Annotated in this window: 54 protein-coding genes (2 of these 54 only partly in view); 31 read left to right on the top strand and 23 right to left on the bottom strand. The window is 56.9% G+C overall.

The genetic code is table 11. From position 1 onward, the window contains the following. The 5 genes in view from JJO78_RS13365 to phnD are tightly spaced (at most 52 nt apart) and all read right to left on the bottom strand, a layout consistent with a single transcriptional unit that may run on beyond the window. On the bottom strand, positions 1-260 hold the beginning of the coding sequence (locus tag JJO78_RS13365) for an HAD-IIB family hydrolase (RefSeq protein WP_075196962.1). It extends 550 nt beyond the left edge of the window; the window shows 260 of its 810 coding nt (coding positions 1-260); its start codon is at positions 258-260; its stop codon lies beyond the left edge, outside the window. A gap of 17 nt (positions 261-277) precedes the next feature. After that, on the bottom strand, positions 278-1,087 hold the full coding sequence (gene phnE, locus JJO78_RS13360) for a phosphonate ABC transporter, permease protein PhnE (protein ID WP_007152720.1): 810 nt from the start codon (positions 1,085-1,087) through the stop codon (positions 278-280). Next, complete coding sequence (gene phnE, locus JJO78_RS13355; protein ID WP_007152719.1) at positions 1,081-1,899, bottom strand: phosphonate ABC transporter, permease protein PhnE; 819 nt, start codon at positions 1,897-1,899, stop codon at positions 1,081-1,083. The genes phnE (JJO78_RS13360) and phnE (JJO78_RS13355) overlap by 7 nt, the downstream gene beginning before the upstream one ends. Further along, positions 1,896-2,690, bottom strand: a complete 795-nt coding sequence (gene phnC / locus JJO78_RS13350) for a phosphonate ABC transporter ATP-binding protein (protein ID WP_040474321.1) — start codon at positions 2,688-2,690, stop codon at positions 1,896-1,898. Before phnC ends, phnE (JJO78_RS13355) begins: the two co-directional genes overlap by 4 nt. A 52-nt stretch (positions 2,691-2,742) precedes the next feature. Continuing rightward, positions 2,743-3,735 (bottom strand): phosphate/phosphite/phosphonate ABC transporter substrate-binding protein, encoded by a 993-nt coding sequence (gene phnD, locus JJO78_RS13345; RefSeq protein WP_007152717.1) that lies wholly within the window; start codon positions 3,733-3,735, stop codon positions 2,743-2,745. A 223-nt stretch (positions 3,736-3,958) separates the two neighbouring features. Between phnD and JJO78_RS13340 the strand changes: the two genes are divergently transcribed. The 7 genes from JJO78_RS13340 to JJO78_RS13310 all read left to right on the top strand — a co-directional run bounded on the left by JJO78_RS13340 (position 3,959) and on the right by JJO78_RS13310 (position 11,527). Further along, positions 3,959-5,101: an iron-containing alcohol dehydrogenase gene (locus JJO78_RS13340; protein ID WP_075196963.1), complete on the top strand. Its 1,143-nt coding sequence runs from the start codon at positions 3,959-3,961 to the stop codon at positions 5,099-5,101. A gap of 86 nt (positions 5,102-5,187) precedes the next feature. Then, a complete protein-coding gene (locus JJO78_RS13335) occupies positions 5,188-6,240 on the top strand; it encodes a helix-turn-helix domain-containing protein (protein ID WP_075196964.1) in 1,053 nt (350 codons plus the stop codon). A 223-nt stretch (positions 6,241-6,463) separates the two neighbouring features. Continuing rightward, positions 6,464-8,050 (top strand): parallel beta-helix domain-containing protein, encoded by a 1,587-nt coding sequence (locus tag JJO78_RS13330; RefSeq protein WP_007152714.1) that lies wholly within the window; start codon positions 6,464-6,466, stop codon positions 8,048-8,050. Between the two features lie 13 nt (positions 8,051-8,063). Next, complete coding sequence (locus JJO78_RS13325; RefSeq protein WP_036209259.1) at positions 8,064-9,347, top strand: SO2930 family diheme c-type cytochrome; 1,284 nt, start codon at positions 8,064-8,066, stop codon at positions 9,345-9,347. Between the two features lie 106 nt (positions 9,348-9,453). Beyond that, entirely contained in the window at positions 9,454-9,909 is a 456-nt protein-coding gene (locus tag JJO78_RS13320) for a CopD family protein (protein ID WP_036209262.1), read from the top strand. Positions 9,910-10,046: 137 nt separating this feature from the next. Further along, positions 10,047-11,000 carry an adenosine deaminase gene (locus tag JJO78_RS13315; RefSeq protein WP_075196966.1) on the top strand — a complete coding sequence of 318 codons (954 nt, stop codon included), beginning with the start codon at positions 10,047-10,049 and terminating at the stop codon, positions 10,998-11,000. 92 nt (positions 11,001-11,092) lie between these two features. Then, a complete protein-coding gene (locus JJO78_RS13310) occupies positions 11,093-11,527 on the top strand; it encodes a DUF4399 domain-containing protein (RefSeq protein WP_007152710.1) in 435 nt (144 codons plus the stop codon). Positions 11,528-11,541: 14 nt separating this feature from the next. On the opposite strand, the gene JJO78_RS13305 is transcribed toward JJO78_RS13310, so the two are convergent. Then, positions 11,542-12,033: an MOSC domain-containing protein gene (locus JJO78_RS13305; protein ID WP_036209269.1), complete on the bottom strand. Its 492-nt coding sequence runs from the start codon at positions 12,031-12,033 to the stop codon at positions 11,542-11,544. A gap of 92 nt (positions 12,034-12,125) precedes the next feature. Next, the gene (locus JJO78_RS13300; RefSeq protein ID WP_075196967.1) at positions 12,126-13,091 is read right to left on the bottom strand and encodes a DUF6635 family protein; all 966 of its coding nucleotides are present in this window, start codon (positions 13,089-13,091) and stop codon (positions 12,126-12,128) included. 186 nt (positions 13,092-13,277) lie between these two features. On the opposite strand from JJO78_RS13300, the gene JJO78_RS13295 reads away from it, so the two are divergent. Continuing rightward, a complete protein-coding gene (locus tag JJO78_RS13295; RefSeq protein WP_007152707.1) occupies positions 13,278-14,414 on the top strand; it encodes a zinc-dependent alcohol dehydrogenase family protein in 1,137 nt (378 codons plus the stop codon). Between the two features lie 15 nt (positions 14,415-14,429). Further along, positions 14,430-14,846 carry an acyl-CoA thioesterase gene (locus JJO78_RS13290; protein ID WP_075196968.1) on the top strand — a complete coding sequence of 139 codons (417 nt, stop codon included), beginning with the start codon at positions 14,430-14,432 and terminating at the stop codon, positions 14,844-14,846. Between the two features lie 27 nt (positions 14,847-14,873). Here JJO78_RS13290 and JJO78_RS13285 read toward each other — a convergent pair whose 3' ends face one another. Together JJO78_RS13285 and JJO78_RS13280 are read right to left on the bottom strand one after the other, a co-directional pair. Next, positions 14,874-15,371 carry a DUF2780 domain-containing protein gene (locus tag JJO78_RS13285; RefSeq protein ID WP_075196969.1) on the bottom strand — a complete coding sequence of 166 codons (498 nt, stop codon included), beginning with the start codon at positions 15,369-15,371 and terminating at the stop codon, positions 14,874-14,876. A 160-nt stretch (positions 15,372-15,531) separates the two neighbouring features. Beyond that, positions 15,532-16,200, bottom strand: coding sequence for a glutathione S-transferase family protein (locus JJO78_RS13280; RefSeq protein WP_075196970.1), 669 nt, complete (start codon positions 16,198-16,200; stop codon positions 15,532-15,534). Positions 16,201-16,441: 241 nt separating this feature from the next. On the opposite strand from JJO78_RS13280, the gene JJO78_RS13275 reads away from it, so the two are divergent. The 4 genes from JJO78_RS13275 (at position 16,442) to JJO78_RS13260 (ending at position 19,712) form a co-directional block, all read left to right on the top strand. Further along, a complete protein-coding gene (locus JJO78_RS13275; RefSeq protein WP_075196971.1) occupies positions 16,442-17,572 on the top strand; it encodes a M14 family zinc carboxypeptidase in 1,131 nt (376 codons plus the stop codon). A 161-nt stretch (positions 17,573-17,733) separates the two neighbouring features. Further along, entirely contained in the window at positions 17,734-18,189 is a 456-nt protein-coding gene (locus JJO78_RS13270) for a GatB/YqeY domain-containing protein (RefSeq protein ID WP_075196972.1), read from the top strand. A gap of 46 nt (positions 18,190-18,235) precedes the next feature. Then, positions 18,236-18,931, top strand: coding sequence for a hypothetical protein (locus JJO78_RS13265; RefSeq protein WP_075196973.1), 696 nt, complete (start codon positions 18,236-18,238; stop codon positions 18,929-18,931). Between the two features lie 58 nt (positions 18,932-18,989). Further along, the gene (locus JJO78_RS13260) at positions 18,990-19,712 is read left to right on the top strand and encodes a DnaJ domain-containing protein (protein WP_075196974.1); all 723 of its coding nucleotides are present in this window, start codon (positions 18,990-18,992) and stop codon (positions 19,710-19,712) included. A 23-nt stretch (positions 19,713-19,735) separates the two neighbouring features. On the opposite strand, the gene JJO78_RS13255 is transcribed toward JJO78_RS13260, so the two are convergent. Further along, entirely contained in the window at positions 19,736-20,059 is a 324-nt protein-coding gene (locus tag JJO78_RS13255) for a 2OG-Fe(II) oxygenase (protein WP_007152700.1), read from the bottom strand. Positions 20,060-20,249: 190 nt separating this feature from the next. On the opposite strand from JJO78_RS13255, the gene JJO78_RS13250 reads away from it, so the two are divergent. Both JJO78_RS13250 and JJO78_RS13245 read left to right on the top strand, forming a co-directional pair. Continuing rightward, positions 20,250-20,675: a GFA family protein gene (locus JJO78_RS13250; RefSeq protein WP_036209304.1), complete on the top strand. Its 426-nt coding sequence runs from the start codon at positions 20,250-20,252 to the stop codon at positions 20,673-20,675. Between the two features lie 143 nt (positions 20,676-20,818). Beyond that, the gene (locus JJO78_RS13245) at positions 20,819-21,163 is read left to right on the top strand and encodes a PBPRA1643 family SWIM/SEC-C metal-binding motif protein (protein WP_075196975.1); all 345 of its coding nucleotides are present in this window, start codon (positions 20,819-20,821) and stop codon (positions 21,161-21,163) included. An 11-nt stretch (positions 21,164-21,174) separates the two neighbouring features. Here the strand turns inward: JJO78_RS13245 and tenA are convergent, their stop codons facing one another. Genes tenA through JJO78_RS13215 form a run of 6 tightly spaced genes read right to left on the bottom strand, consistent with a single transcriptional unit; the run spans position 21,175 to position 30,686 of the window. Next, positions 21,175-21,843 (bottom strand): thiaminase II, encoded by a 669-nt coding sequence (gene tenA / locus JJO78_RS13240; protein WP_075196976.1) that lies wholly within the window; start codon positions 21,841-21,843, stop codon positions 21,175-21,177. Between the two features lie 15 nt (positions 21,844-21,858). After that, on the bottom strand, positions 21,859-22,839 hold the full coding sequence (locus JJO78_RS13235; RefSeq protein WP_075196977.1) for a ribonuclease Z: 981 nt from the start codon (positions 22,837-22,839) through the stop codon (positions 21,859-21,861). A gap of 2 nt (positions 22,840-22,841) precedes the next feature. Further along, positions 22,842-24,023, bottom strand: a complete 1,182-nt coding sequence (locus JJO78_RS13230) for an AAA family ATPase (protein WP_007152694.1) — start codon at positions 24,021-24,023, stop codon at positions 22,842-22,844. Positions 24,024-24,064: 41 nt separating this feature from the next. Further along, complete coding sequence (locus JJO78_RS13225) at positions 24,065-29,119, bottom strand: diguanylate cyclase (protein ID WP_075196978.1); 5,055 nt, start codon at positions 29,117-29,119, stop codon at positions 24,065-24,067. Between the two features lie 19 nt (positions 29,120-29,138). Next, on the bottom strand, positions 29,139-29,864 hold the full coding sequence (locus tag JJO78_RS13220) for a hypothetical protein (RefSeq protein WP_075196979.1): 726 nt from the start codon (positions 29,862-29,864) through the stop codon (positions 29,139-29,141). Between the two features lie 9 nt (positions 29,865-29,873). After that, positions 29,874-30,686, bottom strand: a complete 813-nt coding sequence (locus tag JJO78_RS13215; RefSeq protein WP_075196980.1) for a gamma-glutamylcyclotransferase family protein — start codon at positions 30,684-30,686, stop codon at positions 29,874-29,876. Between the two features lie 260 nt (positions 30,687-30,946). On the opposite strand from JJO78_RS13215, the gene JJO78_RS13210 reads away from it, so the two are divergent. From JJO78_RS13210 to JJO78_RS13195, 4 genes are all read left to right on the top strand, one after another. Beyond that, complete coding sequence (locus JJO78_RS13210) at positions 30,947-31,828, top strand: AEC family transporter (protein ID WP_007152690.1); 882 nt, start codon at positions 30,947-30,949, stop codon at positions 31,826-31,828. A 186-nt stretch (positions 31,829-32,014) separates the two neighbouring features. Next, entirely contained in the window at positions 32,015-32,872 is an 858-nt protein-coding gene (locus JJO78_RS13205; RefSeq protein WP_075196981.1) for an EamA family transporter, read from the top strand. Between the two features lie 129 nt (positions 32,873-33,001). Beyond that, positions 33,002-34,612, top strand: coding sequence for a BCCT family transporter (locus JJO78_RS13200; RefSeq protein ID WP_075196982.1), 1,611 nt, complete (start codon positions 33,002-33,004; stop codon positions 34,610-34,612). Positions 34,613-34,699: 87 nt separating this feature from the next. Continuing rightward, entirely contained in the window at positions 34,700-34,876 is a 177-nt protein-coding gene (locus tag JJO78_RS13195; RefSeq protein WP_178380819.1) for a hypothetical protein, read from the top strand. 118 nt (positions 34,877-34,994) lie between these two features. On the opposite strand, the gene JJO78_RS13190 is transcribed toward JJO78_RS13195, so the two are convergent. Next, positions 34,995-36,797, bottom strand: coding sequence for a flavin-containing monooxygenase (locus JJO78_RS13190; RefSeq protein WP_075196983.1), 1,803 nt, complete (start codon positions 36,795-36,797; stop codon positions 34,995-34,997). A 377-nt stretch (positions 36,798-37,174) separates the two neighbouring features. Between JJO78_RS13190 and JJO78_RS13185 the strand changes: the two genes are divergently transcribed. Next, positions 37,175-39,118, top strand: a complete 1,944-nt coding sequence (locus JJO78_RS13185; protein WP_075196984.1) for a sigma-54-dependent Fis family transcriptional regulator — start codon at positions 37,175-37,177, stop codon at positions 39,116-39,118. Between the two features lie 12 nt (positions 39,119-39,130). Here JJO78_RS13185 and JJO78_RS13180 read toward each other — a convergent pair whose 3' ends face one another. Next, the gene (locus tag JJO78_RS13180) at positions 39,131-40,423 is read right to left on the bottom strand and encodes a hypothetical protein (RefSeq protein ID WP_075196985.1); all 1,293 of its coding nucleotides are present in this window, start codon (positions 40,421-40,423) and stop codon (positions 39,131-39,133) included. A gap of 536 nt (positions 40,424-40,959) precedes the next feature. Here JJO78_RS13180 and JJO78_RS13175 point away from each other — a divergent pair. The 5 genes from JJO78_RS13175 (at position 40,960) to JJO78_RS13155 (ending at position 46,236) form a co-directional block, all read left to right on the top strand. Beyond that, a complete protein-coding gene (locus JJO78_RS13175; protein ID WP_007152684.1) occupies positions 40,960-42,042 on the top strand; it encodes a TRAP transporter substrate-binding protein in 1,083 nt (360 codons plus the stop codon). Between the two features lie 120 nt (positions 42,043-42,162). Next, entirely contained in the window at positions 42,163-42,708 is a 546-nt protein-coding gene (locus JJO78_RS13170; RefSeq protein ID WP_007152683.1) for a TRAP transporter small permease subunit, read from the top strand. After that, positions 42,705-43,997, top strand: a complete 1,293-nt coding sequence (locus JJO78_RS13165; RefSeq protein ID WP_075196986.1) for a TRAP transporter large permease — start codon at positions 42,705-42,707, stop codon at positions 43,995-43,997. Before JJO78_RS13170 ends, JJO78_RS13165 begins: the two co-directional genes overlap by 4 nt. Before the next feature lie 193 nt (positions 43,998-44,190). Next, complete coding sequence (locus JJO78_RS13160) at positions 44,191-45,540, top strand: cache domain-containing protein (RefSeq protein WP_075196987.1); 1,350 nt, start codon at positions 44,191-44,193, stop codon at positions 45,538-45,540. 54 nt (positions 45,541-45,594) lie between these two features. Further along, on the top strand, positions 45,595-46,236 hold the full coding sequence (locus JJO78_RS13155; protein ID WP_075196988.1) for a response regulator transcription factor: 642 nt from the start codon (positions 45,595-45,597) through the stop codon (positions 46,234-46,236). 1 nt (position 46,237) lies between these two features. Here JJO78_RS13155 and JJO78_RS13150 read toward each other — a convergent pair whose 3' ends face one another. Then, entirely contained in the window at positions 46,238-47,083 is an 846-nt protein-coding gene (locus tag JJO78_RS13150; protein WP_075196989.1) for a DUF72 domain-containing protein, read from the bottom strand. A gap of 144 nt (positions 47,084-47,227) precedes the next feature. Between JJO78_RS13150 and JJO78_RS13145 the strand changes: the two genes are divergently transcribed. After that, the gene (locus tag JJO78_RS13145; protein ID WP_007152678.1) at positions 47,228-47,680 is read left to right on the top strand and encodes a carboxymuconolactone decarboxylase family protein; all 453 of its coding nucleotides are present in this window, start codon (positions 47,228-47,230) and stop codon (positions 47,678-47,680) included. Positions 47,681-47,705: 25 nt separating this feature from the next. After that, a complete protein-coding gene (locus tag JJO78_RS13140; RefSeq protein ID WP_143743924.1) occupies positions 47,706-48,599 on the top strand; it encodes a sigma-70 family RNA polymerase sigma factor in 894 nt (297 codons plus the stop codon). Positions 48,600-48,603: 4 nt separating this feature from the next. Here the strand turns inward: JJO78_RS13140 and JJO78_RS13135 are convergent, their stop codons facing one another. Then, positions 48,604-49,173, bottom strand: coding sequence for an NnrU family protein (locus tag JJO78_RS13135; RefSeq protein WP_036209321.1), 570 nt, complete (start codon positions 49,171-49,173; stop codon positions 48,604-48,606). A gap of 111 nt (positions 49,174-49,284) precedes the next feature. On the opposite strand from JJO78_RS13135, the gene JJO78_RS13130 reads away from it, so the two are divergent. The 3 genes from JJO78_RS13130 (at position 49,285) to JJO78_RS13120 (ending at position 52,172) form a co-directional block, all read left to right on the top strand. Next, the gene (locus JJO78_RS13130) at positions 49,285-49,659 is read left to right on the top strand and encodes a hypothetical protein (protein ID WP_083637283.1); all 375 of its coding nucleotides are present in this window, start codon (positions 49,285-49,287) and stop codon (positions 49,657-49,659) included. 119 nt (positions 49,660-49,778) lie between these two features. Continuing rightward, positions 49,779-50,429 (top strand): dimethylsulfonioproprionate lyase family protein, encoded by a 651-nt coding sequence (locus tag JJO78_RS13125; protein WP_075196992.1) that lies wholly within the window; start codon positions 49,779-49,781, stop codon positions 50,427-50,429. A gap of 9 nt (positions 50,430-50,438) precedes the next feature. Next, positions 50,439-52,172, top strand: coding sequence for a BamA/TamA family outer membrane protein (locus tag JJO78_RS13120; protein ID WP_075196993.1), 1,734 nt, complete (start codon positions 50,439-50,441; stop codon positions 52,170-52,172). Between the two features lie 12 nt (positions 52,173-52,184). Here the strand turns inward: JJO78_RS13120 and JJO78_RS13115 are convergent, their stop codons facing one another. The 3 genes from JJO78_RS13115 to JJO78_RS13105 form a co-directional block, all read right to left on the bottom strand. Further along, positions 52,185-53,807, bottom strand: a complete 1,623-nt coding sequence (locus tag JJO78_RS13115) for a M28 family metallopeptidase (protein WP_075196994.1) — start codon at positions 53,805-53,807, stop codon at positions 52,185-52,187. 251 nt (positions 53,808-54,058) lie between these two features. Continuing rightward, complete coding sequence (locus JJO78_RS13110; protein ID WP_051947020.1) at positions 54,059-54,802, bottom strand: substrate-binding periplasmic protein; 744 nt, start codon at positions 54,800-54,802, stop codon at positions 54,059-54,061. Positions 54,803-54,937: 135 nt separating this feature from the next. After that, on the bottom strand, positions 54,938-55,861 hold the full coding sequence (locus tag JJO78_RS13105; RefSeq protein ID WP_075196995.1) for a helix-turn-helix transcriptional regulator: 924 nt from the start codon (positions 55,859-55,861) through the stop codon (positions 54,938-54,940). A gap of 121 nt (positions 55,862-55,982) precedes the next feature. Here JJO78_RS13105 and JJO78_RS13100 point away from each other — a divergent pair, with 121 nt between their 5' ends. Continuing rightward, positions 55,983-56,049, top strand: partial view of a DMT family transporter gene (locus JJO78_RS13100; RefSeq protein WP_036209353.1) — the 5' portion only. It continues 797 nt past the right edge of the window; the window shows 67 of its 864 coding nt (coding positions 1-67); it begins with the start codon at positions 55,983-55,985; the stop codon falls past the right edge of the window.

Genomic DNA, 56,049 nt, shown 5'->3' with positions numbered 1-56,049 from the left:
CAGCGGACCGTCTGGGGGGCGGTCCGCTCGGCGTAGAGGGCGCCGCCTTCACCAATTACGGCAGTGACCGGCCACGTTCTGATGATCTGGTCGCACCAGCCGGCGCAACCCCCGGTCACCGGAATCACGCGAATACCAGCCGCTGCCAGCCGACAAAGGGCCAGATAGGTTTCTGGCAGCAATTGACCATCGGTGGTCAGGGTATCGTCCACGTCGGTGAACAATACGTCCGCTTGGCCAAAGTTAAAGCTGTTTGTCATGGACTGGGTTTTCCGCGTCAGATAACTTTCTTGCGCAAGGCGCTGGTTAGTGCTTCGCCCAGAATCACCAACACCACAATAGCGAGCAGAATCGTGGCCACCGTCTGCCAGGCAAACAGGTCGATAGACCCTTGCAGCAGCACTCCGATGCCACCGGCGCCCACCAAACCAAGCACGGTGGATTCACGGATGTTGATATCCCAGCGCAGGATGATGATGGCAAAAAAGGCTGGCATTACCTGCGGCACGATCGCGTACAGCACTACTTTCATTTTGCTGGCGCCGGTTGCCTGCATAGCTTCGACGGGGCGGCGATCGATCTCCTCGATAGCCTCGCCCATCAGTTTACCAATGAAACCGATTGACCGGAACATAACCGCCAGAATGCCCGCAAGTACCCCAGGGCCGAAAATGGCGACGAACAGCAGGGCCCAGATGATGGTGTTTACTGAGCGGCTGGACACAAGAATAAACCGACCGAGCCACAGGGTGGCCTTGTTCGGCGTGGTGTTCTGCGCCGCGATATAGGACACCGGCAGGGCAATGAATATCGTGAGCATGGTAGACAGGGTGGCAATGTGTACGGTTTCCAGCATGGCCGCGAAGATGGCATTCCAGGTGCTGAACTCCGGTGGCCACATGCGTGCGCCCAGGTTTTGGATCTGGTTGGGGGCGTCCCACACCCAGGGCCAGAAAATGTCGATGTCACGCACCGCCCAGACAATCGCAATCAGGGTTACCAGGTAGATCCCATAGCGGGTCCACTGTTCTTTCCGGTCGTAGCGGGACCAAACACGGTCAGTCAGTTTCGCAGCGTGATCTACCATACTTTCTTCCTCACCCATCCGCTTATGCCTTCGCTGACCAGAATGATGCCAATAATCATCAGCAGAATGGCAAAGGCGAAGTCGTAATCGTAACGTCCGAACGCATTCATCAGTGTGCCGCCAATACCGCCTGCTCCGACAATGCCAACCACCGCGGAAGCGCGCAGGTTGCTGTCGAGCTGGTACATGGATAGCCCAATCTGGCGTGGCATGATCTGCGGAAACACGCCGTAGATCAGCATCTTCAGATATCCTGCGCCGACGGAGCGCATGGCTTCCACCTGGCCCCAGTCGATTTCTTCGATTTCTTCGGCCAACAGTTTGGCCACGAACCCGATGGAATAGAGTGTCAGGGTCAGGATGCCTGCCATGGGGCCAAACCCGACGGCCGCCACAAACAGGATGGCCACGATGACCGGGTGGAAGCTGCGGGAGATAATGATGATGGCGCGCCCCAGCAGATAGACTGGCTTCGGAGCCACGTTTTTGGCAGCCATCACCGCAATAGGTATCGACAGAAACACCCCAAGCAGGGTTGCCAGGAATGCAATCTGGAAGCTTTCCTTGAAGCCGGTCCACAAGAGTCCGGCACGCTCAAAGCTGGGAGGAAAGGCTCCACCGAATATTTTGGCGGCTCGGGGCAGGCCCTCGGAAATTCGCGCCCAATCAAAGGGTAGCGTGGAGAAAGCCCAGTAGAGATAAGTCAGGGTAACGGCGATCAAGCCATAGCGGAGCCAGGGGTTGGCTATGAACGGGGGCTTCTTCCAGACCCTGCCCGACGTCATGTCGGTTGCAGTTCTGCTGGTGGTCATACGGTCGCCTCCTGGGTTTGGGCGCCGGCCTCAGCCGCATCCTCGTCCGGGGACTCAATGCCGCCGTAAATGGCATCCAGCGCATCCTGGTTGAAGTCCTTGGGCGAACCGTCAAAAATCATCTGACCGTGCCGCATACCCACAATGCGATCCGTGTACATTCGCGCCTGAGTGACGTTGTGGATGTTGATCAGCACCGGCAGCGACATTTCGCTGGCCAGGGTTTGGAGCAGGCTCATGATCTGCTGAGAGGTTTTGGGGTCCAGCGACGCGGTTGGCTCATCCGCCAGCAGAATCTCCGGCTCCTGCATCAGTGCCCGCACTACGGCTACCCGTTGCCGTTCACCCCCGGACAACTGGTCGGCTCGATTATTGGCGTAGTGGGCGATACCCACGCGCTCCATCAGGTGGAAGGCGCGATCGATATCCGATTGAGGGAAGCGGCGGGTCAGGGCCTGGAACAGTGACACATAGCCCAAGCGTCCGGACAGCACGTTTTCCATGACCGTCAAGCGATCAATCAGGTTAAACCCCTGAAAAACCATGCCGATACGCCGGCGGGAATGTCGCAATTCGCTGCCGCGAAGATTGACCAGTTGGTGGCCATTCAACTTGATCGAACCCGATGTGGGCTCAACCAGCCGGTTGATGCAGCGCAGCAGTGTGCTTTTCCCCGCGCCCGAAGCGCCGACGATGGAAACGACGCTGCTGCCGTCAACCTCAAGATCCAGGCCTTTTAGCACCGGCTCATTGTGCCCGTATCGCTTTACCAGGTTGGTAATTTCTAACATGAATTCACTCCGGCCAGAGCTTCCGGCCATTGGCCGGAAGCGCCTGTTGCTCTTATTTCAGATTGTCGGGCGTGTACTGAACGCCGTTGGACGCCTGGATGGTGCGAATTACGCGCCAGTTGTCCTTGTAGTTGATGGGGATGAAGGTCTCGACGCCCTCAAACTCTTCGCCCAGCTCGGTGCCGGAAAACTTGAAGCTGTAAAAGGCTTCACGAATTTTCTCGACCAGCTCGGGATGCAGGTTGTGGGCGTGGTTATAGGAGGTTGTCGGGAACCGGTCGGACTCCCACACCAGACGCACATCTTCCTCGTCATAAAGCCCACGCGCGGCCATACGCTCAACCACTTCCGAGGCCACAGGGGCCGCGTCGTAATCCTTGGCCACTACGCCGAGCATGGACTGGTCATGGCTGCCGGAGAAGGTGATTTCATAGTCGTCACCTGGTACCACGCCCATTTCCGGGAACAGGGCACGGGGGGCCTGGTTACCGGAGTTCGAGGTAGGGGAGGTGTGTGCGACGCGCTTACCTTTCAGGTCGGTTATTTCATGGATGTCGGAATCGACGTGGGTGTAGACCTGAAGCGAGTAGCCGAACTGCCCGGAGTCTGAGCCCATCAAGGCGAAGGGCACCGCACCGGCGAGATTAACCGCGAAAGGCGTTGGGCCGGTAGAAAAGCCCGCCACATGCAAACGGCCGCTGCGCATGGCTTCCACTTGCGCGGCGTTGGATTGCACGGCGAAGAAGCGAACATCCTTGCCTGTCACTTCAGACAGATGATCGATGAAGGGCTGCCAGATGTCGGAATAGATGGCGGGGTCTTCAACCGGCGTGTAGGCAAAGATCAGAGTGTCGGGATTCACCCACTCTGATTTGTCCGCTGGCAGGTCAGCAACCATATCGCCGTTTTCGTCGCAGTACTTGGCGTCTAGCGAGCCTCGTTCGCAATCCGCAAATGCCTGACCGCTGAAGCCGACCAGCAAGGCGGATGCCGCCAGAGTCACCGACGGGAGAATACCGGGAAACACTTTCTTAGACAGGTTCATTCTTTTTCTCCATGTGGAGCGGTCCATGCCTGAGGTTTCTCTGCCTCGCATTGAACATCCGGGAAGGACCAGCTCACTCAGCTTGTTATTATCAGATGTTCAATTGAACATTCAGCATAACAGTAAATGAGCATTAGACAAGGTGAGAGGCATCGGAACACTTGGATCGACACCGTAATTAGTGTTCAATTGAACATCATCCATATCGAGGACGATCTTCTCTATGCCCGACACTTTTAGCCTGGTAACTCCGACCGACATTGTCTTCGGGAGAGGACAGATAGCCCAACTGAGCGACCGGGTGACAAGGTTGGGCAAGCGAGTACTGATCGTTCATGGTCGCCATCCTGATCGACTTGCCAGGGTATTCGAGTCACTGAATGCCGTTGATATTGTCCAAACGATGTCTGTGCATAAGGAACCAGATTTACAGACACTGAATGCTGCCATTCGGCAAGGCAAAGCATTGGGTGTCGATCTGGTCATCGGCATTGGTGGTGGTTCTGTCATGGATTCAGCGAAGGTACTGGCTGCGATGCTGTCCAGCCAGACCGAGTTGATGAGCCACCTGGAGGTGGTCGGAGAGGGGCTGCCGTTATCCACCCAGCGCCTGCCCTTGATCCTGATTCCAACCACCTCGGGAACGGGGGCAGAGGCGACCCGAAACGCGGTCATTGATATTCCGGAAGCTCAGCGCAAGGTGAGTCTGCGGGATAACCAGTTGCTCCCTGACCTTGCCCTGATAGATCCTGCGCTGACCGACCATTGTCCCCGGGGTGTTACCTTGCACTCAGGGCTGGATGCCATTACCCAGGTCATCGAGCCGTATCTCTCGTCACGCTCCAATCTGTTCACCGACATGTTGTGCAAAGAGGCGATCCCAAAAGGCCTGGCCGCGTTAAAACAACTGATGGATGGTGAGTCTGAAGAGGCGCGTGACGCCATGGCTCAAGTGAGTCTGTTTGGTGGGCTTGCACTTGCAAACTCGGGACTGGGTGTCGTTCATGGCATTGCCGGTCCGTTGGGAGGATTATCTGGTGCGCCCCATGGTGCCCTCTGTGGTGCCTTGTTGCCGGCAGGTATAGCCGCCAACCGCGATAGCGTGTTTGAGGCGGAGCATAAGGCTCGTATTGATCGGGTAGTTGGCTGGATTGCAGACATATTTGAGGCGCCCGCGGATCAGGCGCTACCACGTTTTCGTGAATGGATCTGTCAAAGTGGCTTGCCCGGGCTGGCATCCATTGGAGTGACGGAAGAGCACATTATTGCCGCCTCACAGTCGGCTGCAAGCTCTTCTTCCATGAAGGCCAACCCCGTTGTGTTGCCAAGGTCAACCATTGAAAACATCATGCGCGAGTCGTTTTGAAAAGTGAGTTGCTATCAAAACGTTCAACACTTCGGCTAACATCCGTTATCAAGCGTTAAGATAACAACAAGAAGGTAAAAACAGTGATGTTGCTAACCGGCTTCGGGCTTGGCTGCCTGTTGCCCCTGTTTGTGATTACGTTGCGAGACTTCCGGCATTTGCTGGTTGGCCAGTTGTTCCTGCTGGTGATTGTTGGGTCTGTGGCGTTCCTGGTTGATCCTTTGATTCCAACCGAATGGCGCTGGATCACTTCCGACCTGCAAACCGCGTTGCCCGCCTTGTTCTGGCTACTGTGTCAGCTGATTTTTGCGCCGCGCCCGCGTTTGAAGTCAGTGTGGGGCGCGATGGCGCTATACAGCTTTCTGGCGCCAGCGTTGGCGCGGCCCTTCGTAGAGCCCGGTGACGCGTGGACTCCGGCGGTGTTCTTCGGATGGCGGCTGGGCCAGTTCTTCGAGTACGTGGTGCTGCTGCATGGCCTCAGTTTTGTGATTCGGTACTGGCGAAACGATCTGGTGGAAGCCCGCAGGAAGGCCCGTCTGGCCTTTTTGTTGATTGTCGGCAGCGCCGTAGGCGTGGCGACGGTCAGCCTGAACTTCGGGCTTTATCATGAGTACATCCGCGGGATCATCACGGGGCTGGCGGCTTTCGCAACCCTGATCTGCCTGGTTACGGCGCGGGAGGGAATCATGGATCTGGTGGGCAGCGATCGGCCTGCCGGTTCGCCACAGCCGCAGCCCAGACCAACTCCAGAGACAGAGCCCCAGGAGGCTAACGAGGCACACTTTGCACAACAGGAGCAGGACGCCTCAGTGCTTTGCCGAACCATGGATGCCGGCTTCTATCGAACAGAGAAGCTGACTCTCAAAAAGCTGTCGGAAGCCACTGAGATTCCTGAATACCGTTTGCGCAAGGTGATTAACCAGGCTTTGGGTTATCGAAACTTCAATGACTACATCAACCAGCTCCGGGTAGCCGACGCCGCTGAACGTTTGCGGAACGAACCGGGCACACCCGTGCTGAACATCTCTCTGGACGTTGGCTACCGTACCCTGAGCTCATTCAACCGGGCGTTTCGGGATATCCAGAACGCCACCCCAACAGAGTACCGTCAGCAGTGCCTCGGGGCTGACATCAGCTGATCAAAACCTGCAATTTCCGGAATTGCAGGTTTTGCACAGTGCCCTTCTTTTCTCCTCTCAAACCCCTGGTGCGCGGGCCGTTGCAGAATTTGCACAGGGCGTGAGGCTTTCTGCACATCGGTTGTTCTCGCCAACGTGTCGCATCCTGCTTAGTGTCGTTCGGGACACCGCGTTCTTTTTGGGAACGCCTGAATAACAACAACACGATCAAGCAGAGGTTACGATGCGCCAGGCCAGAACGTTCAAGAAACTATTGTTGGTGACTGCCATTTCAAGTGGGTTCCTACTCGCCGGTTGTGATGGGGACGATGGAGAAGACGGCAAGGCCGGAGCCGATGGACAGTCCGCCGATGTCGTTGCCCAACTTGCAATGACCACGTCTGGTTTTTCCATTCCTGAAGACGCCATCCTTGTAGCGCCGGATGCTGCAGACGGTGACGACATTACCGAGGCACTGTCCGTGGCGTTGTTCGATTTGCCGGAGGATGCCCTGGTGGTTCTGCCAAAAGGGCGGTTTGTGGTGACCGAGAGCATTGTCATCAACAGTGCCAGTGGGCTGACCCTCACCGGCTACGGCATCAACGAAACTGCGCTGGATTTCAGCACGTCCAATGGCGACGACGCGTTCCGCTTCCAGGGCGGGAACGGTATTACGGTGCGGGACTTCGGTGTGTACGAGGCGCCGAAGAACGGCATCAAGGCCACCAACGTCAACGGCATCCATATGACTTATACCGCCACGGTCTGGGAAGGCGAGTTGGAGTCGGCCAACGGCGCCTACGGGCTGTACCCGCTGAAAAGCCAGAACGTGCTGCTGGAGAACAACTACGCCTTCGGGTCGGCGGATGCGGGCATCTACGTGGGGCAGTCCGAAAACATTGTGGTTCGGAACAATACCGCCAAACAGAACGTGGCCGGCATTGAGATTGAAAACTCCACCATGGCGGATGTGTACAACAACATCGCGCTCGCAAACTCTGGCGGCATCCTGGTGTTCGACTTGCCAGGGCTGGATAAGGCCTACGGCGGCAATGTTCGTGTTTTTAACAACCAGGCCTACAACAACAACGCCGATAACGTAGGCGCTGGCGTGGTTGGCACGGTGCCACCGGGAACCGGCGTCCTGGTGCTGGCCACCAGTGACGTGGAAATGTACAACAACCAGATAACGGACAATGACACCACGGCGGTCGCGATCACCAGCTATCTGCTGGTTGATGATGACCTTGCCAGTTACCCGGCCAACTACGGCGCCACCATGGGCAATGGTTGGAGCCCGACACTGAAGAACGTCTACCTGCATAACAACACCATTGCCCGGAACGGCGATAACCCGCGAGGTGCGCTACTTCAGCCGGTTATTGATGGTTACTCCTCGAACATGAACAGCAAGGGGGCGCCGCAAACCTTTCCTGCGATTCTGTATGACGGAATCGGTGAACTGCTGTCGAATGCCGGAGAGTTGGCTGGCTTCAATGCCCTGGTTGGCGCCGAGGCGCAGGCCGATGGGGTGAACTACGACCCTTACGGCGCAGGCGACCAGATTTGTGCCAACAGCAACATCAATGGCAACCCGGCGCCAGACTATGACGAAGTGAATACCGGACTGGTCTATCCGGATGATCCTGCCGACGTAACCATGGTTGATGGCGATGGCAATCCTCTGCCCCACCTGTTAATCGATCAAATGGTCAACAACACCTACTTGAACTGCGTCCAGCCGCGACTGGCGCCAGCGGTGGTGAACTTCCGCAACAACATCTACGGCTGCACCGGGGATGATCTGGCCGAAGCGGCCTGCGCGCTGTAAGGGAGAGTCTCCAATGAAACACAGTAATAGAACGATTGCGGCGGGTGTGGTGACGTCTTTTCTTCTGGCTGCGTGTGGCGGCGGAGGAGGTGGTGATTCGTCGGACGATAGTGGCTCCAACCCGACTGGCAGCGCACTGAATGCCGGTGCTGGTGCGCCGACAGGAGCAGAGGGCAGCTGCAGTGCAACCACGAATGGGGTGAACTGGGACGCCTTGATGACGGAGGTGTGCCCGAAGCTCTCCGACTACAATCTGTTTACCGATGCCAGTGATCCAACGGCCGGGCCGACCCGGGGCGGGGTGCCTTATGATCTCTCCACGGCGTTGTTCTCCGATTACACCAGTAAGTACCGTTTTGTGTTTGTGCCGGAAGGCAAGACCGTGGGTTACAACCCATCAGAGGCGCTGGATTTTCCGGTTGGGACGGTCATTACCAAGACTTTCGCCCTACCGGAAAATACCGCCATGCCTGACGGTGCGGAGCTGGTGATCGAAACCCGCCTGTTGATCCACCGGGTCGATGGCTGGATGGCATTGCCTTATTACTGGTCGTCAGAGTCCGAGGCGACACTCGCCATTGCGGGGAAACGCCTGACCGACCTGACCACCATCAACAACCAGGGACAGACGCTCACCTTTGATTATGCGGTGCCCAAAGCTGCGGACTGCAACTCCTGCCACTCCATTGTGCCAGACCTGGCGGGGCCGGATGACCAGCGTGAGCAGATTTTTCTGCCCATTGGCCCCAAGGCCCGTTATCTGAACAAGGATTTCAGCTACCCGGACGGCACGGTCTACAACCAGCTTCAATACTGGTCGGAAGGCGAACTGCTCACTGGGTTACCGGCGGATTTCAACAGTGTGGAACAGGCACCGGTGTTCAATGACGAAACCCACATCCCGTCACTGAGCGACGCAGAACTGAACGACAAGGCCAGGGCCTACCTGGACATCAACTGCGCCCATTGCCACCGGGCAGACCTCACCCTGCCGGCCGACTATGCCGGCCCCGCAGGCAGTAGCGGCGTGCAGTTGGAGTACAACCGCGTCTACGCTGACTCGCCGGGCAAATTCGGAGTCTGCAAGGACCCGGTGGCCGGCGGCAAAGAGGGTTATCCGTACGACGTGATTCCAGGCAACGCGGATGAGTCCTACCTGCTGTTCCGCATCGAAACGACAGACAGCCGGCACAAGATGCCCGAGCTGGGCCGTAGCACAACGCATCAGGAGGGTGCTCAACTGATTCGCAGTTGGATTGACCAATTGCCCAGTGCCAGTTGCTCGCCGATGCCGTAATAGCGTCCCACCCTGGCGGGTTTAGCCGGGAATCCGGTCAAGAGAGTTGGTTTTGTGGCGGGTGAGGCTTATGCTCGTCACACATTTCTTATCCGGGAGTCGCTTTATGGGTCTGGCTATCGCATTGCATGTTCTCTCTGCCGTGATTTGGGTTGGCGGTATGTTTTTCGCCTATATGGCCATGCGGCCAGCAGTGGTGGAGGTCATTGATGCATCGCAGCGCGGTGCTCTTTGGTGTCATACGCTGTCCCGGTTTTTCCGCTGGGTATGGGTGGCGATCATACTGTTGCTGGTGACCGGTTACTGGATGGTCTTCAGCGTATTCGGTGGCATGGCGGGAGCCGGCTGGCATGTCCATGTGATGCAGGGGCTGGGGATTGTGATGATGCTGCTCTATTGTCACGTCTATTTTGCCCCCTTCCGGCGGTTGAAGCAGGCCGTTGCCAATCAGGACCCACAGGAAGGCGGGCGCCAGGTGGGACAGATCCGCAAGCTGGTGGGCACCAACCTGATTCTTGGGCTGATTGTCGTGGTGATTGGTGCTGGCGGGCGCTATCTGTAGGCCTATCTGGTAGCGGATAACGCCTTGTGCTGTTGCCCTGTCGTCTTTTTTCTTTGCGGACTGCACGGGGATTTGCAAGAACTCATGGCTTTCCGGGATGATTTGTTGATACACGATAAATCATCCTGGAGAGTGTGATGAACGAAGCCTGGCTGAAAGCCCTACCCAAAGCGGAGTTACACCTACACCTGGAAGGGGCGCTTGAGCCTGAACTGATGTTTGCACTGGCTCGGCGCAACGGCATTGAATTGCCGTGGAGCGACGTTGACGTGCTGCGACAGGCCTATTCCTTCAATAACCTGCAGGAATTCCTGGATCTTTATTACCAGGGTGCCAATGTGCTGCGCACGGAGCAGGATTTCTACGATCTCACCTGGGCGTATCTGCAGAAGTGTCAGGCGCAGGGCGTTGTCCACGTTGAACCTTTCTACGATCCGCAAACCCATACCGAGCGCGGGATTCCCTTTGAAGTGGCCATCAACGGCATCAGCGGTGCCATGCGCGATGGGCGCGAGCAGTTGGGCATTACCGGTGGGCTGATTCTCAGTTTCCTGCGGCACCTGTCTGAAGATGACGCCTTCCGGACACTTGAACAGGCGATGCCATTTCGTGATCAGTTTTTTGCGGTGGGGCTGGACAGTGCCGAACAGGGCCATCCACCCAGCAAGTTTGAGCGGGTGTTCGCCAAAGCGAGGGCTGAGGGCTTCCTGGCGGTTGCCCATGCCGGCGAAGAGGGGCCGCCTGAGTACATCTGGCAGGCCCTGGATCTGCTCAAGGTAAACCGTATTGACCATGGGGTCCGTGCCGCGGAAGACCCGAAGTTGTTGGACCGACTGGCGGATGAGCAGATCCCGTTAACGGTTTGCCCGTTGTCGAACATCAAGCTGCGTGTGTTTCAGGACATGACCCACCACAACATTCTGGACCTGTTGGAGCAGGGTTTGAAGGTTACCGTGAACTCGGACGACCCGTCCTATTTCGACGGTTATGTGCTGGAAAACTTCGTGGCTCTGCGTGATGGCCTGGGGATGACAGAAGAGCAGGCCCGCCGGCTGGCGCAGAACAGTATGGACGCTCGGCTAGCTCCGTAGATGCAGCTTGTACAAGGCAGTATCGATATTCGGCAAGATGCGAGAATCTGTCCTACCATTGAACAGTCAATCCCGCGTTCAAGGAATGAGTCATGAGCATGATCAGCAGCACACAACGTTTATTGCTTGGTTCGGTTCTTGCCTTCTCGATGGTTGCCGGGGTCCATGGAGCGACACCCGCCCCTGAAGGCGCGTCGGTGTATTTTATTACACCAACTGATGGCCAGACCGTGAGTTCTCCAGTCACCGTGAGATTCGGTCTGGATGGGCTGGGTGTGGCGCCAGCGGGCGTGGAACGTAAGGGCACCGGCCACCATCACCTGCTTGTGGATGTAGACGATATGCCGGCGATGGACCAACCGGTTCCGTCCGATGATCGTCATATTCATTTTGGTGGCGGACAAACCCAGACGTCCCTGGAGCTGTCACCGGGCGAACACACCTTGCAGTTACTGGTGGGGGACCACCTGCACGTACCTCATCAGCCGCCTGTGATGTCCGAGAAGATCACCATCACGGTGGAGTAGTAACCATAAATGGCTCAGAGGCAGGCCAGAACGCTGTCGCCAATTGCCACCTCGCCCCCTTCAATCACTCGCGTCGTTATACCGCCATGCCCACGCATGGCGTTATAACCGCCCGGCCCAAGGGCGGTCTCCATCTTGCTGCAGGGGTGACACAGGCCGGTGTATTCCAGCACCACACCCCCGATTCGGAACGTTTTGCCTTTCAGGGCCAGGAGGTTCAGGCCAGAGACCACAATGTTGCGCCGGAAAATGTCTGGGTCAAGAGCATCCCGCCCGAGGCAGGAGGCAATGGCATGCAGGTGCTCTTTCTGGATCAGGGTGACCTGCCGCTTGCTGGTCTCGCGGCCCTCGAATCGATCGCCTTCCAGGCCTTTGCCCGGCGTGATCATCACGTTATCGAGTATTGTCATGGGCTCATCACGGGCAGGGCGGATGCCAATCCATTCAACCCGGCCGCTCTGAGGAAGGGTGTCGAATAAGGTTTGAAGCGGGGTTGGTTGCGCCATGGGTGCCTCATGTGAGTTCTGGTCAGTTTGGCCCTGCCGGTACTGATTGTAGTTCAGGAACAGTCAGTCCTCCCTGCCTGGGAGGCTCTTGCCTAAATCAACCCGGCTCGGATCATGTCGAACGTGTCCAGAATGCGGGCCACATACTGGTCTTTCGGCCGAAAGCTGCTTTGGGTGCTGAGCGATACGTCCCGCTCCAGGTGATCCAGCAGCTTGTGCAGGCGACGACGATGAAGGCCGAGTGCCGCCTGCACGGGGTCGGAAATAACGCCAGACAGCGCTGCGAACGCTGCCAGGGCGGCCATGACCGCGAGCATGACGCCGGCGGTCGTTGCCAGCGACGGCTCCGGTGGAAAGACGCTGTAATACCACGTGCCAATGGTTTCGCCGAGGATAAAGTCCCGTGCGGCCAGGGTCTTTGCAAGCATGGACGCCAGCACCACTCCGAGCCCTATGCCCCCAGGTGTAAACTTCTGGAATGCAAACGCGCCCAGCACGGTGCATGAAATGCTGTTGGTGATATCGGCAGAGGCCGTCCGCGTTACGCGGTACTGACGAAGAGCGTCGGCAATCACGGGCTCTATCAGTTTGATAAAGTGCTGGTGGTCGACTGGCTCAGAGCTGTGGCGCTCGTAAACCTCCTCCAGCGCTTCCACCAGATAGTCTTCCAGCAGGTGGCCCGTTGGTTGGCCATTGTTCAGCAGGTTGGCCTGAATAAGGCTCGAGATGTGCTGTTGTACGCGAGTGGTAAAACCAGCAGGCACACGATCAGCCATTCCGTGCAGCCATCTCAGACCGGCTCGTTTGCGCGTTGGAATTTTTACCAGGCAGGCAAGGGCGTAAACCGGCGCCCAAAGCAGATTGATCGGCGCCCGCAACATGTCCCAGCCCAGTGCCATCCGGTTGGTTGCCACAGCGCCGGGATAGTGGAAATGTCGGTCGATAAACGCCGGCACCCGCGCCCGGCAGTCGGCGAAATACCGTTCAATGCCCGAGCCTATGGCCAGCTCTATCTCTGCTTCGGAGATGGTCTGCTCGGGTGGTATGGCAATGGGCATAAGTGACAGGTGCAGTTACCGGTAAGTGGGACGGAGTCGTTTACAGGCGCTCACTTTATCAGGAATCGTTACGGTTTCCTGTTAACGCCCTGATCATCCGGTAGAGAAACCCCAGAACTTCCCTAAATCAGAGAAACTTAGTACCTTGCGGACATTCCGAACAAAAACACCAACAGGATCATCGTTATGAAAATCCGTGCCGCTGTATTGGAAACGATAGGTGCGCCACAGCCTTTCGACGAAAACCGACCGCTGACGATTGAAGAGCTGGAACTGGATCCACCGGGCGATCATGAGGTGTTGGTTCAGATACGGGCAGCGGGTTTGTGCCATTCAGACCTGTCTGTGATTGACGGCAACCGGCCAAGGCCCGTGCCTATGGCCCTGGGCCATGAGGCGGCAGGCGTGGTCAAAGCCGTTGGGGCAGGGGTGACAGATCTCAGCCCGGGTGATCACGTGGTCACTGTCTTTGTTCCCAGCTGCGGGCACTGCAGCCCCTGTGCCGAAGGTCGCCCCGCCCTGTGCGAACCGGCGGCCGTCGCGAACAATGCCGGTACGCTGGTTGGTGGCGAACACCGGCTGCATCGGGCGGATGGTACGCCGGTGAATCACCACCTGGGCGTCTCGGCGTTCGCCGATCACGCAGTGGTGTCCCGACATTCACTGGTACGGATTGATCCTGATCTGCCGTTTCATCATGCCGCCCTCTTTGGCTGTGCCGTGCTGACGGGCGTGGGCGCCGCTATCAACTCGGCCGATATCAAAGCCGGTCAGACGGTCGCCGTTATCGGGCTTGGCGGCGTGGGCCTGAACAGTGTGTTGGGTGCGCTGGTAGCCGGGGCAGGACAGGTCATTGCCATTGATCTGGATGAAGACAAGCTTGCGATGGCCAAGAGCCTGGGCGCCAGCGCTGGCATCAACGCGGCGGACGAAGATTGCGTGAGCCAGGTGAAAGCCTTGACCAACGGAGGCGTTGATTGTGCGATCGAAATGGCGGGTTCTGAAAAGGCGCTGGAGTTGGCTTATCAACTGACTCGTCGTGGCGGTACAACCGTAACAGGTGGGTTGGCACACCCTGACAGGAAGGTGTCGATTCAACAGGTGAGCCTGGTGGCAGAGGAACGAACCCTCAAGGGTAGCTATGTGGGAAGCTGTGTGCCGGTGCGAGATGTGGCCCGCTACGTCAGCCTGTTTCGCCAGGGACGGTTGCCGGTCGACAAGCTACTGAGCGACACCCTGACCCTTGATGAGATCAACGAAGGCTTTGAGCGATTGGCAAACGGCAAGGCCATTCGCCAGGTCATTCTTTTTGACGACCACTGACGCCAGGCTGCCTCCATGGAACGATCTGACTTCCCCGTGTTTTACCCCATCATCACCCGATGGATGGATAACGACATCTACGGTCACGTCAACAACGTGACCTACTATTCCTACTTCGATTCGGTCATCAACCGCTATCTCATTGAAGAGGGCGGTCTTGATATACACAACGCACCGGTAGTGGGTTTTATGGTGAGTTCCAGCTGCCAGTTCAAGAAGCCGGTTGCCTACCCTGATGCCCTTGAAGCCGGCGTTCGGGTTGCCAGAATTGGCACCCGTTCTGTGACCTACGAAGTGGGGATTTTCATGGAGAACGAAGCCCAGGCAGCCGCACATGGCGAGCTTGTCCATGTGTTCGTTGATCGAGCTACCCAGTCATCCACATCGATTCCTCCAGGGATTCGGGAAGCCCTGGAGCGAATTACGGTGTAAAGGCCGTTCTCGGGAAGGGCGACTGATTCAGGCGTCAGGCGTCCAGAGGCCCTGCAGTTGCCCCAGCAACGAAGAGCCAACCCCCTGGTTCCCCAGGAAGCTCATGATAACCGGGACAAACTGCTGGATCATTCCGCTGTCCATACCCAGAGCTGTAAAGGCCGACCGCACGCCGTCCATCGACGATATATTGGAGAGCAGGCTTTCGCTCAGGCTGCTACCACCGCCCAACAGGCTGGACAGGCCCGAGGCTTTGCTGGTGAGGGTGCTCATTGAATCCTTGCCCAGCTGGTTTTTTGCAAGCTGTAACAGGGCGCCGGTGCCACCTGTCGCCTGGGCCTGCGTGACGCCGAGCTGATTCTGGAGTTGGCCGACCAGTTGCTGGGCTTCACCGCTGACTTCTGATGCCGAAGTCATTGCTTCGGTGCCGCTGGAAAGCGCGTCGTTAAGGTCGAAGGCGTTAACGGTTGGGGCGAGTAGGTAGATGCTTGAAACCAGGAGGAATTGCTTGATGGTCGCGTTCATGGAGTGATCCTGAGGGATGTGTGGTCGAAGTCTGTCTCCTTTAGATGGTGGCGAACGGTGTTTAATAAAAGTGTGGGAAACCGAGACATATCTGCATGTCGGTTTGGTGTTGCCTTCTCGCTTCTAAAAAAGGGAGGGCAGTGAGCCCTCCTCCGTGCGTTCAGGCAAAGTCGTATTCACCGCCCTTCTCGAGCGCCTTTTGGTAAGCCGGCCTGGCGTGAGCTCTCTCAACCCACGCATTGATATGGGGCCGGTCTTTGCCAACGATACCCCGTGCTACTGAGGCTTCCAGTGGAAAGCTCATCTGAATGTCCGCCGCGCTGAGGTTGTCCCCCAGAAACCAGGTGTTTTTTGCCAGGTGAGCTTCGACGAAATCCAGGTGTGTTTTGATCATCGGGCCGATGAAGGTAGCAGTGGTTTTATCGGCAATGCCTTTGGCCACCGGCTTGATAAAAAACGGCATCGGGCTGTTTTTTACCTTCTGGAACACCAGGCGCATTACCAACGGTGGCATCAGGGAGCCTTCGGCGTAATGCAGCCAGTAGGTATAATCCAGCCACGCCTGGCCGCCGGTTTCCGGCAACATGGTGTCTTTGCCGTAGGTGTGGGCCAGATACTCGATAATAGCGCCTGACTCCGTTACCACCAGATCGCCATCGGTAATCACCGGTGATTTACCCAGCGGGTGCACTTTTTTTAGGCTGGCCGGTGCCAGCATGGTTTTAGGGTCACGCTCGTAACGCTGGATTTCGTAGGGCACTCCCAATTCTTCCAGCATCCAGAGAACGCGTTGTGAACGGGAATTGTTGAGGTGGTGAACGGTAATCATGCAGTGACTCCACTGGTGTCAAAAGAATGAGCAGGTTAGCAGTGTAGTCTGCAAATAGCTTTTTGGATCACCACGGGTTTTGCTTCGAGTCGTTTTCCAGTGAGTGTTCTTGCACAAGGCAGTTTTCCGAGCTAGATAAGGATAACAATAATATTGCGAGAGGCATCTGTAGTGGATGCATGTTGGTATCCTGATAGTTAGATAATCATTCGATGAAACATACATAGAGGAAGGATTTCTCATGAAAACATGGTTATCGATCATCGCTATTAGTAGCTTAATCTTCACGGGGTTGGCGAATGCGGCTCCCCAGAGTAAACCCAACGGCCCCTGGCTCACCGACGAACAGAATGTGTCCTTGGCTGCGTTACGAAGTTATGCCCAGCTTTGGCATACGCTCGAGCAACTGGATCGGTCGGCCAAAGGAGAGTTTGTCCTTTCGAGCGCTCCTCGCCTCAGTAATACTGGCCGGGAAATCCCCGTGGTTACCATAGGGAGCGGGCCTCAGCGCATAATGATCATTGCTCAGCAACACGGCAACGAGTATGTCGTGAGTGAGGCTATGGTTGATTTGGCCAGAGATCTATCCGACAACTCGAGGGAATCGAGAGCCGTACGGGATGCGCTCACGCTGACCATCGTACCCAGGGTCAATGTCGATGGGTTTGACGCAAGTGTTGAAGATGCTTTCGGGAATACGCCACCGTGGCGCCAGAATTACGATCCATCATGCGTATCCGGGCCTTGTCCTGCTTTTTATCAGCGCGGACGCGGTTATGACATCAACCGCTATCATTCGTTTCTTGAGGATGGTCCGGAGGTCGATCCATACGTTGGTGGCCCCAATCCTGTGCCCGAGTCGGTTGCCATGCGCTTGTTGTTTGACGAATTTCAGCCTTCGGTGGTTATCGATTTCCACCACCAGGGCTCTTACGTCGATGCCGACGGCAATTTGATCACCGGATCGACGCTATGGCCGAATGCCACATCGGCGGCTGAGGCGTTGGGTGTGGTGGACCAGTTTGAGGCTGGAGTGGAACTTGCAAAAAAAGTGGTCACGGTTATGGCCACAGAGCTCGACCAGTACGGTTATGCCAACATCACGCTCTATCCCGGTACCACAACGCCCGGAATCGCCCGTAACGCGTATGGATTGTTGGGTGCCGGATCGGTGCTGTTCGAAATGCGTGGGGGTATTGGAACCAAGGGCAACGGGTACATTACCAAGACTGCGTACAATGCTGCCAAAGCCGTTGTCGCCGCCATGGCCGACGGCACTTTGTTCGACGCGGACATTACGATCGCGGAAAGCCTTCCCCCCAGGGGACCGGGAATTGGCGCGCCTAACGAGGAGGGAGGAGAAGTAGAGTAACAAGGTAAACCCATGAATGGGTTAGCCTCATCCCCACATATAGGGGATGAGGCTCCAGCCATATGATCATAACGATTGAACCTGCCTCGCTTTTTCGTTACATCTACCCTTTCGTTCCATCTGAAATCAGTCACCTAATTTGATAGGTCAGGAGGTCGGCAATGTCGGAACCATCACTGAAGGAACAACTCAACACCGCGGTGAAAGACGCGATGCGGAACAAGGATAAGACCCGGCTTGTCACCCTGCGTATGGCGCAGGCGGCAGTCAAACAGATTGAGATTGATGAGCGCCGTGATTTGAGCGACGAGGATGTCCTCAAGGTGTTGGACAAGATGCTCAAACAGCGCCGCGACGCCGCCAGTCAGTACGATGAGGCGGGGCGCGAGGAGTTGGGTGACAAGGAAAGAGCGGAAATGGTAATCATTGAGGAATTCATGCCTGCGGCCCTGAATGAGGATGATCTGGACGGCCTGATTCGAATGACCATCAGCGCTACCGATGCACAGGGAATGCAGGATATGGGCAAAGTGATGAACGAGCTAAAGCCCCAGGTGCTTGGCCGGGTTGATATGGGCCACCTGAGCAAGAAGGTGCGGGCAGCACTGGCGGGCTGATGGTAACCCAGGTTCGTGACGCACTGGTAAACGAGAAAGGACCACTATGGCCGACAAAGAACTGCGCCCCAAATCCGATAGACAGGCCATCGACCAGTTTATCAACGAGGTTCGCACACTGCCTAAACAGGGTGGCGGGCAGGCCAGGCTGATATTCGCGCTGGATGCCACCGCCAGCCGGGAGGCAACCTGGGATGAGGCGTGCCACTTGCAGAGTGAACTGTTCATGGCGACCCGGGATTTGGGTGGTTTGGCTATCCAGCTTTGTTACTACCGCGGCTTTGGCGAGTTCAAGGCCACAGGGTTTGTGACGGAGACCGGTCAGTTGTTGAACCTGATGAACGGCGTTTCCTGCCTGGGTGGGCGCACCCAGATCAGCCGGGTGTTGGCTCATGCCGTGAAGGAAACCCGGGAAAAGGCCATAAGGGCGGTGGTGTTTATTGGCGACTGTTGCGAGGAACCGGTGGACGAACTGTGCCATACCGCGGGGGAACTGGGGATGCTGCGAACGCCGGTGTTCATGTTCCACGAGGGCGCCGACGCTCATGCCAGAGCAGTGTTCCAGCAGGTGAGCAAGTTGTCTGGTGGCGCCTATGCCCCCTTCGATCGCAACAGTCCGCAGGTTCTCAAGGATCTTATGGCTGCGGTGGCGGTCTATGCTTCCGGGGGAGCCAAGGCCCTGCAGGATTTTTCCAGCCGCAGCTCTCCAGAGGTCAAGCGCTTGACCCAGCAGATCAAGTAGCGCTTGTTTCAATCCACGTTCAAGCCATCGATGGACCGATGAGTTCCGGGGTATCTGAGTGCCACTAACGCTTCTGGTCATAGCACTGTCGGTTGTTGCGTGGGTCTGGCTGCGCAACCAGCCGGCCAGCCAACGTAAGCCGGCGATGATAAAGCTGGCCTTGATGGCCGCTATCGGGATAGTGGTTCTGATGGCCGTTACCGGCCGCTTGCACGCCTTATTCGCGTTGTTGGCGTTTCTCTATCCACTGCTACGCCGGGTGCTGCCATCATTGTTGACGGGGCGCATGGCGGGGGCCGGAACGGGAGATGCAAACGCAAGTTCGGGCAACCAATCCCATGTCTCCGGCGACATTCTGGAAATGAGCCTGGATCATGACTCCGGCACCATGAGGGGCAAGGTCCTGAAAGGCCCCATGGCCGGGCGAGAGCTGGCGGACCTGGGCGAAAGTGAATTTCTTGAGCTGTTGCGATACTGCCGGGCGCACGACGAGGACTCCGCCCGGCTGCTGGAAAGTTATCTTGACCGCCGGTTTGGTGACTCATGGCGTGCTGACGATGAGGCCAGCGCTGGAGGTGAAGAATCCGAAGAACAAGCCAATGCTGGCGGTCCACTTACCGAGAGCGAAGCACTGGACATCTTGGGGCTGAAGCCCGGTGCAACACAGGACGAGATCATTCAGGCCCACCGCAGGATGATGCAGAAAGTACACCCGGACCGCGGTGGGAGTAACTATTTGGCCGCCCGCATCAACGAGGCCAAGGCGTGTTTGTTGGGCTGACGGCTTCTGTCGGATCTAGGCGATCATTGTGCCAGGGGAACGTTACCCGATGTGTTAAGTGCAAAGCTGAGCAACCAACGATTCCCACGTTCAATCTTCGAAACCCGGTGTTGGTAGAGATCTGGTCGAAACAGGTATACCCGGCCAAACAAGTTGAAAATGTTCTTTTCGCAGATGAACTCACCGCCGGCTTTGGGCTTTACCAGAACACAATTGAGTTTGTACAGCCGGCCTTCGGAAGTCATGTCCAGGTGCGGTCCCACCTTGTGACCTTCCGGGTAGCGGACGAGGTACAGGTTCAGGCGTTTGGAGCGGAACAAAATCCGGGTTTTGACGTTTGCGGGCATTGAATGTGCGTTCTATCTTGGGAGGGTTGAGCTGTTAGTTTGTGCGGTTTGTCGGGCAGCCGTCAACCGTCGCTCCGAATCGTAACTTTCCTGCTACCAAAGTCCTGGCAGTTTCGTGATTTCGTATCATGTACAGCAAACGGGTGGCTCTGGGAAGGTGGTGTTTAACCAACGAACGGGGGAGATCGTTATGACTCAGTACCAGGGCAGTTGTTTTTGTGGCGCTGTTAAGTTTCAGGTATCTGGCGCACCCGAAGCGATGGGATATTGTCACTGTGATTCCTGTCGTCGCTGGTCGGCCGGGCCGGTGAATGCGTTTTCTCTGTGGCCATACGACAGCTTCGAGGTGTTAGCGGGTGCCGATCACATTGGCGAATTCCATCTCACGGAACAAAGCTATCGCAAGTGGTGTAAAAAGTGCGGTGGTCATGTGTTTACCGATCATCCGGCGTTAAGTCTTATGGACGTCTATGTTGCCAACCTTCCGGACCTGGCGTTTGAGCCCGCGGTCCATGTGCATTACCAGGAATCGGTACTGCCGATTCGCGACGGGCTACCAAAGATGAAGGATGTTCCGGCCGAGATGGGCGGGTCAGGCGACACTTTGCCAGAGTGATTTGATGAGAGCGGGGCGGGTGGCGCATCGAATTTCCACTTATGCCTATATATCCAATTCAATAAGCATGCTAAAACGTCTCGCCCGGTGCTCGCTCGCTTTTTTCGGGCGCCGGGTACTCTTCCATTCATCGAGATTTCAGCATGTCAGACAAGTTCTTCTACAAAGGCCGGCAGGACGCGCGCCAGCACCACACCGCCCATGGTGGCTTCCAGACCAAGGCCAGTCAGAAGAGTGGCAGCAAGAAGTTTCCGCTAACACTGGTGGTTACCAGTGAGGCGCGCAGGCAGGAGGTCGAAGCTCAGGTGGCGGAAGCCAATCTGCATGCCAACATTACAGTGGATGCCCGCGAGGGTGCGGTTGAATCCATCACCGAACTGACCGCACTCCTGAACAAAGTGACGACTGTGACTACGGCGAAAATGCCTTCCCGCAATGATCCTTGCCATTGCGGGAGTGGTGCCAAGTTCAAGAAGTGCTGTGGTTGACCACACGTTTCTCAATCGCTCTGTTTCAGGCCCATTTCCCAGAAATCGATTTCCAGCCGGGTGGCGTCGCTGAATATCCGGGTAAGCTGCGCGAACCTGTCGGGGGATACATCCGCCAGTCGTTCATCCAGCCACTGGATTTCCGCGTGCATGGCCTGCTGGAACTCGTCGCTTTCATACATGGCGATCCAGGCGTCATACGGGTTTTTGTCTCCCCGAATGGTTTCTGCCCGGTTGTTCAGCCAATTGGCGATTTCCCCGTAGCCCACCATGCAGGGTGAGAGCGCAACATGCAGGTCGAGCAAATCGCCGCGGTTGCCCGTGTCGAGCACATAGCGTGTGTAGGCAAGGGTGGCGCGCGCTTCCGGCAGGTTGGCAAGTTCTGCTTCTGAAATGCCCCATTCCTTGCAGTAGCTGATGTGTAGGTCCAGTTCTACATCCACGATGGCCTGCAAGCCTTCCTTTGCCTGGCGGAGATCCAGCAAGGTTGGGCTTTTGTAGGCCGCCAGGGCGAAGGCGCGGGCAAACTGGATCAGGAACAGGTAATCCTGCTTGAGGTAGTGCTGAAACGCTTCGGGAGCGAGCGACGCATCGCCTAACTGCTTTACGAAACTGTGTTCAATGTAGTCGCGCCATTCTGTCCGGCAAGCCTTCCTTAGGTCTTCGAACTGATACGTCATTGTGAATATCCTTCGTCAGATTGAATGTGTTTGGGTCAGGCAACTCAGCGACAAATCCTTTTCCAGCCGATAGGTTTCAAAATCCTGCGCCAGAAACAGTTGGCCCTTGTAGTGCTGCATGGCTTCGGTCGCCAGTTGGTTGATGTGGGGCGCACCTCCCGGCCCGGACTGGTAACGTGAGCTGAAATGGGTCAGCACCAGGTTGGGCAAGTGAGCTTGTTGGGCGAATCGGGCGACCTGTTCAGCGGAGCTGTGTTGTGGCCAGGGGCCGACCCGGTCGGCCACGTCCTGGGTATAGGTGGCTTCGTGGATCAGCACGTGGGTGCCGTTGCAGGCATCGGCCAGCAGGTCTGGGGTGTCGTTGTCGCCGGCGACGATCAGGCGGCGGGCCGTGCGGGGAATGTGTGTGTAATCGTCACTTCTGAGCAGGCGGCCATCCTCCAGCGTTATATCGTTGCCTTTCTGCAATTCGCCCCAGCCGGGTCCGGGCTCGATGCCTTCCGCGCTTAATTTGTCCCGCAGTAGTTGTCGCTCCAGGCTTTGCTCGGTGAACACATAGGCGCGGCAGTCGACACGATGGGACAGTGCCACATTGGTAACCCTGACGTGCTCATCCTGCCACTGGAAATCCGATGCTTCGGAATCGATAAAGTTTAGCGAGTAGCTGAGGCTGGAGTCGCTGTTTGCGAGCACTGCGCTGATGAAGCGTTGTACCTGGATGGGGGCAATGACGTCCAGCGGTTCCGTGCGGCCAAGCATGGAGGCGCTGGTGAGCAGCCCTGGAAGGCCGAACGTGTGATCGCCGTGGATATGGGTGATGAAGATGGCGCGCAATTGCACAACCGAGTAGCGGGTGCGAAGCAACTGGTGTTGTGTGCCTTCACCGCAGTCGATCAAATACCAGGGTTTGGGGCCGGCGTGGCATAGGGCCAGCCCGCTCACATTTCGTGACCGTGTCGGGGTGCCGGCGGATGTGCCCAGGAAGGTGAACTCCATTGTTAATCCGCCCATTGCCAGGGTGGCGCATCCAACAAACCCTGCCCCAGGACGATGGTTTCGCCAAGGTCCTTGTTCAGGGCGATGGAGTTACAGTCGCCATCCTGTTCCAGAGTTGCCACCAAACGTGGTGCGTGGGAAACGACCCACACCTGGGTTTCACGTGATGCTCGATTGATCAGGCGCCCCAAGGCAGGCAGCAAATCCGGGTGCAGGCTGGTTTCCGGTTCATTAAGCACCAATAGTGACGGTGGTCTTGGCGTGAGTAGTGCGGCTACCAGCAACAGGTAGCGAAGCGTGCCGTCCGACAACTCCGCCTGGTTTAAGGGGCGCAGCAACCCCTCCTGCAAAAACTGCAGTATGAAACGGTTGCCGGAGTCTGCCTCAAAGTTGATGGTTGCCCCGGGAAAGGCATCCTCAATGGCATCGTACAACGCCGCCCGGTCGCCAATCTCGTGGATGGTCCGCAGAGCCGCGACCAGGCTATGGCCGTCGTGATCAAGCACCGGCGTTCGCGTACCGATTTGGGGCGTGCGGATGATGGACTGGGGATCGGTTCGGAACTGGTCGTAGAAGCGCCAGTTGCGGATGGTTTGCCGGACAGCATGAACCTCGGGCACAGCCACCGGATCGCTGATTTCGTTGAGGATGCTTTCGTAGGTGTTGAGGTGGGCGTTGTAGACTTCCCATTTACGACCGTTGCGCACTTTCACCACAGGCCCGACCCGGTCAATCAGGCAACTGCTGGGACGGCAGACGTCTCCCGCCCAAATGCACTCGCGCTTGATTTCCGGGTCAAACTGAAACATGGACGGGTCCTGGTAGCCCGCAAACCCCTGAGGGGCGGGCATACCCAGTGAGATGGCGTAGCCGAAGTCTTCACCCACGAAGCCGAGTCTGAGCCGGCTGTTCTGTTTTTTGGCAGAGCCCTGTACGGGATCGACACCGTCTTTCATGCCTTTGGTAAAGGTCTCCGGCCCTGCCCAGAACGTGTAATCCAGCCCGCCTTCCTGCGCGATCGACGAGATTAAGTTGCCCTTTGCGGTTTCAGCCAGTAACCGCAGAGACTTGTAAAGGTTGGACTTGCCGCAGCCGTTGGGCCCGGTTACCACATTGAGGCCGGTCAGGGGCGCGACGATACTCTTAAGGCTGCGGTAGTTGGATACGGCAAATGCGTTGATCATAATCTCAAGATCACTGAGTTTGGTAAAAAAGTCTCGTTATCTCAAGCGCTCTCAGCCGCTTGAATTCGGTTTCGGCCGCTCTCTTTGGCTTTGTAGAGTGCCGCATCGGCGGCAAAGACCAATTCTTCGAGACTGCTCTTGTCATCGGGAACGATGGTGGCGCAGCCCACGCTGACGGTGATGCAATCTCGCGCCGTTGAATGGTCGTGCCTGATGTCCAATGCTTCGATGGCAACGCGGGCATTTTCAGCGACCTGTATCGCACCATTTTCGTCAGTATTGGGGAGTATCAGAATGAACTCTTCTCCCCCGTAGCGTGCCACCATGTCGGTTGAGCGCTGCAGTTGCTCCTGCAGTGTCTCGGCTACCCGGATCAGGCATTCGTCACCCATCTGGTGGCCGTAATTGTCGTTGAAGTGCTTGAAGTGATCCACATCGAGCATAACCACAGATAGGGGCTGGGGCTGCCTTCGCAGGCGCAGCCAGGTGTCTTTGAGGTAGGCGTCACCGGAACGCCTGTTAGCGACGCCGGTCAGGCCATCGCGGTCGGCCAGGCGTTGCAGTTCTTCATTGAGTTCTTCCAGCTCTGCCGTGCGTTCAACCACTTTCTCTTCCAGGAGCCGGGAATGGTCCTGTACCTGAGTGTAGAGCCGGGCGTTTTCGATGGCGACAGCCGCCTGGGCGGAGAGCAGTTGAATCAATTCCACCCGGTCGTCGGTGAAGACGGCGTCGGTCAGGTTGTTCTCCATGTAGACCGCCGCCTCAAAACGTTCCCGCACGATGATAGGGACACACAGTACTGATCGTGGATGCAGGTGAATAGTGTAGGGGTCGTTCACAAACGGGCCGTCCGCCATGGCATCGTGCAGGACCACGGCTTCGCCCCTTTGAAACACCTGGCTGATCACGCTCATTGGCAGGGCGAGGGCCTTGCCCTGACGATCACTGAGTGTTGAGTGGGTGGGGATTTCAACCTGTGGTGACGGCTGCTCTGGCCGGATTATGGCCTCGACACTGAACGCACCACCGGCCCGGACAATCAGGCAGCCCCATTGCCCACCGGCATTTTCCAGCAGAATCGCCAGGGTTTTCTGCAACAGCTGGTCCAGCACCATCTCGCCGGAGATCTCACGGGAGGCTTTCATAACCGATGCCAGGTCGAGACTGGCCAAATGGCTTCCTGGTGGGCTGAGGTGGGCCTGAACCCACTGACGAAGCACCGGGAACTCGTCCTCCAGCTGTTCTACCTTGCGTTGTGCGCCCCAGCGGTTGTATACCCCGTGGGCACCACGGAGATAACCCTCGGCTGAGCGCCCTTTACCCAGTGCCAGCAGGTGCCGTGCGGCTCGCTCAAAGGCAGTGGCCTCATCGCGCAGGAAGCCGTTTGCCCGTGCCGTGTCGATGGCCGTGTCATAGAGCTCCAGTGCGGCGTCGTGCCTGCCATCCAGGCGGGCGAGTTCTGCGGTCATCAGAAATTGAAGGTGGCGGAAATTCGCTTCGCAATTGTCCGCCCAACGGGTCATGCGCGCCAGGTCCCGTTCAAGGCGTTCTCGTGTGGCCTGTTGGTCAGCCCTGTTCATGGTGGGGAATAGAGTCGTGAGGGTGAGGTTGGCAACAATGTAGAAACGCACGAGCTGGGGCAGGGACATCGCGGACTTGATTAGCTTGTCCTGCTTTCTGACAAAGTGCAGTGCCTGTTCGTAGTTCCCGTAGAGCAGGTTGATCTCGGCACTGTAGATCTGATGATTGGCAATGCCGGTCATGAACCGGCGCGTACTCATTGCCTCGAGACACGCCTGGTCATCAAAATCATCGGTGCTCAGACTGGCCGGTGAGTGGGTGGTGCCAAGAAAATTGCGCTGCATCTGCAGGAAGAGGGAACCGGAGTCCAGCGAATCCTGGTAGGCGCACTCGCGAACGATGTCGAGGTTTTCCTGATGCAACTGGCTAGCGGTTTCCAGATCCATGCCCGGGTCCCAGATCACGCAGTCCTGGGCACTGTAGGCCAGATAGAGCAGGTCGCCGGATTGATAGCCGGCTTCGATGCCCTTGCGGAACCAGGGCGTGAGCGTTGCCCAGTGGTTGCTCCAGTGATGAACGAACATGGCGTATACATAGATAACGCGCGCCCTCAGGCTGAGGTCATCAAGCCGTTCATTGATGGCCAGGCCAACCTTGGCGTACTGATAGCCCAGGGCGGGCTCGTCCAGCTCACCACACAAAAGCATGCCGTAGGCGGCATAGGCAAACGCCGATTCCGGGCAGTTGCCCCGATTCAAAGCCAGGTTAACCGCTTTCAGCACCAGGTAGCTGAACAGCTTGCTGCCGGAGAGAAACGCGGCAGCAAAGATTTCCATCAGCAGACGCATGGCGGTCAATGTGGCTGGGTCTTCGATGACAGGAGCATCAACCAGGTCGGTGATTTCGCGGCCAGCCAGGTTCGTCAGTACCCGTTGGCGTTCGACATCGATATCGTGCTGGCTGGGGTGTTCGGTGAAATTGACACCCAATAGTGCCAGCCCCTCAATGGCAGCGTGAATAGACGCCTCCATTCTACCCAGCGTGGCATTCTGCCGGGTACGTATGGCGAGAATGTCGGCGCGATGCAGCCGGGAGTCCGCATGGTCCAGCATCTGCTCCAACCAATGGTCGGCCTCGTCGGTACGCCCGGTGAGGTAGAGGCAAAGCTGTATCTCTGACGCCAATGTGGCCATCAGTGAGGGCATCTGTGACCAGGCGTCGTCTGGCAGCAATTCCTCGGCGACCTGCAAGTAGTCGAGTGCCTGTTGATAGGCCGAGGTTTGTCGGGCGCGACTGCCGGCACGAAGGTTGAACTCGGCCAGTTGAAGGCGTTCTGACCCGGACTGGATCAGCGCGCGCCCCTGATTGAGATGATTCACGATATCAATCAATTGGTCATCGGCGACCTGCCCGCCGCCGTGTTGTAGCATCAGGCGCCCGACCGTTAGGTGTACCCGGGGGAGCTCGTCGGTTGCAATGAGGTTGTAGGCAGCCTGCTGCACCCGGTCATGCTGAAAACGGTAGCTGGGGTTGAGCACCCGCTCTTCGTCCTGGTGTCTCGCCAGGCGATAATCACTGTGTAGCGGCAGCACGGTGTACTGTTTCAACGCCGGCAGAAGGGCCCGGGCGGTTTCAGCAACGGTATGCTCGTAGATGGTGGCGAGCGTTTGCAGGGTAAAGGTATTCCCGATGCTGGCGGCCAGTTGAAGTACGTTCTGCGTTTCGTCCGGGAGCTGTCGCAGGTTATCCAGCATGAACTCAACCACGTCATGGCTGGTTTCATCCCAACTGGCCCTGTCGAGCTGCCAGTGCCATTGGCCACTGCCCGAATCTGACCAGATTGCCCCCTGGGCATGGAACTGTCGCAGCAACTCGTTGGTAAAGAAGGGGTTGCCCTGGGCGCGGTGAAACAGCATCTCGCTCAGTGTGCGGCTCGTTTCCGGCTCGCAACGCAGGGCATCGGCCACCATTTGGTCCACTGACGATTCATCAAGCGGCCCCACAGGGATCTGATGAATTCGCCGATGGTTGTTGAGGTCATCCAGGAGCAATCTGAGCGGGTGCCCAGGGCCGACTTCATTGCTGCGATAGGCGCCAATCAACAGCAGGTGGCTCTGGTCCCTGGAGGTGACTATACGGCGTATCAGGTCGAGGGTTGGGGTGTCGCTCCACTGCAGATCGTCCAGGAACAGCACGACCGGATGGCCTTCGCCGGCAAACACTCGCAGGAATGCGGTCAGTACCAGCTGCAACCGGTTACGGCTCTCTGAGGGTGGCAGCTCGGTCACAGGGGGTTGTTCGCCGATAATCAGCGCCAGCTCCGGTACCAGGTCGATCACCAGGGCGCCGTTGGGCCCCAGCGCACCAAGCAGTTCGGTGCGCCAGCAGTCAAGCTGGTTGTCGGGCTCTAGCATGATTTGCTGCACGAGGGCACGAAAGGTGGCTGCCAGTGCTGAGTAGGCTTCGCTTTGCTGGAACTGGTCGAACTTGCTCTGGACCAGGAAGCCGCGTTCACGGATCTGGTAGCGATCAATTTCGTTGACCAGTGCCGACTTGCCAACGCCGGAGTAGCCGTGAACCAGGCAGAAACGGGATCGTCCCTCCACCGCTTGCTCGAACAGGCTCAGCAACTCCTGCAGCTCGCGCTCGCGGCCGTAAAGTGCCTGGGGAATCAGAAACTTCTGCAGATGATCCTTTTCACCCAGTGTGAAGGGCAGCAGTGGCAGATCCTGTTCTATCGACGTGGCGCAACGGGATAGGTCGTGCAGCAGGCCCAGGCTGCTTTGATAACGTTCTTCCGGGGATTTGGCCAGAAGCTTCAGCACAATGTCTGAAAGGGCCTCGGGTATGTCCTCAAACACGGTGTGAGGCGCCGGAGGCAGACGACTTATGTGGCTGTGTACCCACTCCAGGGTATTGTTGGCTGTAAACGGAGGTTGGCCGGTCAGAAGTTCAAACAGCAGCAAGCCGAGGGAATAGTAGTCCGAGCGGTAGTCGAGGCTCCGATTCATGCGCCCGGTCTGTTCCGGCGACATGTAGGCCAATGCCGCCTCGGGCTGATTGGGCAGCTGTTTGGCCTGCCGCTCCTGCCCCAGCTCCGATGCTATATTGAACCCCGACAGCACCAGTGCGCCACTTCTTGAGTCAAACAGGACGTTATGGGGTGTCAGCGACTTGTGCACGATGTCCTGTGCGTGGATGTCGCTCAGAATCTGTACCAGGGCCTGGGCTATTTTCAGCGCCTGGGGCAGGGGCAAGCGTCTGTTACGGCTCTCGGCCATTACCGAGGCAAGCGAACGCTCACAGGGATCGGTGACGAGCGCCAGGTTCCCACTACCGTGTGGCAATATGTCATGAACCCTGCGTACGCCTTTCACGCCGTCGAGCCGTGAAGCAATGCTGGCTTCGTGATTGAGCGTGGCCACCTGCCTGCGGTCGGGATATTCGGTATCAAGGGTTTCAATGCAGACGTCTGCACCGTCCGAGAGTCGCCGTGCGCGATAGGCCGCCCGGCCTGCTTTTCTCCAGAGGCAGAAGGAGATTGTGTATCCGGGCAGCTGTAATTCGCTCTGCATCAGGTGCCGCTCCTGGGGATCACGCCTGGCAATGGAACACTCGATCGAAGGTGGCGCTGAAGTCCTCTTTGGCGTTGTCCAGTAGGGGTTGGCCATGGCCACAGAGAACGTGTTTGAAGTTCAGTGTTTTGAGCCGGTTAAAATCCTCGGCAGCAGGTTCCGCCGCCTGCAGCCAGACTGGGCCAATGTTGGCGGGTGTGAAGAAGCCCATCTGCTCCATTCGCTGTCGCGAGGCGTCGCAGAAGTGCTCGTCGGGTTTCAGCCAGTTCTGCAGGGCGTCACAGGCTATCAGGATGCCGCCATCCCGCTGGAGGTGGAGTACGCCTTCAGGAAGTTTGGTAGTTTGGAACTGAAATAGCGATGCGTCACTCAGGGGCAGCGTCTGGCCGAGGACGTTTGCCTCTCTTTCAGACCCGCTTTGGTCCTCCGGTTCCAGACCTGGCATCACCCAGTACTGCGCCTGGTAACGGTCAACATAGAACGCATCGTCACGCCCATGCAGAGCGCCAAGCCGAATCACGTCGGTTACTTTTCCCAGTCGGTCCAGTTCCGCCAGGCCGTCATCATCAAGGCGGACCGTATTGATGAGGATCAGCCGTTCACCGTCACGGACGATGGTCATGTTGCGGCTGAATTGCCAATCCAGGTCCATAAGGACGGTTTCCATGGCACCACTGACAAAAAACAGATCCGGCAGGATCTCTTCGATGGCATTGTGTGCCAGGGCTGGCGGGAAAGACGGCATGAGAGCTCCTCAGTCTTTATCATAGTTATAGCGGCCGACGTAGCGATACTCTCTGGCGTATTCGTTCAGATAGGCGTTGAGGTATCGCTTCTGGGCCTTGTTGAGGCGTCCGTTCCGGATATCGTCCATGGTTTCATCAACGTTGCTGCTGTCCAGCCGTCTGAGGTGAAAAAGCGTCATGTCCCTGCCTCCAAAAAAGCCTTTGAGGAAGTGGTGCAGAGGCCTCGCCTCGGACATATCAAACACGGCCCCGTAGAGGGCCGTGTACAGCGGCTGTTTTGCCAGCAACGCCCGGTCAAATGTTGGGTAGTCTCCGGGTGGTGCCGCGAACGTTGGGTGCTCATCAAGTTGATGAATGGGCTGATTGGCCAGTGACTCCAGGTATTTGCCATCCAGTCCGGCCTGGCGGCCTCCCTCCAGAACGATGTTCAGGTAACGACGGCTTGGTCGGCAGTCGTTGTCGATAAATTGGGGCATGCCCACATAGGTGAGAGCAAAGACCTTCGGGGCCATTGCCGCGCTAGGGTTATCCGGCTCTACCTCGATCTCTATGCGGTTATAGCCATGCCCGTAAGCTTCGGCCTGATCCAACAGAGAAAGCGCCTCGTCGGGGCATTCATGGAGCACGCCGAGAACCCGGTCGTCCGGGTGGCCGGTGTTTTCGATGTTGCCAACACCACCCTCATGGCGGAAGAAGTGCTGCACGTTGAAGCGTAACCGCCATCCGCGCAGCACCGCTTTCGTAGATGCCCGAGGCTCGACACCCTTCGCTCTCAGCGAGAGCATGCTCATGTTGGAGCCAAAGCCAAAGTAGTAAAACATAGATTCAATAGGTTACAGGTTAACCTGCCCTCAGGTACTTTTCTATAACCTGCCACGGCAAAGGCGGTGGCAGATTGGCTTATCAGCAATACGGCCAGGTATCGGTTTTCGCGGAGTTACCTTTACCCCGGGATATTGGGGCTTAATGGTAGTCTATATGGCATCATTATTTATGATCTCGCGTTGAAGTTATACCCGAGTATTGAAAGTGCCAAACCCCGTTCCCTTTAGCCTGAAACCATGACCTCTCTTTATTCACTATGATTCAGCATCTCACAGAAGCCCTTGTCCCTCTGCTGTCTTTGATACTCCTCGGGGCCATTCTTGGCCGAAAAACCGATTTTTTTGACGGCAAGGCATTGGCTGGCCTGGTTACCACCGTTGGAATCCCCGCGTTGCTGCTCCACTCCGTATTGAGCATGGATATGGACATTTTCGGAATGGGTGCCCTTGTAGGCATTACCGTGGCCTGGCTGGTCGTCATGGCGATGGTCACTGCACTGTTGCTTACGCTAGCTGGCCTGCCGGTGAGGTCCTATCTTCCGGCGTTGGTGCACCCGAATACGGGCAATATGGGGATTCCGGTGTGCTTTGCGCTGTTTGGTCCGCAGTCGCTTGGGCTGGCGGTGGTGATTTCCTCGGTGATTCAGGTCAGTCATTTTACGTTGGGAATCGGCTGCCTGTCCGGGCGGTTTTCCATCAGGGCAATGCTGAAGAACGGGCCCGTCCTGGCATTGATCGCAGGTGCTTTTCTGTTGGCGACAAACATTCGCCCGCCTGGACCGGTGATGATAACGCTGGATATGCTGGGCTCGATTACCGTACCGATAATGCTAATGCAATTGGGCAGCTCTATTGCCAACCTGCGGCTGTCAGGCGCGCGGGATATGCTAAGGCCTCTCGTGTTCAGTCTGTATCGGCCATTGGGTGGTCTAGCCCTTGCGTGGGTGCTGTTGCTGATTTGGCCGTTGAGCGCCATGGAAGCGCAGGTTTTCCTGATTCAGTGTGCGATGCCGGTGGCGGTAATGAGCTACGTACTGTCGGTGCGCTATCAAGGGCCGTCGCAGGAGATCGCTTTGACTATTCCAATGTCGTTGCTGGTTTCTTTGGGGATTGCCGTAATTTTTGCCCTGTTTGCGTAGGGGGCAGCGCCCGGGATTACTGCGGCGAACATCAGGTCGGCTTGCGGCTCCAACGTATTGACGGTGCCCAGTTTCCGCAGTCACCCTGAATGAACCGTGTCTACCAGCAATCGTTTGGCCGGGCGGGAGAGTATTCTGACTGATCACACGCCAGAACAATCCGGTGACCGCGCGCTAAGAAGTGCAATGCTTGTAGCGCTTGCAGCCCTTTTCTGGGGGCTTTCGGGTGGTATCGGCGCCATCCTGCTCGCAGAAGGGTGGGGCTCGTTCGTAGTCTCGTTCTACCGGGGGATTGTCGGCCTGCTGTTTGTACTTGTCTGGCTGATTCTACGTCCTGGGAACAGCGGATTGGCCAAGCCGCGGCTCTGGTTCTGGGCGGCGGTGGCCGGCCTTGGCGTGGCGGGCAACTTCTCCTTCTATTTCCTCAGTATCTCCGAGGGCAGCGTTGCCGTCGCGGCGACCCTCATGTATTGCGCCCCGGTGTTCGTGTTTCTGGTTTCCTTTGCCATCGGGCTGGAGCAGCCAACGCCGTTCAAATGCGTGGCCATTGTCATCGTTATTGTCGGCATCGCTCTACTCACGGGTATCTATGACGTTGGCGGTAGCAGTATTACGTGGGTTGGCGTGGTTGCCGGCCTGCTTTCGGGGTTGTCCTATGCATTGTTTATTTTCGGCTTCAAGTTTGCTGCCAGGAACGGCAGCCCTCAGGCTGCTCTGGTGATCGCGTTTGCCGTGCTCGGTATTGTTCTGATCTGGCCAGCCAGCCTTGTGCAGGTCATTGCTGTGCTGGGTGCACCGGAATGGCCGATGTTCATTGCGCTGGGGGTGCTCGGTGGTGGCGTGTCTTTTATAAGCTATATCGTGGGTCTCAAGCACACCGTACCAACCGTCGCTGCCGTTGTAGCGATGGTCGAACCTGTTACCGCTACGCTCTTCGGCATCGTATTGCTCAATGAGAGCTTGGGCAGCGTCCAGTTCCTCGGCATGGGGCTCATCCTGGTCACAGTGACGGCCTTGAGCGTCTATTCGAGCAAGTCCCAGTAGTAATCAACCGGGATTCCAGCGTTCTCTGGCGATAGCCATTTGCCTTCAGAAACATGAAATCTCGCCCACAATTTGGCGTGCCGTTCGATTAGCTCCTATGTTGTCGGAAAGACTCGGGGAGAAATCGCCATGGAAGCTCTCGCAAGAAAGTTGGGTCTCAGGACCAACCCGACCATCTTTTTCACGTCCGCTGGGATCATGATCCTGTTTCTGGTTGTGCTCCTGATTGCGCCAGGCCCAATCGGAGAGGCCTTCGGAGCGGGGCGCGAATGGATCGTTACCAACCTGGGTTGGTTTTTCATTTTCGGGGTGACGAGTTGGGTAGCGTTCCTCTTGTGGGTTGCGCTCAGCCGATTCGGCGCCATCCGGCTGGGCGGCAACGACGCGAAACCGGCCTACAGTAATATCTCCTGGTTCACCATGCTGTTCGCCGGTGGCATCGGCACCGTGCTGATGTTCTGGGGCGTGGCCGAGCCCATCTCGCACTTTTCTTCCCCGCCGAGGCCGAATGTCGAGCCCTATTCGGTCGAAGCCGCCGACGATGCCATGAGCTTCGCTATCTACCACCTGGGGCTGCACACCTGGGCGATCTTCACCATGCCGGGGCTTGCCTTTGCGTATTTTATCTATCGTTACGACCTGCCGATGCGCTTCAGTTCGGTGTTCTATCCGTTGATCGGCGACCGCATATACGGGCCTCTCGGCAAGACTCTCGATGTGTTCGCAATCCTCGGCACGCTGTTCGGTGTGGCGGTGTCAATCGGGCTGGGCACGCAGCAGATCAACGCCGGGCTGACTGAGTTGTTTGGCATTCCGGATGCGGTAATCACCAAGGTGCTGATCATTGCCATCCTGACGGCCGTCGCTGTGGGGTCGATCGTCGCCGGGCTGGACTCTGGTGTGAAGCGGTTGTCCAACATCAATATCGGTATGGCCGCTGGCCTGATGGTATTCGTGCTCTTTACCGGTTCGACGGTTTTCCTTCTGCGAGCCGTGGTTGAGACGTTTGGCCTCTACATATCGAACCTGCTGCCCATGGCCTTCTGGAACGACACACTTGCAAGCTATACCGGCGACGATGGCGGCTGGGGATGGCAGGGCAGCTGGACGGTATTCTACTGGGCCTGGACGGTGACCTGGTCGCCCTTTATCGGAATCTTCGTGGCGCGGATTTCACGGGGGCGGACCATCCGTGAATTCGTGCTCGGGGTCCTGTTCGCGCCATCAATCTTCACCCTGATCTGGTTCGCCATTTTCGGCTGGTCAGCAATGCAGATCGATGGCATTGGGCCGGAGGCCAGGGAGGCGCTGGGCGAACAGGCGGGGGTGTTGTCACAAGCCGTAGGGGAAAGTGTTCCCCTGGCCATGTTCGCGTTCTTCGAAAACTTTCCGGGGGCTACGTTGATTCAGGGCCTGGCGGTTGTGATTGTCGCCATCTTCTTCGCGACCTCATCGGACTCCGCTTCCCTGGTGGTCGATATGTTATGCACGGGCTCGCCGGACCCGGGCCCCTGGCATCAACGCGTTTTCTGGGGTGTGTCTGAAGGCATGCTGGCAGCGATGCTGATCGTACTTGCCGGTGACGCCGGGCTGACCGCGTTGCAGGAAGTGATCACCGTGGTTGGCCTGCCGATGTTCATCCTCGTATTCGCCATGATGTTTGCCCTGTTCCGCGGCCTGGCCCAGGAGAAACTCAGCGAAGTGAGGGTGGGCAGTCCACCGCGGCCGGAGCAGTTGTGACCTGATCAAATATTGCACAGAGTTAATGCCTTGCTTATGCTTTAGGTATCAGCAACGACGTTGATCAGCAACGGAAGGAGGCTGTTCATGGTCGATGAAGCCTATAAAAAGCTACACCCGATCCTCAGTGAGGTCACCCAGACTTATGTTGAGCTCTATACCAACAGGCCCAACGAAAAGAATCGCCAAGAGTTGATTAAGCTCGAGGCGTTGTTGCACGAAAAACTGCAAAAATTGCAGAAGGTGCGGGATGACAATCAATGAACCTGACAGAAGCGCGACTTCCGTCAAAACGCTAAATTGACGCGAGGATCAGCGCATTGCCCAACAGTAGAATGTGCTGATCACGGTTGATGGCTGGCCGAGGCCAGCCATCCCGGTGTCAGGAAAGGTGATGAACGTTTTCCATACCGTACACTGGCGTGTCGATGCTCTCTTTTCGGGCTTTCAGTTGAAGTGCGAGATACAGCGAGTAGTGGCGTGACTGGTGCAGGTTGCCCCCGTGGAACCAGAGGGCTTCCTGTTGCGTTGGCTTCCACATATTGCGCAGCTCACCTTCCCAGGGGCCAGGGTCTTTGGTGGTATCTGATCCCATACCCCAGCACTTTCCAACTTTATCGGCGACCTCCTGGGATATTATTCGTGCCGCCCAGCCATTCATGGAGCCGAAGCCGGTGGCGTAAACAATCAGATCGGCCGGCAGTTCGGTGCCATCCGTCAGGGTGACAGATCGGGGGTTGATGCGTTCAATACCGACCCCGCTTTTAAGCTTGATTTCGCCCTGGGCGACAAGTTCGGATGCACCGACATCGATGTAATAGCCTGAGCCACGGCGCAGGTATTTCATGAACAGCCCTGAGCCATCATCGCCAAAGTCCAGCAGGAACCCTGCTCGCTTCAGCCGACTGTAGAAGTCCGCATCCTGTTCGGCGACCTGCTCGTAAACCGGGATGTGCATATCGGGCATGATTTTGAAGGGCACCGACGCAAATGTGAGATCGGCCTTTTCTGTGGTCATGCCGTTCTGTACCGCCTCTTCGGAGTAGAGTGGGCCTAGCACCAGCTCCATCAGAGTGTCGGACTTGATGATGTGGGTTGATGAACGCTGAACCATGGTGACGTCGGCGTCGTTCTCCCATAACGCAGCGCAGATATCGTGTGCGGAGTTATTTCCGCCCAGGACTACGCACTTCTTGCCTTTATAGGCAGCGCCACCGGGGTGTTTGCTGGAGTGGTGTTGCTCGCCTTCAAAACTGTCCATTCCGGGAATATCGGGTATGTTGGGGATGCCCGACATGCCGGTAGCCAGCACGAGCTGCTTGGGGCGAAGGGTGACTTTCTCGCCGTCCCGAACCACCTCCACGACCCATTCCTGACTGGCCTCATCGTAGCGCGCCCCCGTGCACTCTGTTGAGCTCCAGTAGTTGAGCTCCATGATCTTGGTGTACATTTCGAGCCAGTCGCCGATTTTGTCTTTCGGCGCGAAAACGGGCCAGTGGTCCGGGAACGGCAGGTAAGGCATGTGGTCGTACCAGACCGGGTCATGCAGGCAAAGAGACTTGTAGCGGTTGCGCCAGGAATCGCCTGGATTCGGGTTTCGCTCGATCACAATCGTTGGCACGTCCAGTTGCCGCAGACGGGCGGCCAGGCCAATGCCCCCTTGTCCACCGCCGATGATCACGCAGTAGGGCTGGCGGCTGTATCCCAGTTCCTGTTCTTCGTCCTGCTTTGCCTCAAGCCAGGTTTTCCGTGACTTGGTCGCTCCATGCTGAGCGCCTTTGGGTCGAAGAAAGTTTTTCTTCTCGGGAAACTCCTTTAATTCCTGCATGGTGGTCAGCAGGGTCCAGGCACCGCCATCGCGAAGCCGGATGTGCCCTTTACCCAGAGCATCCCTGGTTTCGAAGGTAATCCAGGCTTCGGTCACGCCGTCCTGTTCTGTCGCGTCTTCGGCAACCTTCCAATTGCTGGGGAGGACATGTTTCGAGGTCTGTTCCAGCATGTCGCGGATATGGTCCCGGCCCTCCAGGGTTTTTATGTTCCAGGTTATTGCAACAAGATCTCTCCAGAAGCCGTTTGCTTCAAACAGTTCCGCCGCCCTTCCAGGATCGCTCGACTGCAGTATCTCGCTGAACCCGTCAAGCCACTGCTGAACTCGTTGGGTGGGGGTGATTTGGGTTTCGGTCATCACGGTTCTCCAGATTTCCATTGTTTTTGTTGGCGGGGAGTCTTTGATCCCCGGTGCGTTGTTGAACACGCTAATAGGAACGGAGCAGATGACGTGCCACATCGGTCTCCAAGGGCTTTTTATTTTCCAGGTATCTGAAATAAAGGGGTTTCAGGGATTTTTGTGAAAGGAGGAGGGGGTGGCGGAGCCATGTGGCAGAAGGCCCTGGCATTACGGCTGTAATGCGATTGCCTGTAAATGCGTTACAGGTGTAACGATCACTCAGGCACTAAAGGAGGATGTTGATGCCGGGTAATCCGGTATAGGCTGTCAGAACGACGAAGCAGTATCTCATCGTAAATGACAACAACAATATCAGAGCAATGCAGGAGCTTGGCATGACGATGCAACAGGCACAGCGGCGCCACATAGATACGATTCTAAGTTATACGGATGAAGGCGTGTGTGCGGCTTTATCTCCGGAGTCCGAACTGATTGGTCGCTCATGGAAGCGATGTATTGACGAGTACGGACTGGACCCGAGCCAGCCGCGTCGTGCCCGGATCGTGACTCATCAAACCCTGAGGGAGCATCAGGACTCGGTCGATGAATTTCTCAACGTGGCTCGGGCCGGCGTTGAGCAACTGTATATGAATATCGCAAAGCTGGGTTATGTGCTGTTGTTGACGGATCACCGGGGCATTACCGTGCAGTTTCTGGGGGATCGGCGTTCTGACCAACGTTTGCGTAAAGCCGGTTTGTACCTGGGGGCCGATTGGAGTGAGAAGTACGCGGGCACCTGTGCTGTGGGTACGTGTATTGAAGAGGGGCAGGCCCTGACATGTCACCGGGTCGACCATTTCGATGCAACCCATATAAGCTTGACCTGCACCTCGGCGCCCATTCTTGATCCGCTGGGCAACCTGCTTGCGGTACTCGATATTTCGGCTCTGGATTCGCCTGATCCACACAGCAGCCAGACGTTTGCACTGCACCTTACCCAGCTCTACGCCCGCATGATTGAGGACGCCTATTTCCTCCGCCGTTATCGCAATCAGACGGTCTTCCGGTGTGATGCCTCGCGGGAGTTTGTGCAGGTAAATGGCCAGTACCTGTTCGCCATTGACGGGGATGGGTGCGTGGAGGCCGCCAATACAGCCGGTCGTTCACTCATGTGGAGCCATGGAAACGGCAGCGATACCAAGCTGACCAGCCTGTTTGAATGCGAGTTAAGGGACATCTGGAGCATCCCTTACGATCAGGATGATCAGGTCAGGGCGTTCAGGCACTGCATCAGTGGCAATACCTTTTTTGCAGCGTTGATCCAGCCTAGGATCAAGTCGACGGCTTCCGCATCTTCTGACGCCCTGCCCACTGATGAATCTGTGCCTGAGCTAGATGCGCTGGCAGCGGATGACCCCGTCATGAGGCGAACTCTTGGCCTTGCCAAACGACTGAGGAACAGAGATGTCGGGCTGCTGGTGCTGGGTGAGACCGGCACGGGCAAGGAAGTGCTTGCCCGGGCAATACACCAGTCCAGCCACCGCTCCCGACGGGCGTTTGTTGCCGTAAACTGCGCAGCCATTCCCGAGTCACTGATCGAGAGCGAGCTTTTCGGGTACGTGGCGGGCGCGTTTACCGGTGCGCGGGCCAGAGGAATGCGGGGAATGATCCAGCAGGCGGATGGTGGGACATTGTTCCTGGACGAAATCGGGGATATGCCCCTGCAGCTCCAGACCCGGCTGCTGCGGGTGCTGGCGGAAGGCGAAATTCTGCCAGTGGGCGCCGACAGTCCCGTGAAAGTGAACTGTCGCGTGATAGCCGCCACGCACCAGGACCTGGGCCAACTGATTGAACATGGTGCGTTCCGCGCTGACCTCTATTACCGGCTGAATGGGGCCACGCTGCGCTTGCCCTCTCTGGGAGAAAGGGCTGACCGACAGCATGTCATTAACCGGGTACTCACACACCTGATCGACCAGGGACAGCTGCCCGATGTTCGAATCCGGGCAGATGCGATGAGTGCGCTGCTTGCCTATGACTGGCCGGGTAACATTCGTCAGCTTGTTAATGCACTGGCGTTTGCAGAAGCTACCTGCGACGATGGACAGATCACGGCCAATGACCTACCAGACGAGTGCTTGAGAGATCCTGCGATCGCGGCAACGAGCGTTGAGCGGGATGTCGACCCCGACGAGAGCGATCCGTTATTGGCGGCACTAAAGAAATATCGCTGGAACGTCTCTGAGGTCGCACGTCGTTATGGAGTGTCACGCCCGACTATCTATCGCTGGATGCAGCAGCAGGCGATTGAGGCGCCGAGGTTCCAAAGCAAAATATAAGTCTACGCTGCATTATATCTGCTTGTAGACCACCTCTGACAACCGGCTGCGGTTGCCATCCGTATCCAGGGTGCGGATAGCGAAGTACCAGGTGCCTTCGGTGAGCTCGTCCACCAGCAACTCGTCGATAGAGGCGTCGCCAACGGCCAGGCTTTGGTCCAGGCTGTCCTCGCTGTTGCCGTAAACCACCTCAAAGCCGGCAATTTCGCCCATCGCGAGACTGTCACCATTTTCTCTGGTGAGCGGCGCGGTCCAGCTTAGCAGGGCTGCGTTGGCCGGAACGGTGTCCTCGGGGCTTGGCTCGGGGGCCGGCGGTTCGCTGGTGTCGTTGTCCGTTCCGTTGTCGGCGACAGTATCTCCAGTGCTGTTGTCGTCACTGGTATCGGGCTCTGGTGTATCGACAACGCTTGTGTCGTCTTCGCCGTATACCTCTGCAATGGTCTTGAAGCGTTGTACGTAGCGGTATTCGGCCACCACGAGTCTTTGGCTGATGACGCTCGAGTCCACCTCGGCCTGCAGCTCAGAGGCCTGCACTGCTGCGGCAGACACGAGATCGGCCAGAGCGATGTTTTCGCCGTCGCCCATCAGGCTGATCTGGCCGGTTTCGAGAATCTGGGTTGCCACGTTGTTCAGGACATCGGAAATGTTGTTCCATTGGGCGTTGTTGTTGACCAGGGCAAGGAAAGCCGCATTGGCAACGGCGACCTGCAGGGCATCGGCAGACACGCCGTTAAACTCGTCCAGGCGGGTCAGGTCCGGCGGGTCGAGGCGCAAGGAGCCCGCTGCCAGGCCAAACCAGCCTTCAACCCTTTCATAGGCCCCAGAGAGTGCATCGGGGGAGAGCCCATTCTCGCTACGCTCAGCCAGCGCCACGGCCAAATGGGTCAGCGGCGTGAGGTTGACGGTCTCCATGCGAAGATCACCGGCTCCGCGCAGACTGAAACTATCGTCCAGCATCATGGTGTCGCCAAAGGCAACCGGCTCGGCGCCGCTGCGTTCGCATTGGGGAACGACGTCGCAAGTCATGCGGGTATTACTGTCAGCGGTAAGTTCTACCAAAGCCCAGCTGTCCGCCTTTCCTCGCAATTGCCACACATAACTACCGTCGTTTGCTGTCAAAACCGGTTTTGCGGCCTGTCGCTGTGGAGCATAGTAGCCGTCTTTGTCGGATATCAGGCGAGTGGCGGTCACCAGGCCTTGTTGAATAACGCCTTTCATGGCGGCGCCGGCAAGCTCAACCGTTTCAGCCGCCGGAGTGGTTGACGCTTCTGACTGTGGTGTCGTGGCGTTGTCTGAGGACGTCATGTCGAGACCGCAGCCCGAAAGCAGAACCGCTAAAGATAGAGTCAGCAGTCCATGCTTCGTTAAATTATTGCCGCAAGTTGACATTGTTTCGCACCAATTTATTGACGAGTTCGGACGAATCTTACAGCGGCATTTTTCGGTTATATGCGGTCTGGTTCAGGGTTTTTCGGGTGAGAATCGTCAGGAAGTTGGCGCTTACAGAGCGATACACGGTGAGACTGAGCGTTACATGGTCTCGGGGCGATTTTGGTTCCTTAGTTCGCTGTTATTTATACAGTTTATGCAATCGACCCGGCAGCCGGGACATTTGCTTGGGCGCGGCCGGACTATTAGCGATTACAAATTTAAACGGTGGGCAGGAGTTGGATATACCTCTAAGTATTAATACGTAGTTTTTCTGCGGCGTTCTAAGTAATCACTGCGTATTGGTTTGGTCATTCCTACGGATTGTTAGTTCTCGCTCAAATCGTGACCATAAGTCGCGAATGACGACCCGAGCATCGTTCTAATACAACAAACACAACAGGAACAAGATCATGAAAAACTTCTTGAAAGCTGCTGCGACCGCCGCAGTGGTGTTCTCCGTGCTGTTCACGTCCTTTGCCCACGCTGCTGATAAGAGCTACACCCTCCGACTCGCAGAAACCTGGGGGCCGAACTTCCCGATTTTCGGTGATGCCACCAAGAACATGGCGGAAATGGCCGAAAAAATGTCCAACGGCCGGCTCAAGATCCGGATCGATTCCGCCAACCGCCACAAAGCGCCTTTTGGCGTCTTTGATATGGTCAAAGCGGGCCAATACGACATGGGCCATTCAGCGTCTTATTATTGGAAGGGCAAAGTGCCCAACACCCTTTACTTCACCAGTATGCCGTTTGGTATGAACGCTCAGGAGCAATGGGCGTGGTTCTACCACGGTGGCGGTATGGAGCTGATGCAGGAAGTGTACGAGCCCCATAACATGCTGTCGTTCCCAGGCGGTAATACGGGCAACCAGATGGGCGGCTGGTTCCGCAAAGAAATCAAAACCCTGGAAGACCTCGACGGGCTGAAAATGCGAATCCCCGGGTTTGCTGGCGAAGTCTTTGCCGAAGTTGGCGTTAATCCTACCAACATCCCGCCAGGAGAGCTTTACACCGCCCTGGAGCGCAACACCATCGATGCGGTTGAGTGGGTAGGCCCGGCCCTGGACCTGCGTCTGGGTTTTCAGCAGATTGCTGACTATTACTACACCGGCTGGCATGAACCCGCCACCGAGTTGCAGTTCCTGATCAACAAGGATGTCTGGGAGGACCTGCCGGCGGATCTGCAGGAAGTTCTGCGTGTCTCTATGCGTACGGCATCCTACGACATGCTGACCCAATCCGTGCATGCCAATGCACAAGCTTGGGCATCCATTCGTGACGAGTACCCGAACGTCAAGGTCAAAACCTTCCCGGACGATATCTTCAAAGCCATGGTCGCGGCTAACGAAAAGGTCCTGGAAGCGTATTCCAGGGATAACGAGCAAGGTCAGCGCATTATCAAGTCACAGCAGGCCTATCTGGACAAAACACGTGCTTACATCGACATCTCCGAGCGCGCCTACCTGAACACCATGGCCGAACTGGAAGAGTAAGTTTCCCGCCATTGGCCGGATGCTTGGCGCTTCGCAAGAAGCGTCGGCATTCGGGTGTTTTCATGAGTCCTATTTAATCCCGATTGGTCCGGAGTCCCCGCTTCGGCAAGAGGAGTTGTAATGCGTTGGTTAATTGCTGTGGATGATGGGTTAGGCGCTGTATCTCGAGCGTGTGGCTGGGTCGCAAGCGTGGCATTTGTCCTGATGATGCTGAACGTTTTCTACGATGTGGTGGCTCGGTATGCCTTCAATGAGGTATCCATTGGGATGCAGGAATTGGAGTGGCACTTGTACGCCGTCGTCTTTCTGATGGGCATTCCTTACGCCATGAGGACGGATGGTCACGTGCGAGTGGACGTTCTCTATGCCGGCCGCAGTGAAGCTTTCAAGGCTTGGGTCAATCTTGTTGGGGCCCTTTTTTTTGCGCTTCCGATTGCCGCCATGATCGCCTGGCTGGGTTGGGGATACATGCTTGATGCCTATCACATGGGGGAAGGCAGCGGAGATCCGGGAGGTTTGCCCTACCGCTTTATTGTTAAAGGGCTGATTCCGTTTTCTTCATTCTGGCTGGCGGTTGCCAGCGTGGGCATGGCGACCTTCGCTCTCAGGGTTCTTGTCAAAGAATCCGCCTACGACGAGCAAACCGGTGCAGGAGGTCTGGCATGATCGGGATGATAATGTTTGGGGTCTGCCTCTTCATGCTGCTGTGGGGCTTTCCTGTTGCGTTTACGTTCGGCGGCGTTGCGTTGATTTTTGGCCTGATTGCAGAGGGGCCGCAACTGTTTGCCTTCATGCCATTCCGCATTATGAGCATTATGCAGAACACGGTGTTAATGGCGATACCGCTGTTCATTTATATGGGCATCGTGTTGCAGCGCACCCGATTGGCGGAGCAATTGCTGGAGTCCATGGGGCGACTGTTTGGTGGATTGCCCGGGGGACTGGCGATATCCACCATCGTGGTCGGTGCTTTACTGGCCGCCTCCACTGGAGTGGTGGGTGCCAGTGTCGTGGCCATGGGGTTGATTTCGCTCCCGGTCATGCTGGCGAATGGCTATGACAAAAAGCTTGCCTGCGGCACCATTTGTGCCTCAGGCACCCTGGGGCAAATTGTGCCGCCATCCATCATCCTTATCATCCTCGGTGACGTGCTCGGCTTGCCTGTAGGGGACCTTTTCAAGGCCGCGGTGATCCCCGGTGTGGTGCTTGTGGGGCTCTACATCGGGTATATCCTGTTCGTCAGTTGGCGATCGCCGGGAACGGCGCCAGCGATGCCGCGGGATAGCGATGACAGCCGGGCACAGGAAATCGGCAAAGCCCTGATGGCGATCATACCGCCGCTGGCATTGATTGTTGTGGTACTGGGCTCGATCTTTACCGGTATCGCAACGCCGACCGAATCTTCAGCCCTGGGTGCCGTCGGCGCGCTGGTTCTGGCCGTGGCCTATCGCCAGTTTTCCTGGCGGATGATGTGGGAAAGCTCTCGGGATACGGTCAAGGTGACGGCCATGGTCTTCGCCATTCTGGTAGGGGCAACCGCCTTCTCCATGGTGTTCAGTTACACCGGTGGCGACTACCTGCTGGAGGAGTGGATGCTGCAACTGCCGGGTGAGAAATGGGGCTTCCTGATCCTGACCATGCTTATTATTCTGGTGTTGGGTTTCTTCATCGACTTTGTCGAAATCTCCTTCATCATCGTACCTATTCTGGCGCCCATCGCTGAACTGATGGGTATCAATATGCTCTGGTTCGCCATCCTGATCGCGATGAACCTGCAAACCAGCTTCCTGACGCCGCCCTTCGGGTTCAGTCTTTTCTACCTGAAAGGAGTATCACCACCCGAGGTTAAAACCACCGACATCTATCGCGGTGTGGCGCCATTCATACTGCTGCAGATAATGGTGCTGATCGCGATCCTGATCTTCCCCGCGTTCTTTGGTATGTCATCCTCCTGAGCGAGTTCTGGAGGCTTTTATTAATGACGCTGAGGGCATGTTTCGATCTGGCTGAAGTACCTTGACTGGAGGTTTGGCGGGCCTTGGGAGACTCTTTTCCAGGCCCGCTCTTTTTTACGGTTTGGGTTAGACTGATGGAGTCTCGCAACCGATGCCTAGATGGCGTGTGCTTATAAAGGACAATGTGACGGTCATGTCGTTAAGAACAAAATTGATACTGCTTGCCCTGGTTCCCTTGCTGGTGGTGACCGGTATTTTCTCCGCGGTGACCTTGCACCAGGGCGACATACTCATGGAACGCGAACTGCAGATTTTTGAGCAGAACCTGCGGCGGTCCAAGGAAACAGCGTTGAAAGACTACGTTTCCATAATGCGCACCGCTATCGAATTTGTCCGTCAGAACGCGGCCAATGATGATGAAGCCCGCGACAAGGTTATGGCTCTGATGCAGGAGGCCTCATTCAGTGACGACGGCTATTTCTATGCCTACACCCATGACGGATTGAACCTGGTCCACGCAGCACAGCCGGCCCTGGTCGGACGGGATATGTACGATTTCCAGGACAGTAGCGGGAACTATCTGATCCAGAATCTGATACGGATTGCTGACAATGGCGGAGGGTATTACCAGTATCTGTGGCAGCAGCCTTCCACCGGCAGGGAAGTGGATAAAGTTGGCTACGTTGAACAGATTGAAGACTGGCAATGGATGTTTGGCACGGGATTGTATATCGATGATATTGCCGCTGAGATGCGGGCCATCGAAGCGGGCGTGGACGCTAACGTTAAACAGACCCTGTGGGCCATTCTGTTGGCGTTGATGGTATCAATCGGTGTTGTGGTGTCTGCGGGGGTTCTGTTTAATGTGCACGAACATCGCTTGGCGGACCAGAATCTGAAAGAGCTGAGCCACAAGACCGTGCAACATCAGGAAGAAGAACGCCGCCGGGTATCGAGGGAATTGCATGATGGCATCAACCAACTGCTGGTGTCTGTGAAATATCGGTTGGAGACGGCCATGACCCATATTCCAGAGGGTGACTCCGTCGCCCAGGAGTCACTGGTGAAAGGCGGAGAGGTTTTAAACCGTGCGATACAGGAAGTACGGCGTATTTCCCATGATCTGCGCCCCAGCGTACTGGATGACCTGGGGTTGTTGGCGGCGCTCAACCAGTTGCTGGATGACTTCCGCGAACGTAGCGGGATCGTTATGGACATAGATATCCAGCCACCGCAGGAGGATATTTCCGAGGAGGTGGCTACAACGCTGTATCGTATTGTTCAGGAGGCCTTGTCGAACGTTGAGAAACACGCCCAGGCCACCCGGTTGGCGCTGAGCCTGGAAGAGGATGCGGAGGGGCTCTTTCTGTGTATTTCCGACAACGGCGTAGGCATTGCCGAGAAAGATGCATACGCCAGGCGAGGCATCGGGTTGCGTAATATGCGCGAGCGTGTGGAGTTTTTGGGTGGGGAGTTTGAGGTATCTCCGCGGCCAGGAAACGGAACCCGGATAATGGCCTCGTTCAAACAATACCAGGCATAGTCGAAAGAATAAGGATAAGCCTGGCGGTCTAGTAAACCTGACGGTAACGGTCCTATGAGCACATCAGAATCTGTAGTGAAGGTCATGCTGGTCGATGACCATATCCTTGTCCTGGAAGGTATCAGGGCGCGGCTGGAACAGGAAAAGGGCATCGACGTCGTCGGCCAGGCAACCGATGGGCTGGAGGCCCTGGAACGGGTCAAAGACCTGAAGCCGGACGTGATCATGATGGATGTCAGCATGCCGAACATGAACGGGATTGAAACAACGAAAATTTTCCAGGAGCGCTATCCCGATCTGAAAGTGCTTATCCTCAGCATGCACGACAACCGGGAATACATTTCACAGCTGATGTTTCATGGCGCCAAGGGTTACATCCTGAAGGACGTATCGGTTGAGGAAATGGTGAGCGCCATTCGTACCGTGGCTGATGGCGCCACCTACATCTGCCGGGCAGCGACCGAGACGTTGTTTCGTCATGTGGAAACAATGGAGCCGGTGGAGAGCAAACTTACTCGCCGCGAGGAGGCCATTCTTTCCAGAGTGGCCAAAGGGCTTAGCAGTAAAGCCATCTCCAATGAGCTCAACATCAGCGTGAGAACGGTGGAAACCCATCGGCAAAACATCAAGTCCAAGCTGGATTTGAATACCACGGCGGAGCTGACCAAGTACGCCTATGACCAGCAGTTGCTCTGAGTCAGAATAGCCCCATCTGGGGCTGGGTCTCGTCGAGGTCCAGGGCATCAACCGTGGGTGCCCGTTCACGCAGTAACTCATTCCAGAGCGCCGCCAGGGAAAGGGCATCGCCCTTGTTCGGCATGTGCATGAAAATATAGGGACGTTTCCCTTCCTCGATCCACGCAGCTGCGCGCTCAACCCAGGGTGCGAGAAACGGACGGTTGGCCTCCAGGTCGGGATGGCCGACAAAGCGGATCACTGGCGCTGCATCCACAGGGAGCAGATGCACTGGTACTCGCGGCTTTTTGCGCTGTGCATCGCGTGTTTCCTCGTTATCCGGGGTCGCGGCAAAGAGTGCCCGGCTGTCCATGCACACCCGTGCAATGCGGCGTTCTCTCAAGCCACGATTCAGGGCTTTCTCGGCCTCTCCCTTGTCAAAGAACGCACTGTGGCGAACCTCAACGGTGCAGGTCAGGGTCGGGGGCAGGGCATCCATAAATCGCCAGAGGTTTTCCAGACGCTCTGGCCCGAAACTGGCGGGAAGTTGCAGAAGGATGGGGCCAAGCACATCGTTGAGTGGCGCAATTATCTCAAGAAAGTCAGATACTTCGCGGCCAGCGCCACTCAGTAGACGGTCATGGGTGATCAGGCGTGGAAACTTCAACAGGAAACGAAAGTCATCGGGCACCTGTGACCGCCACTGTCGGCACTGTTCCTGGCTGGGCGTGGCGTAAAAAGTGGTGTTGCCCTCCACGCAATTGAGGGCACTGCTGTAACGCGCCAGTGGGCTCTGACCGGGAGGGAGTCGGCTGGTCCAGTCGGGATGTTGCCACTGGGGGCAGCCGAGAAAGTAGGGTTGTGCCATGGTCCCGTTTTACCACCGTTTATCAAGGGTCTGCTAAAAATTAGTCTCTGTATGTCACAAACATCAGGGCTGCCCCGTCTACCTCTGTAGAACCTACGTGGACATGATGCCACCTCGTGTCCCCCCATGCAGAGGAGTAAGATAATGGAAACGCGATTGAATGCCTACAAGGCCTCCCCGGACGCCATCGCCGCAATGACCCGGCTGGAGGAGTACGTTGGCAGTTGTGGGCTGGAACACAGCCTCATCCACTTGGTGAAAACCCGGGCATCCCAGATTAACGGTTGCGCCTATTGCCTGCACATGCACACCAGCGATGCCCGCAAAGCCGGTGAAAGTGAAGCACGGCTCTACCTGCTGTCCGCTTGGCGTGAGTCCGGGCTCTACACACCTCGTGAACGGGCTGCCCTGGCCTGGACCGAAGCACTGACGAACGTGGCTGACACCGGTGCACCCAGTCAGGATTACGAGCAGGGGCGAGCGCATTTCACCGAGAAGGAGTTCGTCGACCTGACGTTGCTGATCGGTGCGATCAACGTCTGGAACCGGATCAGCGTGGGCTTTCGGGCGGTTCACCCGAATGACCGTAAACTGTAACCAAGTACGCCGGGAACCAATTGCCATGAATGAACAGCCCGCGCATCAGTTTGATCACTGGCGCCGATACCTGACAGGCGTCGCGTACCGCATGCTGGGTTCGGTGACGGAGGCAGAGGATGTGGTGCAGGATGCATACCTGCGTTGGCACCATGCCGATCACCTGTCAGTCGATGATGTGCGGGCCTACCTGACCACGGTCACCAGCCGGCTTTGTCTTGATCGCCTTCGCGCCGCTCATCGGCAGCGGGAGGTCTATGATGGTCCCTGGCTGCCGGAACCTATAGTCGAAAGTCAGGACACTCCGGCAGGCGCCGAGGCGCTTGCCAGTGATGTGTCCTTTGCCCTGATGCTGGCGCTGGAGCGGTTGTCTCCCCTGGAACGTGCTGCATTCCTGTTGCACGATGTATTTGGGCTGGATTTCAGCCAGGTCGCTGTGAGCCTGGAACGCAGTGAAGCCAGTTGCCGCCAACTCGCAAGCCGCGCCCGGAAACGTGTGCAGGCTGAGCGCCCGCGCTATGAGGTGAGTTCAAGCGAGCATAATCAGTTGACCGATCGATTCTTCGACGCCGCCCGCAGTGGCGATGTGGCAACGTTGAAGGCGCTGCTGAGTGAGAACGCCATACTGCATACCGATGGTGGGGGAAAGAGGATTGCAGCGCGGCGCCTGATTCTTGGTGCCGACAGGATCAGCCGGTTCTTTGAAGGCGTGGCGCGCAAGTCTGCATCGCCCAGCCCTCGGTGGGTTAAAGCCGTTTTCGTGAATGGGCTACCGGGATGGTTGACCATTGAACAGGATGGGCTGCCACAGATCACGACACTGGATGTGGTGGATGGCCGTATCCAGTCGGTCTATGTCGTGCGCAACCCGGACAAACTAGGGCATTTGGCCGGCCACCTGCCAGAGTTGCGTGTTTAGGGTGTCACACTGGCGCCACCCCGAAGAGCCATTGGTGAGCCCACATTACCAGCACCGCATAAACCGCAAGGCCACCAACAACCGCTATGGCATCGTTCGCTTTGCTGGCCGGCAGGGTCGCAATCGGCCGCTGGGTTCTGCGTTTCAAGGAGATCCGATCCACCACGGCCCAGGCCAGGAAAGAGCCGAACAGCAACAGGTCGTGCAGCATCCCGTTCGCGAGTAAGTGAGCCAAAGCCCAGAGCTTGACCGCGACGAGCATTGGGTGCCCAAGTTTTGCCTTGATCTTGCCCGGAAAATAGGTGGCCAGCAGTAGGGGAAAGACCGGAATCAGAAGGAGCATGGCCAGGTGCCGGAGCCAGCCTGGAGATGTGTAAATGACGGTCGGGTCGAGGCGGGCGTTGCCATACCCCCAAACGATCAGAACCAGACCGACCAATGCGGCCAGCGAGTAAAGCCCCTTGAACGCCCCTTCGCCAAGGGAGTTGTGCAGGCGATTGCGCAGCGGTTCGTTGACGATGGACAGAGAGTGCACGCCAAGAAATAAAACCAGACCAACGATCAGTGTTGCCATTTACCCATGCTCCGTTGAGAAATTCCAGACAGTATAGTTGCGCAAACCGGGACAGCACATTCTCAAGCGTTTATCATCCAAAGCCTGTTTCACTGGATTGATAAGGCGCCCATGAAGTTTCCGAAAGTCACCGTTGTATTGGTATCTGCAGCCCTGTTGTTTGTGTTGTGGGAGCAAACCCGGGAACGCCCACCGTCAGTAGATGCCAGCCGCTTTACAAATCTGACCGTGAATCCAGTTGAGCGTAGCGTTGCCATGGACTGGGTTGTTAAGCAGATCCCGTCGTTATGTGACGATACTGTCGGGCAAAGCCGCCGTTCAGAGGCCCACTCAACCTGCGTCAGCAAAAGCGAGGCCCGCACATCAACCTGCCGCCGTGGGATCTATGATCGGTTTCCCAGTGTGATCGCCTCGGAAGAGGTGTTCCGGGATCTGTCCATCACAGCGATGAACTGCCTGGTTCCCCGATCCGGACTCGTAGATTAGGGAATCGGTTTTTTCAAACCTGCTTCGGGTTGGGCTAACATTGGGTGCAGGTGTCAAACAGTCCATCCTCGGTATCGGGATGCACGATTATTTTGGCTGAGCCCGACAGGAGACGACAGATGCACAGACTTTCTGATCACGTTGACTGGCAATATCTGTTTCGTGAGTACTGGCATCTCTACCGGTTTGGCTCCGCAGGTGGGAATCCAATCATCCGCTCACACCTCAAAGATGTTCGCAATAGACTGAACGCGGAACTTGAAACCAACCCGTCCATGGAATTCGATCAGCCGGTCGAGCTACCTGTTTGCGCCTGGCTGGGGCGTGCGCTGGATCAGGGGCTAAGTGAGCGAACCGCGCCGGTGGTGAGGGCATTGATGCGGGTTTCCGATCAACTGACCTGGCGCTATGGTTATGAGCGAATGCACAAAAGCCTGGCCCGCAAGTACGCGTACGCGGAACTGATGGGCCCCAATGGCCCGGCAATCAGCAGAAACGTCATTTTGGGGCTGGTATTGTTTGGGCCTCGCTGCACCTACCCCGAGCACAGCCATGATGGCATCAGCGAATCCTATATCTGCCTGAGTGGATCGGTGTCAGACAGCAACTACAGTGTGTTCACACCCAGATCCCTGTTCTTTAATCCTCCGGAGAAAGCCCATCGAATGACGACCGGGGACTTTGAGCCTACGTTACTGGCCTATGCCTGGACGGGGACAGAGGAGAAGCTTGCCAATCAAACAATGAGCTTTTCTGGCCGCAAGCGATGAGGTGCCGTGATGGCTCGCGTCAGGCACATTGATGCGATCGTTCTATTCCAGAGGCTACTCCTTTTCCCTTTGGGTCTTGCTCCTTTCAGTTCGGATGTGCTGGCGCAACTTGATACCAACAATTGTGTCGCCAGCGAAATCCAGCCCGAAGCCATTGATCTTGATCAGCCCCGAGACCAGTTGGCACGCCAAAGTGATCTGATCATTCCCGAGGATGCCCAAATTACCCGAATAAACATTGTTCGGCGCCCGATCTTCGATACCACCGATCCTGAACAGGACAACTTTCTTTATCGCACGTTGAACGCTCTAAATACCCCGACCTGGAAATCGGCCCTGCGTGCCCAGTTGGTGTTCGACGAAGGTGACGTTTACCAACCGGGTACGCTGGACGAATCCGAACGTATATTGCGGCAGAGTGAGTACCTGACGGCCGCGTGGATCGGTGTTACCCGCGTTTGCGGGAATGAGCTGGAAGTCACTGTCCTTGCACGTGACACCTGGACGTTACTGCCGAGCGTTGGTGCTTCCAGGACGGGAGGCGAGAATAAAACCAACACCGGCCTTTCTGATCCGAATTTCCTGGGTTCCGGCAAGAGCGTGGGGATTTCCCACAAAAAAGATGCCGACCGCAGCGAGACCAGTGTCGATTTCGATGATCCGAACGTGCTTGGCTCCCATTGGCAGGCAGGCCTTTCCTACGATAAGCGCAGTGATGGGCGCGGTCGCAGTGCCTACCTTGAGCGTCCATTCTACAGTGAGCTGGCGGAGTGGCGATTTGGCCTGAGTGGTGAGGATGACATTCGCGAACAATCCCGCTATGTGGGGGCGGAGGCAATTGCGGACTATCGGCAGGACCGCGATTTTGCCAGTGTTGATGTCGGCTGGCGACTGGCAGAACGCAATGGCAGCCAGTTAAGACTGCTTGCCGGTTTTCGCTACGATGCCCGGGCGTTTGAGCGCTTACCGGATGAAACCAATCTGGACCTTCTGCCCGATGATCGGACACTGAGCTACCCATGGGTCGGGTTTGACTACCGTGAGAACCGCTTCCGGGAAATGACAAACCTGACTCGTCTGCAACGGGTCGAGGACGTGCGGGACGGCTTTGTGTGGCGTACCGAGCTGGGGTACTCCTCGCCGGGACTTGGAGCGACGGAAGACCGCGCCCTACTGAATATGGACTTCCGGGATGCTTTGCTGGCCACTGACACCAACTACGCCAGCTACGGGTTCAGTCAGAGCGGCACCTGGCGATTTGACCAGCACCGTTTCGAGAACCTTATCGGAACCCTGAGCCTGGAGTACTTTCACGGCGGGGCAGTGGACTGGAACAGTTGGTACACCAACCTGTCGTTCACGGCAGCGCACAATTTGACCGTGGATCAACAGCTTCTTATTGGCGGTGACAATGGCCTTCGTGGTTATCCGAGCAACTACCAGCAGGGCAACAGAAGAGCGCTGTGGACACTGGAGCGCCGTTACTTCCCGGACTGGCACCCTTTCGAGCTGTTTCGCATGGGGGGTGTGATTTTCACCGATGTAGGCAGAGCCTGGTTTGATGATGGTCGCAATAGCGGACCCGATGACGGCGTACTGACGGATGTGGGATTCGGCCTGAGGCTGGCCTCAAGCCGGATCGAAGTACAGCGAATGCTGCACCTGGACTTCGCCTTCCCGCTGGCGGGAGATGACAGCGTTGACCAGGTGCAGGTCTTGTTGCGGGGTCGTTCGCGATTCTAAGCGACAGTCATGTCACTTGATCCACTTGTCGCCCCAATGGGTGATGTCGTGCTTCCGCTCCACTTGCAGTGTGCGGGCGCCAGCGGCCGGCTCTGCTTCTTCCGCGGCAGCAATTTCCTCGTCAATCACTCGCGTTGAGAGTGACAGCCAACTGGTCACGAAGGCGGCAGCATCGCCGTTGATCTCAAGAGCGAGCTCGTCGACGTTGGTGATGTCGTCACAGGCTGAGTGATAACAGGGGTCGAAAGCAACGCCAGCCTCGCCACCGAACTTGGCCGCCTGCTCTTCGGTTTTCAGCACTTCCGCACCGGTAAACAGCCCGCCAAACGCAATGCCGTCCTCGAAGAACTGCGCGTAGTCTGAGCGGAAGCTGATTTGCGTGCCCTCTGAGGCGATTTCACGCAGGTTGAAGTACTTCTCGAACAGCGCCTCCGTGGCGGCTGATCCCGGAGGACCTGCCAGATCGAAGTCAGAACCATCGCCATCGTAGATAAAGTTGCCGAAGTTGGGCGAACCAATCATGTCGTAGTTCAGGTAGACCTTGATCTTGTCCTTCTCTTCCTGGGAAAGGTTGTTGACGTAGAACGTTGAGCCAACCAGGCCGGCTTCTTCCGCACCCCACCAGGCAAAGCGGACCTGATTACGGGGGTGAGCCCGTTTCATTTGCAGGGCCAGTTCAAGAAGCGCAGCGCTGCCGGAGCCATTGTCGTTGATACCAGCCCCTTCAAACACTGAATCCAGGTGAGCGCCCGTCATCACGACGTTGTCAGGGTTGCCCCGATTGGTTTCGGCAATCACGTTGGAGGTTTCGGTTTGCTCTCTCACCACGTTGGTCACGACTCTGAGCTGGAGGTCCTGCTGCTCAACCCAGCCAGCGCCAATGTCGTAGGTGGTGAACACGACGGGAACTCCCCCGGCGTAGTCATCGCCGAGCGTGGCGTTGATCAGGCCTTTGCGGTCTTCCGTGTTGCCCTGGTTGAAGATCACCACACCCGCGGCGCCAGCATTGGCCGCGTTGGTTGCTTTCTGCCCGAAGGCGCAGGCTCCCCGTTGGATGACGGCGACCGATCCAGCGGGGAAGTCGGTAAAGTCCTCGGGTTCACAGCCACTGGTGGAGGTATTGTCGGGACCGAGTTGAACGTCAACGGCAACGGCCATGCCCGTCACATCGCCCGGCTCGGTCTGGGACAGGTAGGTAAAGTCCTCTTCCCATACATAGTCGGTCGGAGTGGGTGCCGTGGCCTGCAGAATGCCGTCTCCGGTCGGGTAGAAGGCATTGAAAGGAAACTGCTGGATGGTCACGTCATAGCCCGCACTCTCCAGTGTCGTTTTAACGTAATCGACCGTCGCCTGGTATCCAGGTAAGCCGGCAGCGCGATTGCCATCATTGGCTTCGGCAATGCCGTATAACCGGTCCAGGTGGTATTGGATGTTGCTTGCCTGCATGCAGCGGGGCAGACCAAATGGCGTGCTATTGAGAATGCCAAAGCGACACTCAAACGGACTGATTCGATCCGGGCTCCAGAAATCGTTGAGTAAATCGCCGGTGGATTTCTGGCCTGGCGAGGCGTGTGCGGTTATTGCAAAGAAAAGGGATCCTAAAGCCATGGTGCGGCTTGCGGTGCTGATTTTCATTGTGATTCTCCAATCCTGGGAGTTTGTTGTTAGGTCCGCTTGTGGCGGACTTTCAGCGCGGGGAGGCCTGAATGGATGTTAAACAGGCGCCCGGGCATCACTACTTCCATCGATGCCTACCGCAAGACTAGTCGCGGATTTTTTGTCCATCCAGGCGGAAAACATTACAAAACGTTAGGTTTCGGGAGGTGCCGACGTGAGTGTTGGTCACGTCGGCGTTGGGAGGCAGGAAGGGCGCTCTTGCGGTGCGCTCAGAATCCGTAGGAGCGGGAAATGGTCTCCTTTTCGCCGGACTCAACCAGTGCCTGGTAACTTTTGTTCAGAGCCTGCAGGATCTCGGGGGCGGTGTCCTTGTGGACGGCGAGATACATTGGCGTTTCACGGAACACCAGAACGCGCTCGAGCCCGGTTACATCGGACGCATCAGCAGCCAGGTATGGGCCAGCCAGACCGTCAGCTACCCAGAGGTCAATCTGATCCTGGACCAGGCGGCGCGCATTCAGGCCGTTGTTGCTGATTGCGGAAACGTCAAAGCCCTTGTCGATCAAAAAATTGGTCATGACGTCGCCCTTGTACCCACCGATCTGATAGCTGTGGGCATCGTTCAGGGTGTTCAGTTCAATGGACGAACCGGGTTTGGCGAACAGTGTCCATTCGATGGAGGACAGTGGCCCCACCCAGTCGAAAAAAGGCGCTCGATCCTCTGTTTTGGATACGCAGTAGATGGCGTGGTCAGGATGCCGTTCGGCCCGGTTGAGGCCATAGCTGAGGTCCCGGAGTTTAATGCTGTAATCCAGCTCGGCTTTACCCAGAAGCGCCTTCACGACATCGGTACAAAGACCTGTGATGTCTGCTTCTGAGTGGGCAAATGGCTGACCATTGGTGGTCATGTTATAAGGAGGGTATTGCTCTGTGTAGATCCGCAGTTCTTCTGCGGCAGTCGTACAACCTGCCGTTAACATCAGGGCCATTGTCAGCCCGAATTTTCCTTTCATGAACCCACTCCACATGTATGGTTACGGTATTTACGGAGTGCGGCATGATATTGAAGAGGAATCCAGCGTGGCATGCTGGATTCCTCTTCTTTACATTTTGGCAATGTAGTGAAAGTGGCAGGTAATGCTGACGTTCTACCGGGCGTTTGTCCGGACACGGTAGACGGAAGGTGTCTCGCCGAACCTCGCCTTGAATGCCCGGCTGAACTGGCTGGCGTCGTTGAAACCGCAGTTGAGGGCGATGGCAGTGATTTTACTTCCCGGTTGGCGGAGTAAGTCCCGGGCCCGGGTCAGGCGTTGTTCCTGAACGTATTGATAGGGTGCGCAGCCAAAGGTCGCCCGGAACAGGCGGGCAAAATGGTAAGGGCTCAGATTAACCCAGCCCGCCATGTCCGCGAGGGTCAACGTCCGGTCCAACTGCGCGTGAATACGTTCCTGTAGCAATCGGCGGTAACGCAGTGAGAGTTGTCCGGTAACAGAGGGAGTTGCCTGCTGTACGTTCGAGTGACGACTAACCACCTGTAGCAACAGCCACTGGGCCAGGTGATCCATCGCCATGGACTGACCGGGGGCGAGCCAGTCACTCAGTGCCAGTAACTGGCCCGCCTGGGCCAGAACCGGGTCCTGCGTGTGGTATCGCTCACTGAGTTCAACCCGGTCAGGCTCGCAGTCCCAGGTCTGTTCTGCGCAGCGGGCGATGTCCAGGTCATTGAAGTAGAGGTGGAAGAATTCGAATTGGCCGTCGATCTGCCAGGTGGATTGACTGCCGGCGGGAAACAGGCAAACAGCCCCCGGAAAGCCCTGGCTCACGGCCCGTCCGTTTACCACCCGCCTCGCTTTGTCGCCCTCGTTAATGTAAATGCTCAGGGCGTGATGGCGCGGTCGCTCGTAACGCACCTCGCCCTTGCGGTTCTGCCACTGTGCGAGGGCGCGGCCCTGGTCCAGCTCCATGAGCTTTTGAGGCGCCACGCCAGCGGCTCGCAGCGCGTCCACAATGTCGCGGCGTTCCCTGTGGGGATTCTTCGTTGAATCGGGTATCTGGGGTGAGCTGGTCTGCATATCGGGCCTCCGCAAGAATCATCCATGGTTGCGCAGGATCTGACAAGTTTTCCCCTTCGCACTGTCATAAGATCGGCCAGTAGATACATCAATGCGTCACTTATTAAAGGGAATGACTGTTATGCCGATTTCCATGCACTACGGTTTGACGGTACTGATCTGGGGCCTGACCTGGACGGCCATTCGCC

The organism is Marinobacter sp. DS40M6, from assembly GCF_028581595.1.
Classification (GTDB): Bacteria; Pseudomonadota; Gammaproteobacteria; order Pseudomonadales; family Oleiphilaceae; genus Marinobacter; species Marinobacter salarius.
The sequence above is the reverse complement of the archived record's forward strand: the minus strand, read 5'-3'. Positions and strand labels throughout refer to the sequence as shown.

What these genes read in the sequence shown, in the direction of transcription:
- phnE (WP_007152720.1), bottom strand. Translation starts at nt 1,087, where the DNA reads ATGGTAGATCACGCTGCGAAACTGACTGACCGTGTTTGGTCCCGCTAC.
- phnE (WP_007152719.1), bottom strand. Translation starts at nt 1,899, where the DNA reads ATGACCACCAGCAGAACTGCAACCGACATGACGTCGGGCAGGGTCTGG.
- phnC (WP_040474321.1), bottom strand. Translation starts at nt 2,690, where the DNA reads ATGTTAGAAATTACCAACCTGGTAAAGCGATACGGGCACAATGAGCCG.
- phnD (WP_007152717.1), bottom strand. Translation starts at nt 3,735, where the DNA reads ATGAACCTGTCTAAGAAAGTGTTTCCCGGTATTCTCCCGTCGGTGACT.
- JJO78_RS13340 (WP_075196963.1), top strand. Translation starts at nt 3,959, where the DNA reads ATGCCCGACACTTTTAGCCTGGTAACTCCGACCGACATTGTCTTCGGG.
- JJO78_RS13335 (WP_075196964.1), top strand. Translation starts at nt 5,188, where the DNA reads ATGTTGCTAACCGGCTTCGGGCTTGGCTGCCTGTTGCCCCTGTTTGTG.
- JJO78_RS13330 (WP_007152714.1), top strand. Translation starts at nt 6,464, where the DNA reads ATGCGCCAGGCCAGAACGTTCAAGAAACTATTGTTGGTGACTGCCATT.
- JJO78_RS13325 (WP_036209259.1), top strand. Translation starts at nt 8,064, where the DNA reads ATGAAACACAGTAATAGAACGATTGCGGCGGGTGTGGTGACGTCTTTT.
- JJO78_RS13320 (WP_036209262.1), top strand. Translation starts at nt 9,454, where the DNA reads ATGGGTCTGGCTATCGCATTGCATGTTCTCTCTGCCGTGATTTGGGTT.
- JJO78_RS13315 (WP_075196966.1), top strand. Translation starts at nt 10,047, where the DNA reads ATGAACGAAGCCTGGCTGAAAGCCCTACCCAAAGCGGAGTTACACCTA.
- JJO78_RS13310 (WP_007152710.1), top strand. Translation starts at nt 11,093, where the DNA reads ATGAGCATGATCAGCAGCACACAACGTTTATTGCTTGGTTCGGTTCTT.
- JJO78_RS13305 (WP_036209269.1), bottom strand. Translation starts at nt 12,033, where the DNA reads ATGGCGCAACCAACCCCGCTTCAAACCTTATTCGACACCCTTCCTCAG.
- JJO78_RS13300 (WP_075196967.1), bottom strand. Translation starts at nt 13,091, where the DNA reads ATGCCCATTGCCATACCACCCGAGCAGACCATCTCCGAAGCAGAGATA.
- JJO78_RS13295 (WP_007152707.1), top strand. Translation starts at nt 13,278, where the DNA reads ATGAAAATCCGTGCCGCTGTATTGGAAACGATAGGTGCGCCACAGCCT.
- JJO78_RS13290 (WP_075196968.1), top strand. Translation starts at nt 14,430, where the DNA reads ATGGAACGATCTGACTTCCCCGTGTTTTACCCCATCATCACCCGATGG.
- JJO78_RS13285 (WP_075196969.1), bottom strand. Translation starts at nt 15,371, where the DNA reads ATGAACGCGACCATCAAGCAATTCCTCCTGGTTTCAAGCATCTACCTA.
- JJO78_RS13280 (WP_075196970.1), bottom strand. Translation starts at nt 16,200, where the DNA reads ATGATTACCGTTCACCACCTCAACAATTCCCGTTCACAACGCGTTCTC.
- JJO78_RS13275 (WP_075196971.1), top strand. Translation starts at nt 16,442, where the DNA reads ATGAAAACATGGTTATCGATCATCGCTATTAGTAGCTTAATCTTCACG.
- JJO78_RS13270 (WP_075196972.1), top strand. Translation starts at nt 17,734, where the DNA reads ATGTCGGAACCATCACTGAAGGAACAACTCAACACCGCGGTGAAAGAC.
- JJO78_RS13265 (WP_075196973.1), top strand. Translation starts at nt 18,236, where the DNA reads ATGGCCGACAAAGAACTGCGCCCCAAATCCGATAGACAGGCCATCGAC.
- JJO78_RS13255 (WP_007152700.1), bottom strand. Translation starts at nt 20,059, where the DNA reads ATGCCCGCAAACGTCAAAACCCGGATTTTGTTCCGCTCCAAACGCCTG.
- JJO78_RS13250 (WP_036209304.1), top strand. Translation starts at nt 20,250, where the DNA reads ATGACTCAGTACCAGGGCAGTTGTTTTTGTGGCGCTGTTAAGTTTCAG.
- JJO78_RS13245 (WP_075196975.1), top strand. Translation starts at nt 20,819, where the DNA reads ATGTCAGACAAGTTCTTCTACAAAGGCCGGCAGGACGCGCGCCAGCAC.
- tenA (WP_075196976.1), bottom strand. Translation starts at nt 21,843, where the DNA reads ATGACGTATCAGTTCGAAGACCTAAGGAAGGCTTGCCGGACAGAATGG.
- JJO78_RS13235 (WP_075196977.1), bottom strand. Translation starts at nt 22,839, where the DNA reads ATGGAGTTCACCTTCCTGGGCACATCCGCCGGCACCCCGACACGGTCA.
- JJO78_RS13230 (WP_007152694.1), bottom strand. Translation starts at nt 24,023, where the DNA reads ATGATCAACGCATTTGCCGTATCCAACTACCGCAGCCTTAAGAGTATC.
- JJO78_RS13225 (WP_075196978.1), bottom strand. Translation starts at nt 29,119, where the DNA reads ATGCAGAGCGAATTACAGCTGCCCGGATACACAATCTCCTTCTGCCTC.
- JJO78_RS13220 (WP_075196979.1), bottom strand. Translation starts at nt 29,864, where the DNA reads ATGCCGTCTTTCCCGCCAGCCCTGGCACACAATGCCATCGAAGAGATC.
- JJO78_RS13215 (WP_075196980.1), bottom strand. Translation starts at nt 30,686, where the DNA reads ATGTTTTACTACTTTGGCTTTGGCTCCAACATGAGCATGCTCTCGCTG.
- JJO78_RS13210 (WP_007152690.1), top strand. Translation starts at nt 30,947, where the DNA reads ATGATTCAGCATCTCACAGAAGCCCTTGTCCCTCTGCTGTCTTTGATA.
- JJO78_RS13205 (WP_075196981.1), top strand. Translation starts at nt 32,015, where the DNA reads ATGCTTGTAGCGCTTGCAGCCCTTTTCTGGGGGCTTTCGGGTGGTATC.
- JJO78_RS13200 (WP_075196982.1), top strand. Translation starts at nt 33,002, where the DNA reads ATGGAAGCTCTCGCAAGAAAGTTGGGTCTCAGGACCAACCCGACCATC.
- JJO78_RS13195 (WP_178380819.1), top strand. Translation starts at nt 34,700, where the DNA reads ATGGTCGATGAAGCCTATAAAAAGCTACACCCGATCCTCAGTGAGGTC.
- JJO78_RS13190 (WP_075196983.1), bottom strand. Translation starts at nt 36,797, where the DNA reads ATGACCGAAACCCAAATCACCCCCACCCAACGAGTTCAGCAGTGGCTT.
- JJO78_RS13185 (WP_075196984.1), top strand. Translation starts at nt 37,175, where the DNA reads ATGACGATGCAACAGGCACAGCGGCGCCACATAGATACGATTCTAAGT.
- JJO78_RS13180 (WP_075196985.1), bottom strand. Translation starts at nt 40,423, where the DNA reads ATGACGTCCTCAGACAACGCCACGACACCACAGTCAGAAGCGTCAACC.
- JJO78_RS13175 (WP_007152684.1), top strand. Translation starts at nt 40,960, where the DNA reads ATGAAAAACTTCTTGAAAGCTGCTGCGACCGCCGCAGTGGTGTTCTCC.
- JJO78_RS13170 (WP_007152683.1), top strand. Translation starts at nt 42,163, where the DNA reads ATGCGTTGGTTAATTGCTGTGGATGATGGGTTAGGCGCTGTATCTCGA.
- JJO78_RS13165 (WP_075196986.1), top strand. Translation starts at nt 42,705, where the DNA reads ATGATCGGGATGATAATGTTTGGGGTCTGCCTCTTCATGCTGCTGTGG.
- JJO78_RS13160 (WP_075196987.1), top strand. Translation starts at nt 44,191, where the DNA reads ATGTCGTTAAGAACAAAATTGATACTGCTTGCCCTGGTTCCCTTGCTG.
- JJO78_RS13155 (WP_075196988.1), top strand. Translation starts at nt 45,595, where the DNA reads ATGAGCACATCAGAATCTGTAGTGAAGGTCATGCTGGTCGATGACCAT.
- JJO78_RS13150 (WP_075196989.1), bottom strand. Translation starts at nt 47,083, where the DNA reads ATGGCACAACCCTACTTTCTCGGCTGCCCCCAGTGGCAACATCCCGAC.
- JJO78_RS13145 (WP_007152678.1), top strand. Translation starts at nt 47,228, where the DNA reads ATGGAAACGCGATTGAATGCCTACAAGGCCTCCCCGGACGCCATCGCC.
- JJO78_RS13140 (WP_143743924.1), top strand. Translation starts at nt 47,706, where the DNA reads ATGAATGAACAGCCCGCGCATCAGTTTGATCACTGGCGCCGATACCTG.
- JJO78_RS13135 (WP_036209321.1), bottom strand. Translation starts at nt 49,173, where the DNA reads ATGGCAACACTGATCGTTGGTCTGGTTTTATTTCTTGGCGTGCACTCT.
- JJO78_RS13130 (WP_083637283.1), top strand. Translation starts at nt 49,285, where the DNA reads ATGAAGTTTCCGAAAGTCACCGTTGTATTGGTATCTGCAGCCCTGTTG.
- JJO78_RS13125 (WP_075196992.1), top strand. Translation starts at nt 49,779, where the DNA reads ATGCACAGACTTTCTGATCACGTTGACTGGCAATATCTGTTTCGTGAG.
- JJO78_RS13120 (WP_075196993.1), top strand. Translation starts at nt 50,439, where the DNA reads ATGGCTCGCGTCAGGCACATTGATGCGATCGTTCTATTCCAGAGGCTA.
- JJO78_RS13115 (WP_075196994.1), bottom strand. Translation starts at nt 53,807, where the DNA reads ATGAAAATCAGCACCGCAAGCCGCACCATGGCTTTAGGATCCCTTTTC.
- JJO78_RS13110 (WP_051947020.1), bottom strand. Translation starts at nt 54,802, where the DNA reads ATGAAAGGAAAATTCGGGCTGACAATGGCCCTGATGTTAACGGCAGGT.
- JJO78_RS13105 (WP_075196995.1), bottom strand. Translation starts at nt 55,861, where the DNA reads ATGCAGACCAGCTCACCCCAGATACCCGATTCAACGAAGAATCCCCAC.